Annotated in this window: 61 protein-coding genes (2 of these 61 cut by a window edge); 43 read left to right on the forward strand and 18 right to left on the reverse strand. The window is 67.2% G+C overall.

Annotation, left to right across the window (positions count from 1 at the left end; translation table 11 throughout):
• A protein-coding gene (locus BN4346_RS29715) for a carboxylesterase/lipase family protein (protein ID WP_067969754.1) crosses the window boundary here: on the forward strand, positions 1-1622 show its 3' portion. 31 nt of this gene lie to the left of the window's left edge; the window shows 1622 of its 1653 coding nt (coding positions 32-1653); its start codon lies off the left edge, out of view; the stop codon is at positions 1620-1622.
• Positions 1623-1723: 101 nt separating this feature from the next.
• Here the strand turns inward: BN4346_RS29715 and BN4346_RS29720 are convergent, their stop codons facing one another.
• Complete coding sequence (locus BN4346_RS29720; protein ID WP_067969757.1) at positions 1724-2197, reverse strand: hotdog fold domain-containing protein; 474 nt, start codon at positions 2195-2197, stop codon at positions 1724-1726.
• 457 nt (positions 2198-2654) lie between these two features.
• Here BN4346_RS29720 and rpsJ point away from each other — a divergent pair, with 457 nt between their 5' ends.
• The 11 genes from rpsJ to rpsQ are packed head-to-tail and all read left to right on the forward strand — an operon-like array spanning position 2655 to position 8204.
• Positions 2655-2960, forward strand: a complete 306-nt coding sequence (gene rpsJ / locus BN4346_RS29730; RefSeq protein WP_003883485.1) for a 30S ribosomal protein S10 — start codon at positions 2655-2657, stop codon at positions 2958-2960.
• A 14-nt stretch (positions 2961-2974) separates the two neighbouring features.
• Entirely contained in the window at positions 2975-3628 is a 654-nt protein-coding gene (gene rplC / locus BN4346_RS29735; protein ID WP_067969760.1) for a 50S ribosomal protein L3, read from the forward strand.
• Positions 3628-4290, forward strand: a complete 663-nt coding sequence (gene rplD, locus BN4346_RS29740) for a 50S ribosomal protein L4 (protein ID WP_067969764.1) — start codon at positions 3628-3630, stop codon at positions 4288-4290. Before rplC ends, rplD begins: the two co-directional genes overlap by 1 nt.
• Entirely contained in the window at positions 4290-4592 is a 303-nt protein-coding gene (gene rplW, locus BN4346_RS29745) for a 50S ribosomal protein L23 (RefSeq protein WP_046188185.1), read from the forward strand. Before rplD ends, rplW begins: the two co-directional genes overlap by 1 nt.
• A gap of 27 nt (positions 4593-4619) precedes the next feature.
• Entirely contained in the window at positions 4620-5456 is an 837-nt protein-coding gene (rplB, locus tag BN4346_RS29750; protein ID WP_067969766.1) for a 50S ribosomal protein L2, read from the forward strand.
• Between the two features lie 17 nt (positions 5457-5473).
• Complete coding sequence (rpsS, locus tag BN4346_RS29755) at positions 5474-5755, forward strand: 30S ribosomal protein S19 (RefSeq protein ID WP_024440412.1); 282 nt, start codon at positions 5474-5476, stop codon at positions 5753-5755.
• Positions 5752-6378: a 50S ribosomal protein L22 gene (rplV, locus tag BN4346_RS29760; protein ID WP_067969769.1), complete on the forward strand. Its 627-nt coding sequence runs from the start codon at positions 5752-5754 to the stop codon at positions 6376-6378. The genes rpsS and rplV overlap by 4 nt, the downstream gene beginning before the upstream one ends.
• The gene (gene rpsC / locus BN4346_RS29765; RefSeq protein WP_067969772.1) at positions 6378-7226 is read left to right on the forward strand and encodes a 30S ribosomal protein S3; all 849 of its coding nucleotides are present in this window, start codon (positions 6378-6380) and stop codon (positions 7224-7226) included. The genes rplV and rpsC overlap by 1 nt, the downstream gene beginning before the upstream one ends.
• A 2-nt stretch (positions 7227-7228) precedes the next feature.
• Positions 7229-7645, forward strand: a complete 417-nt coding sequence (gene rplP / locus BN4346_RS29770) for a 50S ribosomal protein L16 (RefSeq protein WP_024440409.1) — start codon at positions 7229-7231, stop codon at positions 7643-7645.
• On the forward strand, positions 7645-7887 hold the full coding sequence (gene rpmC / locus BN4346_RS29775) for a 50S ribosomal protein L29 (RefSeq protein ID WP_024440408.1): 243 nt from the start codon (positions 7645-7647) through the stop codon (positions 7885-7887). The genes rplP and rpmC overlap by 1 nt, the downstream gene beginning before the upstream one ends.
• Entirely contained in the window at positions 7887-8204 is a 318-nt protein-coding gene (gene rpsQ, locus BN4346_RS29780; protein WP_067969775.1) for a 30S ribosomal protein S17, read from the forward strand. Before rpmC ends, rpsQ begins: the two co-directional genes overlap by 1 nt.
• Before the next feature lie 6 nt (positions 8205-8210).
• Here rpsQ and eccE read toward each other — a convergent pair whose 3' ends face one another.
• Positions 8211-9347 carry a type VII secretion protein EccE gene (gene eccE / locus BN4346_RS29785; protein ID WP_067970009.1) on the reverse strand — a complete coding sequence of 379 codons (1137 nt, stop codon included), beginning with the start codon at positions 9345-9347 and terminating at the stop codon, positions 8211-8213.
• A 166-nt stretch (positions 9348-9513) separates the two neighbouring features.
• On the opposite strand from eccE, the gene BN4346_RS29790 reads away from it, so the two are divergent.
• Positions 9514-11862: an arylsulfatase gene (locus BN4346_RS29790; protein WP_067969779.1), complete on the forward strand. Its 2349-nt coding sequence runs from the start codon at positions 9514-9516 to the stop codon at positions 11860-11862.
• Between the two features lie 4 nt (positions 11863-11866).
• The gene (locus tag BN4346_RS29795) at positions 11867-12748 is read left to right on the forward strand and encodes a formylglycine-generating enzyme family protein (protein ID WP_067970013.1); all 882 of its coding nucleotides are present in this window, start codon (positions 11867-11869) and stop codon (positions 12746-12748) included.
• A gap of 104 nt (positions 12749-12852) precedes the next feature.
• Here the strand turns inward: BN4346_RS29795 and pstS are convergent, their stop codons facing one another.
• A complete protein-coding gene (pstS, locus tag BN4346_RS29800; protein WP_067969783.1) occupies positions 12853-13974 on the reverse strand; it encodes a phosphate ABC transporter substrate-binding protein PstS in 1122 nt (373 codons plus the stop codon).
• Between the two features lie 177 nt (positions 13975-14151).
• Here pstS and BN4346_RS29805 point away from each other — a divergent pair, with 177 nt between their 5' ends.
• The 14 genes from BN4346_RS29805 to BN4346_RS29870 all read left to right on the forward strand — a co-directional run bounded on the left by BN4346_RS29805 (position 14152) and on the right by BN4346_RS29870 (position 23280).
• Positions 14152-15081: a DUF4436 domain-containing protein gene (locus tag BN4346_RS29805; RefSeq protein ID WP_067969786.1), complete on the forward strand. Its 930-nt coding sequence runs from the start codon at positions 14152-14154 to the stop codon at positions 15079-15081.
• A 217-nt stretch (positions 15082-15298) separates the two neighbouring features.
• Positions 15299-15667: a 50S ribosomal protein L14 gene (gene rplN, locus BN4346_RS29810; RefSeq protein WP_067969788.1), complete on the forward strand. Its 369-nt coding sequence runs from the start codon at positions 15299-15301 to the stop codon at positions 15665-15667.
• Positions 15668-15985, forward strand: a complete 318-nt coding sequence (rplX, locus tag BN4346_RS29815; protein ID WP_046188192.1) for a 50S ribosomal protein L24 — start codon at positions 15668-15670, stop codon at positions 15983-15985. It abuts the gene before it with no gap.
• Between the two features lie 2 nt (positions 15986-15987).
• A complete protein-coding gene (rplE, locus tag BN4346_RS29820; protein ID WP_046285615.1) occupies positions 15988-16551 on the forward strand; it encodes a 50S ribosomal protein L5 in 564 nt (187 codons plus the stop codon).
• Between the two features lie 2 nt (positions 16552-16553).
• Positions 16554-16739 (forward strand): type Z 30S ribosomal protein S14, encoded by a 186-nt coding sequence (locus BN4346_RS29825; protein WP_024440399.1) that lies wholly within the window; start codon positions 16554-16556, stop codon positions 16737-16739.
• A 19-nt stretch (positions 16740-16758) separates the two neighbouring features.
• On the forward strand, positions 16759-17157 hold the full coding sequence (rpsH, locus tag BN4346_RS29830; RefSeq protein WP_067969791.1) for a 30S ribosomal protein S8: 399 nt from the start codon (positions 16759-16761) through the stop codon (positions 17155-17157).
• A 13-nt stretch (positions 17158-17170) separates the two neighbouring features.
• On the forward strand, positions 17171-17710 hold the full coding sequence (rplF, locus tag BN4346_RS29835; protein WP_067969794.1) for a 50S ribosomal protein L6: 540 nt from the start codon (positions 17171-17173) through the stop codon (positions 17708-17710).
• A gap of 2 nt (positions 17711-17712) precedes the next feature.
• On the forward strand, positions 17713-18120 hold the full coding sequence (gene rplR, locus BN4346_RS29840) for a 50S ribosomal protein L18 (protein ID WP_067969797.1): 408 nt from the start codon (positions 17713-17715) through the stop codon (positions 18118-18120).
• Positions 18121-18151: 31 nt separating this feature from the next.
• Complete coding sequence (rpsE, locus tag BN4346_RS29845) at positions 18152-18844, forward strand: 30S ribosomal protein S5 (protein WP_067969799.1); 693 nt, start codon at positions 18152-18154, stop codon at positions 18842-18844.
• Between the two features lie 2 nt (positions 18845-18846).
• The gene (gene rpmD, locus BN4346_RS29850) at positions 18847-19029 is read left to right on the forward strand and encodes a 50S ribosomal protein L30 (RefSeq protein WP_046318378.1); all 183 of its coding nucleotides are present in this window, start codon (positions 18847-18849) and stop codon (positions 19027-19029) included.
• Entirely contained in the window at positions 19026-19466 is a 441-nt protein-coding gene (rplO, locus tag BN4346_RS29855; protein WP_024440395.1) for a 50S ribosomal protein L15, read from the forward strand. Before rpmD ends, rplO begins: the two co-directional genes overlap by 4 nt.
• A gap of 267 nt (positions 19467-19733) precedes the next feature.
• Positions 19734-21104, forward strand: a complete 1371-nt coding sequence (locus tag BN4346_RS49460; RefSeq protein WP_154677554.1) for a hypothetical protein — start codon at positions 19734-19736, stop codon at positions 21102-21104.
• A gap of 10 nt (positions 21105-21114) precedes the next feature.
• Positions 21115-22887, forward strand: a complete 1773-nt coding sequence (gene sppA, locus BN4346_RS29865) for a signal peptide peptidase SppA (protein WP_067970016.1) — start codon at positions 21115-21117, stop codon at positions 22885-22887.
• Positions 22888-22974: 87 nt separating this feature from the next.
• Positions 22975-23280 (forward strand): DUF732 domain-containing protein, encoded by a 306-nt coding sequence (locus tag BN4346_RS29870; RefSeq protein WP_067969804.1) that lies wholly within the window; start codon positions 22975-22977, stop codon positions 23278-23280.
• Between the two features lie 1830 nt (positions 23281-25110).
• Here BN4346_RS29870 and BN4346_RS29880 read toward each other — a convergent pair.
• The 3 genes from BN4346_RS29880 to BN4346_RS29890 are packed head-to-tail and all read right to left on the reverse strand — an operon-like array spanning position 25111 to position 28250.
• Complete coding sequence (locus tag BN4346_RS29880; protein WP_067969810.1) at positions 25111-26343, reverse strand: serine hydrolase domain-containing protein; 1233 nt, start codon at positions 26341-26343, stop codon at positions 25111-25113.
• 60 nt (positions 26344-26403) lie between these two features.
• Positions 26404-27312: a class I SAM-dependent methyltransferase gene (locus BN4346_RS29885; RefSeq protein ID WP_067969813.1), complete on the reverse strand. Its 909-nt coding sequence runs from the start codon at positions 27310-27312 to the stop codon at positions 26404-26406.
• Positions 27313-27317: 5 nt separating this feature from the next.
• Complete coding sequence (locus BN4346_RS29890; protein WP_067969816.1) at positions 27318-28250, reverse strand: class I SAM-dependent methyltransferase; 933 nt, start codon at positions 28248-28250, stop codon at positions 27318-27320.
• A 315-nt stretch (positions 28251-28565) separates the two neighbouring features.
• Here BN4346_RS29890 and secY point away from each other — a divergent pair, with 315 nt between their 5' ends.
• The 7 genes from secY (at position 28566) to BN4346_RS29925 (ending at position 34379) form a co-directional block, all read left to right on the forward strand.
• Positions 28566-29897, forward strand: a complete 1332-nt coding sequence (gene secY / locus BN4346_RS29895; protein ID WP_067969819.1) for a preprotein translocase subunit SecY — start codon at positions 28566-28568, stop codon at positions 29895-29897.
• Positions 29894-30445: an adenylate kinase gene (locus BN4346_RS29900; RefSeq protein ID WP_067969822.1), complete on the forward strand. Its 552-nt coding sequence runs from the start codon at positions 29894-29896 to the stop codon at positions 30443-30445. The genes secY and BN4346_RS29900 overlap by 4 nt, the downstream gene beginning before the upstream one ends.
• Complete coding sequence (map, locus tag BN4346_RS29905) at positions 30445-31248, forward strand: type I methionyl aminopeptidase (protein ID WP_067969825.1); 804 nt, start codon at positions 30445-30447, stop codon at positions 31246-31248. The genes BN4346_RS29900 and map overlap by 1 nt, the downstream gene beginning before the upstream one ends.
• A gap of 62 nt (positions 31249-31310) precedes the next feature.
• Positions 31311-32543: an FAD-dependent oxidoreductase gene (locus BN4346_RS29910; protein WP_235653562.1), complete on the forward strand. Its 1233-nt coding sequence runs from the start codon at positions 31311-31313 to the stop codon at positions 32541-32543.
• 82 nt (positions 32544-32625) lie between these two features.
• A complete protein-coding gene (locus tag BN4346_RS29915; protein WP_067970021.1) occupies positions 32626-33216 on the forward strand; it encodes a DUF4389 domain-containing protein in 591 nt (196 codons plus the stop codon).
• Positions 33203-33856, forward strand: a complete 654-nt coding sequence (locus BN4346_RS29920) for a class I SAM-dependent methyltransferase (RefSeq protein WP_067969827.1) — start codon at positions 33203-33205, stop codon at positions 33854-33856. The genes BN4346_RS29915 and BN4346_RS29920 overlap by 14 nt, the downstream gene beginning before the upstream one ends.
• A gap of 28 nt (positions 33857-33884) precedes the next feature.
• Positions 33885-34379, forward strand: coding sequence for a hypothetical protein (locus tag BN4346_RS29925; RefSeq protein ID WP_154677556.1), 495 nt, complete (start codon positions 33885-33887; stop codon positions 34377-34379).
• A 9-nt stretch (positions 34380-34388) separates the two neighbouring features.
• Here the strand turns inward: BN4346_RS29925 and BN4346_RS29930 are convergent, their stop codons facing one another.
• The 3 genes from BN4346_RS29930 to BN4346_RS29940 all read right to left on the reverse strand — a co-directional run bounded on the left by BN4346_RS29930 (position 34389) and on the right by BN4346_RS29940 (position 38323).
• Positions 34389-36815, reverse strand: a complete 2427-nt coding sequence (locus tag BN4346_RS29930; RefSeq protein ID WP_067969833.1) for an ABC transporter permease — start codon at positions 36813-36815, stop codon at positions 34389-34391.
• Entirely contained in the window at positions 36812-37564 is a 753-nt protein-coding gene (locus BN4346_RS29935; protein WP_078058503.1) for an ABC transporter ATP-binding protein, read from the reverse strand. Before BN4346_RS29935 ends, BN4346_RS29930 begins: the two co-directional genes overlap by 4 nt.
• Positions 37565-37714: 150 nt before the next feature.
• Positions 37715-38323 (reverse strand): TetR family transcriptional regulator, encoded by a 609-nt coding sequence (locus BN4346_RS29940; RefSeq protein ID WP_067969836.1) that lies wholly within the window; start codon positions 38321-38323, stop codon positions 37715-37717.
• A 115-nt stretch (positions 38324-38438) separates the two neighbouring features.
• Between BN4346_RS29940 and BN4346_RS48840 the strand changes: the two genes are divergently transcribed.
• Complete coding sequence (locus BN4346_RS48840; protein ID WP_067969840.1) at positions 38439-38657, forward strand: sigma factor-like helix-turn-helix DNA-binding protein; 219 nt, start codon at positions 38439-38441, stop codon at positions 38655-38657.
• A 9-nt stretch (positions 38658-38666) separates the two neighbouring features.
• Here the strand turns inward: BN4346_RS48840 and BN4346_RS29950 are convergent, their stop codons facing one another.
• Positions 38667-39719: a type III polyketide synthase gene (locus BN4346_RS29950; protein ID WP_078058489.1), complete on the reverse strand. Its 1053-nt coding sequence runs from the start codon at positions 39717-39719 to the stop codon at positions 38667-38669.
• Between the two features lie 148 nt (positions 39720-39867).
• On the opposite strand from BN4346_RS29950, the gene BN4346_RS29955 reads away from it, so the two are divergent.
• Complete coding sequence (locus BN4346_RS29955) at positions 39868-40386, forward strand: MarR family winged helix-turn-helix transcriptional regulator (protein ID WP_067969843.1); 519 nt, start codon at positions 39868-39870, stop codon at positions 40384-40386.
• On the opposite strand, the gene BN4346_RS29960 is transcribed toward BN4346_RS29955, so the two are convergent.
• Both BN4346_RS29960 and BN4346_RS29965 read right to left on the reverse strand, forming a co-directional pair.
• Complete coding sequence (locus tag BN4346_RS29960) at positions 40383-41648, reverse strand: GAF domain-containing sensor histidine kinase (protein ID WP_067969846.1); 1266 nt, start codon at positions 41646-41648, stop codon at positions 40383-40385. The genes BN4346_RS29955 and BN4346_RS29960 overlap by 4 nt on opposite strands.
• Positions 41645-42295: a response regulator gene (locus BN4346_RS29965; protein ID WP_067969850.1), complete on the reverse strand. Its 651-nt coding sequence runs from the start codon at positions 42293-42295 to the stop codon at positions 41645-41647. Before BN4346_RS29965 ends, BN4346_RS29960 begins: the two co-directional genes overlap by 4 nt.
• A gap of 106 nt (positions 42296-42401) precedes the next feature.
• Here BN4346_RS29965 and BN4346_RS29970 point away from each other — a divergent pair, with 106 nt between their 5' ends.
• The 6 genes from BN4346_RS29970 (at position 42402) to BN4346_RS29995 (ending at position 50074) form a co-directional block, all read left to right on the forward strand.
• On the forward strand, positions 42402-42929 hold the full coding sequence (locus BN4346_RS29970) for an HAD family hydrolase (RefSeq protein WP_067969851.1): 528 nt from the start codon (positions 42402-42404) through the stop codon (positions 42927-42929).
• Positions 42930-43000: 71 nt separating this feature from the next.
• On the forward strand, positions 43001-43657 hold the full coding sequence (locus tag BN4346_RS29975; protein ID WP_067970027.1) for a L,D-transpeptidase family protein: 657 nt from the start codon (positions 43001-43003) through the stop codon (positions 43655-43657).
• Between the two features lie 684 nt (positions 43658-44341).
• Positions 44342-45439 (forward strand): outer membrane porin GjpA, encoded by a 1098-nt coding sequence (gjpA, locus tag BN4346_RS29980; RefSeq protein WP_154677557.1) that lies wholly within the window; start codon positions 44342-44344, stop codon positions 45437-45439.
• A 110-nt stretch (positions 45440-45549) separates the two neighbouring features.
• The gene (locus tag BN4346_RS49675) at positions 45550-47403 is read left to right on the forward strand and encodes a PGRS repeat-containing protein (RefSeq protein ID WP_067969857.1); all 1854 of its coding nucleotides are present in this window, start codon (positions 45550-45552) and stop codon (positions 47401-47403) included.
• Between the two features lie 198 nt (positions 47404-47601).
• On the forward strand, positions 47602-48273 hold the full coding sequence (locus BN4346_RS49470) for an AMP-binding protein (protein ID WP_067969860.1): 672 nt from the start codon (positions 47602-47604) through the stop codon (positions 48271-48273).
• Positions 48260-50074 (forward strand): fatty acyl-AMP ligase, encoded by a 1815-nt coding sequence (locus BN4346_RS29995; protein WP_235653563.1) that lies wholly within the window; start codon positions 48260-48262, stop codon positions 50072-50074. Before BN4346_RS49470 ends, BN4346_RS29995 begins: the two co-directional genes overlap by 14 nt.
• A 231-nt stretch (positions 50075-50305) precedes the next feature.
• Here the strand turns inward: BN4346_RS29995 and BN4346_RS30000 are convergent, their stop codons facing one another.
• The 6 genes from BN4346_RS30000 to BN4346_RS30025 form a co-directional block, all read right to left on the reverse strand.
• Entirely contained in the window at positions 50306-50722 is a 417-nt protein-coding gene (locus BN4346_RS30000; protein ID WP_067969863.1) for a type II toxin-antitoxin system VapC family toxin, read from the reverse strand.
• Positions 50719-50946: a ribbon-helix-helix domain-containing protein gene (locus BN4346_RS30005; protein ID WP_235653564.1), complete on the reverse strand. Its 228-nt coding sequence runs from the start codon at positions 50944-50946 to the stop codon at positions 50719-50721. The genes BN4346_RS30000 and BN4346_RS30005 overlap by 4 nt, the downstream gene beginning before the upstream one ends.
• Positions 50947-51016: 70 nt before the next feature.
• Positions 51017-51892 (reverse strand): 3-hydroxyisobutyrate dehydrogenase, encoded by an 876-nt coding sequence (mmsB, locus tag BN4346_RS30010; protein WP_067969865.1) that lies wholly within the window; start codon positions 51890-51892, stop codon positions 51017-51019.
• A 21-nt stretch (positions 51893-51913) separates the two neighbouring features.
• Complete coding sequence (locus BN4346_RS30015; RefSeq protein WP_067969868.1) at positions 51914-53077, reverse strand: isobutyryl-CoA dehydrogenase; 1164 nt, start codon at positions 53075-53077, stop codon at positions 51914-51916.
• 5 nt (positions 53078-53082) lie between these two features.
• Entirely contained in the window at positions 53083-54603 is a 1521-nt protein-coding gene (locus tag BN4346_RS30020; RefSeq protein WP_067969871.1) for a CoA-acylating methylmalonate-semialdehyde dehydrogenase, read from the reverse strand.
• 161 nt (positions 54604-54764) lie between these two features.
• A protein-coding gene (locus BN4346_RS30025) for a carotenoid oxygenase family protein (protein WP_235653565.1) crosses the window boundary here: on the reverse strand, positions 54765-55393 show its final stretch. It continues 811 nt past the right edge of the window; 629 of the gene's 1440 nt are visible here — the last part of the coding sequence; the start codon falls outside the window, past its right edge; the stop codon is at positions 54765-54767.

Raw genomic sequence — 55393 nt, forward strand, 5'->3', positions numbered from 1 at the left:
GGGTCGGTGCTGTCGTTCTGGCGCTGACTGCGGTGTTAGCGGCCGGGTGCGCGCCCTCCGACGGGGCGGCGTCGCACCCGAGCGTGGGTGCTCGTGCGGTTGCACTCAACGCCGATATTGTGCGGACCGGCTCCGGCCTGCTGAGGGGAACCGTCGGGCCGGATCACCGGCTGTTTCAAGGTATTCCATACGCCGCGCCGCCGGTTGGGCCGTTGCGGTGGCAACCGCCGGCGCCGATGCCGGCGTGGCCGGGCGTGCGTGACGCGGTCCGGCGCGGGCCTTGGTGCATCCAACCGGATGCCGCCGACGTCGATCCGATCAGCGAAGACTGCCTGACGCTCAACGTCTGGACGCCTACCGGCTCGGCTGCCGAGCCGCTGCCGGTCATGGTGTGGATCCACGGCGGCAGTTTCATGCGGGGGGCCGGTGACATCTACCACGCGCAACGGCTCGCCGTCCGCGGACGCATCATCGTCGTCACCATCAACTACCGGCTGGGCGCGCTGGGCTTCCTGGCCGACCCCGCACTGGGGGACCCCGGCAACTACGGCCTGGCCGACCAGCAGGCGGCGCTGCGTTGGGTTCGCGACAACATCGACGAATTCGGCGGTGACCCAGACAAAGTGACGATCGCCGGCGAGTCCGCCGGCGGCATGTCGGTCTGCGACCACCTGGTCGCACCGGACTCGGCTGGCCTGTTCCGGTCCGCGATCATCCAGAGCGGGCCGTGCCAGGCCCAGGTCGAGGTGCCAGAAGCGCAGCGGATCAGCCGCGAATACACCGACTCCCTGGGGTGTGGCGAGCGGGGCACGGCGCAGCAGGACCCTGATGAGCAGATCGCGTCGTGCCTGCGGGCGTTGCCACCGGACCGGCTGACCACGCCGCTGTGGTACTCGCGATTCGGCACGGATCACCTCAGCGGCCCGGTAGTCGGCGGCGCGCTGCTGCCCCAGGATCCGGTGCGGGTGTTCCGGGAGCCCCCGGGTAAGGGCGGCCCCGCGGGCAAGCCGGTGCTGCTCGGAGTCAACCGTGACGAGTTCACCATGTTCGTCGCGCTGCGCTATCTACGCGTCGGCCAGGAGATCACCGCCGGGGAATACCCCGACGAGCTCAGCGACACCTTCGGCCAGGACTCCGCCGCCGCGGTGGCCGAGCACTATCCGCCGGCCGGGTTCGACGGCAGCGTCTCGCTGGCCTACGCGGCCGCTGCGACTGACGACATCTTCGCCTGCCTGGCCGACCGGATGGCCCGCGGTCTGGCAGGCGGCGCCCCCGTCTACGGCTACGAATTCGACGACCCGCACGCGCCGGCCCCGGAGTTGTACGACCAGGTGCCGTTCCCGATCGGCGCCACTCACTCCCTGGAGATGCGCTATCTGTTCGACATCGGCGGCGCCCCGCCGCTGGACTCCGCCCAACGCAGGCTGTCCGACCAGATGATCGAGTACTGGACCGGGTTCGTGGTGACCGGTGCGCCGATCGCCGTCGACCAACCCGACTGGCCAGCGATCGGAACGGGGCCCGACCGGCGGTGGATGTCACTGCGCACCGACGGCAGTCGGATGATCACCGACTACGCCGCCGAGCACCAGTGCGACTTCTGGGCGACCATCCGCGGCTGACCTGTGCCCCCTCATGCGCCGAGCGTGTACTCAGTACGAAGAATCCCGAAATCTCGGACTCAGTACACGCTCGGCGGCGGAGCGGGCGGGTTCGGTAGCGATCAGGCCGGCGTGACCCAGGTGGTGATGTCGGCATGCACCACTTCGAGGCCGGCCTTGTCGGTGATGCTGACCGGCACCACGACCTCCGTACCTTCGGTGATCGCGCCGAAGTCCGGTGGGTCCAGCCGGGCGGTCGCCCGCAACGAAGTCGTCGCCTTGGCCAGATAGGCCACGTTCATGGCCTTGGGGATCCAGCGGTGGCTGCGCGGCACGGTGGCCTCCATCAACATCCCCATCGCGACTTCAGCCGCGTTGCAGGACGCGATCGCGTGCACGGTGTGCAGATGGTTGTAGACGAACGGCCACTTGGGCACCAGCACCTCGGCGAGCCCAGGCTCCATCCGGACCACGTGCGGCAGCACCGAGGCGAAGTAGGGGACCCGGGCCATCGCCGCGGCCGAGAACAGCCGGGTGCCGCCGGGGATGCCCGCCAGTCGTCGCCATGTTTGATAAGTACTGGTAGATCCGGTCACAACGACCTATCTTACCGGCAAGTAAGGTCGACTGCCGGGCGGCTCCGCGATTGCCGGTCCGAAGACCCGAGAGCGCTATCGCTGGGTTGATGCCGCGGTTCCAGCGTCGCCGCTCCTTCGTCGAGCCTCGCTGAACCGCGGGGATTTGGCCGCTGACCCGATCTGGGGCATACTATTCAGGTTCGCCTGCGCCGGGGTTGTCCCTGGCTGGGCATACGACCAGCGCCCACCCGGGCGCGTCCGGTCCCATTCTCGCTGTACGGAGCTTTTTCACCGTGCACGAGGCCGTGTGCGGGCGACACGCCCGACCGCGGGGACCGGTGGACCAGGACAGGTAAACAGCGGCGGTAGCGCCCAGCGCAGTGTCGACACCGGACCCACGGGTCCGAAACAGACGAGCTGGGGCACAAAGGGTTCGAAAAACGGACCCCCTTTGCAGGAGTGAGGTAGCAGAAGCGTGGCGGGACAAAAGATCCGCATCAGGCTCAAGGCCTACGACCACGAGGCGATTGACGCCTCGGCGCGCAAGATCGTTGAGACGGTCACTCGTACCGGTGCGTCCGTAGTCGGCCCGGTGCCGCTGCCGACCGAAAAGAACGTGTATTGCGTTATCCGGTCCCCGCACAAGTACAAGGACTCGCGGGAGCACTTCGAGATGCGCACCCACAAGCGGTTGATCGACATCCTCGATCCCACGCCGAAGACCGTTGACGCCTTGATGCGCATCGATCTGCCGGCCAGCGTCGACGTAAACATCCAGTAGGAGCACCGAAAACCATGGCACGCAAAGGTATTTTGGGTACCAAACTGGGCATGACGCAGGTGTTCGACGAGAACAACAAGGTCGTGCCGGTCACGGTCGTCAAGGCCGGGCCCAATGTGGTCACCCGCATCCGCACCCCCGAGCGCGACGGCTACAGCGCCGTGCAGCTCGCCTACGGCGAGATCAGCCCCCGCAAGGTGAACAAGCCGGTCACCGGTCAGTACGCCGCCGCGGGCGTCAACCCCCGCCGTCACCTCGCCGAGCTGCGTCTCGACGACGAGGCCGCTGCCGGCGCCTACGAGGTCGGCCAGGAGCTGACCGCTGAAATCTTCCAAGACGGCAGCTACGTCGACGTCACCGGAACCTCCAAGGGCAAGGGCTACGCCGGCACCATGAAGCGGCACGGCTTCCGCGGCCAGGGCGCCGGTCACGGCGCCCAGGCAGTGCACCGCCGGCCGGGTTCGATCGGTGGCTGCTCGACCCCCGGCCGGGTGTTCAAGGGCACCCGGATGTCGGGCCGGATGGGCAACGACCGCGTCACCACCCAGAACCTGGTGGTGCACAAGGTTGACGCCGAGAACGGTGTGCTGTTGATCAAGGGCGCCATTCCGGGCCGCAACGGTGGGCTGGTTCTGGTCCGCAGCGCGATCAAAAAGGGTGAGAAGTAATGGCCGGCATCAAGATTGACGTCAAGACTCCGGACGGCAAGTCCAGCGGCTCGGTTGAGCTGCCCGCCGAGCTGTTCGACGCTCCCGCCAACATCGCGCTCATGCACCAGGTGGTGATCGCTCAGTTGGCCGCGGCCCGTCAGGGTACGCACTCCACCAAGACCCGCGGTGAGGTCAGCGGCGGTGGCCGTAAGCCTTACCGGCAGAAGGGAACCGGCCGGGCCCGTCAGGGTTCGACCCGGGCGCCGCAGTTCACCGGTGGTGGCGTGGTGCACGGCCCCAAGCCGCGCGACTACAGCCAGCGCACCCCGAAGAAGATGATCGCCGCCGCCCTGCGCGGAGCGTTGTCGGACCGGGCGCGCAACGGCCGGATCCACGCGGTCACCGAGCTGGTGAGCGGACAGACCCCGTCGACCAAGGACGCCAAGACGTTCCTGGGCTCGATCACTGACCGCAAGCAGGTGCTGGTGGTCATCGGCCGGGCCGACGAGACGGGCGCCAAGAGCGTGCGCAACCTGCCGGGTGTGCACATCCTGTCCCCGGACCAGCTCAACACCCACGATGTGCTGCGTGCCGACGACGTGGTGTTCAGCGTCGAGGCCTTGAACGCCTACATCGCTGGAAACGCAGCGCACACCACCGCTCAGGAGGTTTCGGCCTGATGGCGACCATCACCGACCCCCGCGACATCATCCTCGCGCCGGTCATCTCCGAGAAGTCCTACGGGCTGATCGAGAACAACGTGTACACGTTCGTGGTGCGACCCGACACGAACAAGACGCAGATCAAGATCGCGATCGAGAAGATCTTCGCGGTCAAGGTTGCGTCGGTGAACACCGCGAACCGGCCGGGCAAGCGCAAGCGGTCCAAGACCGGCTACGGCAAGCGCAAAGACACCAAGCGCGCCATTGTGACTCTGGCGCCCGGCAGCAAGCCGATCGACCTGTTCGCCGCACCGGCCTGACCGGCGTGAGAGAGAGATCTAACTGACATGGGAATCCGCAAGTACAAGCCGACGACCCCCGGTCGTCGCGGTGCCAGCGTCTCCGATTTCGCTGAGCTCACCCGCTCTCATCCGGAGAAGTCGCTGGTTCGGCCGCTGCACGGCCACGGTGGGCGTAACGCCCACGGCCGGATCACCACCCGGCACAAGGGTGGCGGTCACAAGCGTGCCTACCGCGTGATCGACTTCCGTCGGCACGACAAGGACGGCGTCAACGCGAAGGTCGCGCACATCGAGTACGACCCGAACCGCACCGCCCGCATCGCGCTGTTGCACTACCTGGACGGCGAGAAGCGCTACATCATCGCCCCGCAGGGTCTGTCGCAGGGCGACGTGGTCGAGTCGGGCGCCAACGCCGACATCAAGCCCGGCAACAACCTGCCGCTGCGCAACATCCCCGCGGGCACCCTGGTGCACGCGGTGGAGCTGCGTCCCGGTGGTGGCGCCAAGATGGCCCGCTCCGCTGGCTCCAGCATTCAGCTGCTGGGTAAGGAAGGCGCCTACGCCTCGCTGCGTATGCCCTCCGGTGAGATCCGCCGCGTCGACGTGCGCTGCCGCGCCACCGTCGGCGAGGTGGGCAACGCCGAGCAGGCCAACATCAACTGGGGCAAGGCCGGCCGTATGCGGTGGAAGGGCAAGCGCCCGACCGTCCGTGGTGTGGTCATGAACCCGGTGGACCACCCGCACGGTGGTGGTGAGGGCAAGACCTCCGGCGGCCGGCACCCGGTCAGCCCGTGGGGCAAGCCGGAGGGTCGCACCCGCCGGCCGAACAAGCCCAGCGACAAGCTCATCGTCCGACGCCGGCGCACCGGCAAGAAGCGCTAGGAATCGGAGGGAAAGCGATGCCACGCAGCCTCAAGAAGGGTCCGTTCGTCGACGAGCATGTGCTCAAGAAGGTCGACGTTCAGAACGAGAAGAACACCAAGCAGGTCATCAAGACCTGGTCACGTCGGTCGACGATCATCCCGGACTTCATCGGGCACACGTTCGCCGTTCACGACGGCCGCAAGCACGTCCCGGTATTCGTCACCGAGTCGATGGTCGGGCACAAGCTCGGCGAATTTGCTCCGACGCGCACCTTCAAGGGACACATCAAAGACGACCGGAAGGCTAAGCGCCGGTGAGCGTTACGACTGAATTCCCGTCCGCTGTCGCCAAGGCCCGCCATGTGGGTATCTCGGCCAGCAAAGCCCGCCGGGTGATCAACCTGGTCCGTGGCAAGTCGGTGTCCGAGGCATTGGACATCCTGCGCTGGGCACCGCAGCAGGCCAGCCTGCCGGTGGCCAAGGTCATCGCCAGCGCGGCTGCCAACGCCCAGAACAACGACGGCCTGGACCCGTCCACCCTCGTGGTGGCCTCCGTCTTCGCCGACGAGGGCCCGACCGCCAAGCGGATCAAGCCGCGCGCCCAGGGGCGTGCGTACCGGATCCGTCGGCGCACCAGCCACATCACTGTGGTGGTGGAGAGCCGGCCGTCCACCGGTGGCGGCTCGGCACAGTCCGCCAGCGCTGCGCGGGCGCGTCGTGCGCAGGGCAGCAAGGCCGCCTCCCAGCAGGCGGGCGCGACGGCCCCGGCCAAGAAGGCTTCGGCGGCCAAGGCGACCGAGAAGGCGCCGGCCAAGAAGGCTTCCGCAGCCAAGGCTGCCGAGAAGACGACTGAGAAAGCGGCGGCGAAGAAGGCGCCCGCCAAGAAGGCGGCAACCAAGAAGGCGCCTGAGACGTCCGACGCGAAGGAGGGCTCGGAGTAATGGGCCAGAAGATCAACCCGCACGGCTTCCGGCTCGGGATCACCACCGACTGGAAGTCGCGGTGGTACGCCGACAAGCAGTACGCGGACTACGTCAAGGAAGACGTGGCGATCCGCCGGCTGCTCTCGAGTGGCCTCGAGCGCGCCGGTATCGCCGACGTCGAGATCGAGCGCACCCGGGACCGGGTCCGCGTCGACATCCACACGGCTCGTCCGGGCATCGTCATCGGCCGCCGCGGCACCGAGGCCGACCGGATCCGTGCCGACCTGGAGAAGCTGACCGGCAAGCAGGTGCAGCTGAACATCCTCGAGGTCAAGAACCCCGAGTCGACGGCGCAGCTGGTTGCCCAGGGCGTCGCCGAGCAGCTGAGCAACCGTGTGGCGTTCCGTCGCGCGATGCGCAAGGCGATCCAGTCGGCGATGCGTCAGCCCAACGTGAAGGGCATCCGGGTGCAGTGCTCGGGCCGCCTCGGCGGTGCTGAGATGAGCCGCTCGGAGTTCTACCGCGAGGGTCGGGTGCCGCTGCACACGCTGCGGGCCGACATCGACTACGGGCTGTACGAGGCGAAGACCACCTTCGGCCGGATCGGCGTGAAGGTCTGGATCTACAAGGGCGACATCGTCGGTGGCAAGCGCGAGCTGTCCGCTGCCGCACCGTCGGCCGACCGTCCGCGCCGGGAGCGCCCGACGGGCACCCGCCCGCGCCGCAGCGGCGCCTCGGGTACCACCGCGACCAGCACCGACGCCGGGCGGGCCGCTGAGAGCACTGAGAACGCCGCTGCTGGCGAAACGGTCCAGGAAAGCGCAGTGACCGCGGAGCCGCAGGCAACGCAGAGCACGGAGAGCTAATCATGTTGATTCCCCGTAAGGTCAAGCACCGCAAGCAGCACCACCCCAAGCAGCGCGGTATCGCCAGCGGCGGCACCGCGGTGACGTTCGGTGAGTACGGCATCCAGGCACTGGAGCACGCCTACGTCACCAACCGGCAGATCGAGTCGGCTCGTATCGCCATCAACCGGCACATCAAGCGTGGCGGCAAGGTGTGGATCAACATCTTCCCGGACCGTCCGCTGACCAAGAAGCCCGCCGAGACCCGGATGGGTTCCGGTAAGGGTTCGCCGGAATGGTGGGTCGCCAACGTCAAGCCGGGCCGGGTGCTGTTCGAGCTGAGCTACCCGAATGAGGCCATTGCCCGCGCCGCACTGACCCGGGCGATCCACAAGCTGCCGATCAAGGCGCGCATCGTGACCCGAGAGGAGCAGTTCTGATGGCAGTGGGAGTTACCGCTGGCGAACTGCGCGAGCTTAACGGCGACGAGCTCGTCGAGCAGTTGCGCGAGTCCAAAGAAGAGCTGTTCAACCTGCGTTTCCAGATGGCGACCGGGCAGCTCACCAACAACCGTCGGCTCCGCACGGTGCGCCACCAGATTGCGCGCATCTACACCGTGTTGCGCGAACGGGAACTGGGCCTGGCGTCCGGTCCCGCTGGTTCTGAAGGCGAGGCATCGTAATGGCACAGGCTGCAAAGGCTAACGCCGCGGAGAAGGGTGCCAAGCACACCCCGCGCACGGAGACGGTGCGGGGCCGCCGCAAGACCCAGATCGGCTACGTGGTCAGCGACAAGATGGAGAAGACCATCGTCGTCGAGCTCGAAGACCGTGTCCGGCACCCGCTGTACGGCAAGATCATCCGGACCACCAAGAAGGTCAAGGCGCACGACGAGAACAACACGGCCGGCATCGGCGACCGCGTGTCGCTGATGGAGACTCGTCCGTTGTCGGCGTCGAAGCGCTGGCGCCTGGTCGAGATCCTGGAGAAGGCCAAGTAGTAGTAGTTACGCCGGGACCCGGACGCGCGACACAGTTCGCTGCGGACCGGGTCCTAGCGCTATCTGCAGTGAATCCTGGGCGCTGAGGGATCGCGCCGGCACCGCCAGGGTGCGTTGTGTCGGCGTCGGCAGGCTGGTCCGCAACGCCGTCAATTGGCGGCCGTTGAGACGGTTGAGTCCGGCCGAGGTGTTCCGGCGCAATCTGCTCGCGGTGTGGTAGCGCACCAGCACCGCGACGTCGGTGTTGCGCTGACGCGGCGTCAGGCGGACCGTGACCGCGGTCGTGTCGGTCTCCGGCAGCCACAGCCGTTCGAGATTTTCGGTGGAGATGTCGCGCGGCGACATCCAGAACGTGGCCGCGAAGTGCTTGGGTCCCTTGTGCTCCTTCTGTTTGAGTCGGCGGCGACGTCGGCGGAGCTGGGTCGGCTGCAGGCCTGCTAGGAGGGCCGCGTCGACCGGGTCGAACTCGTCGGCCGACAGGATGCGAGCATCCAGGTGACGTTCGCACAGGTCGCGTGCCAGTCGTTCGGTGGCTACGGCCAGTGTCGCGGCGACCGAATCGCGAACCGCCACCGCCTCGGCGTTGTGCATCGGATCCATCCGCAGGATCACCCAGTTGTCCTGTAGCCCGAGGGAGTCGCACGTTCGTACCGACACGATGTCGATCCCGTCCAGGCGTACGTCGAACTGTCGCAGGCCGGCGGCGACGAGTCCAACGGGCAGCGTCGGTGCCGGCGCAGGGACGCGGCGATGCCGCCCGGCCGCTTCGGCGGGGCCAGCGGTTATGGCGATCACCGACACGAGTCGGCCGCGGTATTCGCGCACTCCGACCACGTCGCGACTGTAGCGACGGCGGTGGTCGAAACCGCGAGTGCAGCCTTCGGTGAGAAAGGCCGCAGGGGTGGCGAAGCGATCGAACAGCCGCGCCAGCACGATTGCCGTGAGCGGGACCCGGCGGTGGGTGATCAACGCGGCCGTGGTGAGCACTGCGGCAACACCGACCGCCGGCCACCATGCGCGCTCGGTGGTCCCGAACTGGGCCGGCCAATGACCGGCTATCCACAAGATGCCGATATCGATCAGAAACACCGTGGTCACGCGTAACCACGACAGATTGAGCCCCAACGAATGTTGCGCCCTCATCGATATGTCCATCTCATGGTTTCCCCCCAGAACTTCCATGAAGTGTGCGGTGACCGGGCTACCCGCTCCGCGTGCGAGCCAAACATCCGCCGGCGGCAAAGGCTGCCGCATCGGCAGCGGGCCGGTAGTGTCTCATCCGTTCCGGGGGCCGACGACGGAGTGAGCAATGGTGGAATTCACGGGCAAGGTCAGTCTCGATATCCGGGATTCCGAACCGGACTGGGGGCCGTTCGCCGCGCCGACCGCGCCCGAGGGAGCGCCCAATGTGCTGTATCTGGTTTGGGACGACACCGGCATCGCCACCTGGGACTGCTTCGGCGGACTGGTCGAGATGCCCACGATGAGCCGGATCGCCGAGCGGGGAGTGCGGCTGTCCCAGTTCCACACCACCGCCCTATGTTCCCCGACCAGGGCGTCGCTGTTGACCGGGCGTAACGCCACCAGTGTCGGCATGGCCACCATCGAGGAGTTCACCGACGGGTTCCCCAACTGTAGCGGACGTATCCCCTTCGAAACCGCTTTGCTCAGTGAGGTTCTCGCCGAACAGGGCTGGAATACCTTCTGCGTCGGCAAGTGGCACCTGACGCCGCTGGAAGAGTCCAACATGGCTGGTACCCGACGGCATTGGCCGACGCAACGGGGATTCGAGCGGTTCTACGGTTTCCTGGGCGGCGAGACCAACCAGTGGTACCCGGATCTGGTCTACGACAACCACCCGGTCGCACCGCCGGCCACCCCCGAGGACGGCTACCACCTGTCCAAGGACATCGCTGACAAGACAATCGAATTCATCCGCGATGCGCAGACCATCGCGCCCGGAAAGCCCTGGTTCGGCTACGTCTGCCCGGGAGCAGGCCACGCCCCGCACCATGTGTTCGCCGAATGGGCTGACCGCTACGCCGGGCGCTTCGACATGGGCTACGAACAGTACCGAGAGATCGTGCTGGCGAACCAGAAGAAGCTGGGACTGGTACCGGAAGACACTGAGCTGTCCGAGGTCAACCCCTACGCCGGCGTTACCAGTGCCGACGGGCAGCCCTGGCCGCTGCTGGACACGGTCCGCCCATGGGACAGCCTCGATGATTCCGAGAAGCGTTTGTTTGCCCGGATGGCTGAGGTGTTCGCGGGTTTCCAGACTTACACCGACGCCCAGATCGGCCGGATTCTGGACTACCTGGAGGAGTCCGGGCAGCTCGACAACACCCTTGTCGTGGTGATCTCCGACAACGGAGCCAGCGGCGAGGGCGGTCCGAACGGATCGCCGAATGAGAACAAGTTCTTCAACGGCTACCTCGACTCCGTCGAAGAGGCGATGAAACTCTTCGATCAGCTGGGTAGCCCGGAAACCTACAACCACTACCCGGTCGGGTGGGCGATGGCGTTCAATACGCCCTACAAGCTCTACAAGCGCTACGCCTCCCACGAGGGCGGTATCGCCGACCCTGCGATCGTCAGCTGGCCCAATGGAATCGCCGCGCGTGGCGAGGTACGCGACACCTATGTCAACGTGTGCGATGTGACCCCGACGGTTTACGACCTGCTCGGCGTCACGCCGCCCGAGACCGTGCGCGGTATTGCCCAGCGGCCGCTGGAGGGCGTGAGTTTCAAAGCAGCGCTGGTTGATCCGGCCGCAGACACCGGAAAGCACACCCAGTTCTACACGATGTTGGGCACCCGCGGCATCTGGCACCGTGGCTGGTTTGCCAACACAGTGCATGCGGCGACCCCATCGGGCTGGAGTCACTTCGATGACGACCGGTGGGAGCTCTACCACCTCGCCGAGGACCGCAGTCAGTGCCACGACCTGGCCGCTGAACATCCCGAGAAACTCACAGAGCTCCAGGCGATGTGGTTCGCCGAGGCCGAGAAATACAACGGACTGCCGTTGGCGGACTTGAACATCTTCGAGATGACCAGTCGGCAGCGGCCCTACCTGGCTGGTGCCCGTACCGACTACACCTACTACCCGAACACCGCCGAGGTGCCGTTGGGGGCGTGCGTGGAGCTTCGCGGCCGGTCATTCTCGGTATTGGCGCGCGTCACGGTGGATTCCGCTGCCGCGGAGGGGCTGCTGTTCAAGCAGGGGGCCCGGCACGGCGGTCATGCGCTGTTCGTTCAGGGCGGCAAGCTGCACTACGTCTACAACTTCCTCGGCGAGCGCGAACAGTGGCTGTCCTCGCCCGGCCCGATCCCGTTGGGGCAGCATATTTTCGGCATCCGGTTCGAGCGCACCGGAACGGTCGAGGGCAGTCACACGCCGATCGGTGAGGCCTGGTTGTACATCGACGACGAGGTGGTCGCCACCCTGCCCGACATGGTCGCCCAGCCGGGAGCCTTCGCCTTGGCCGGTGGCGGGGTCAGCGTGGGGCGCAACACCGGCCAGGCGGTATCTTCGGCGTACCGTGCGCCGTTCGCCTTCACCGGCGGCACCATCGCTGACGTTGCCGTGGATGTCAGTGGCGAGCCGTACCTGGACGTGAAAAGGGCTATCGCGGCTGCGTTTTCGCGGGACTGATGTGATGCTGACGGACCTCGTCGAGATCCCGGCCGGAGTGTTCCGGATGGGATCAACGAGTTTCTATCCCGAAGAGGCGCCCATTCACAGTGTGGCGGTGCAGCCGTTCGCGCTGGAGCGCCATCCGGTGACCAATGCACAGTACGGCGCATTCGTCGCTGCAACCGGCTACGTGACCCTGGCCGAGCAGGAACTCGATGCCGCGCTGTACGGCGACGCCGAACCGGGCGCCCTGGTATTTCATCCAACCGACGGTCCGGTCGACCTGCGTGACTGGCGGCAGTGGTGGCGTTGGATCCCCGGCACCAGCTGGCGGCACCCGTTCGGACCGGACAGCACCGTCGAGGACAAGCCGGATCACCCGGTGGTGCAGGTGGCCTACCCCGATGCGGCAGCTTTCGCCCGGTGGGCGGGGCGCCGGTTGCCGACCGAAGCCGAATGGGAGTACGCCGCTCGGGCCGGCGGCGCGAGCACCTATGCGTGGGGGGAGGAGGAGCGGCCGGGCGGTGTGTTGATGGCCAACACCTGGCAGGGCGACTTTCCGTACCGCAACGACGGCGCCCTGGGCTGGGCCGGAACCTCACCGGTGGGAGCGTTTCCGCCGAACGCCTGGGGCCTGGTCGACATGATCGGCAACGTCTGGGAGTGGACGACCACCGAGTTCTCGGCGCACCATCGGCTCCGGGATCGGCCAGCCCCGCCGAAGGCCTGCTGTACGCCGACCGGCCCCGCCGACCCGAGTATCAGTCAGGCCCTCAAGGGCGGATCGCATCTGTGCGCGCCGGAGTACTGCCACCGCTATCGCCCCGCGGCCCGCTCCCCGCAGTCGCAGGACACGGCGACGAGCCATATCGGGTTTCGCTGCGCGGCGGGCGGGGAGAGATAGCGCGAGCGTGCGCGTCTGTACGCCTTGCCCCGGGGCGTAGTCGCTGTACAGACGCGCACCCTGGCGCCCAAGTGTGTACACCCCACGAGGGCGGTGGGAACGCCTTAGGAGATGGCGTCGATCGCGGTCCAGACCCGCGATTGAAAGTCAGGCGGCAGCGGGATGTAGCCCTGCTTGTTGAGGTTGGCCTGGCCCAGACCGGCGGCGGCCTGCAGGAAGCCCTTGACCGCCTGGCCCACCACCGGATCTGGGTATTTCGAGCAGACGATCTCGTAGCCGGCCAAGACGATCGGATAGACGTCGCCCTGAGTCGGGTTGTAGAACGACGAGATGTCGACCACGAGATCGTTGCCGGCACCGGTGATCTTGGCGCCGGCGATGGTCTTACCGACCGAATCGGTCCCGATGCGCACCGGACGTTTGGACTTGCGGCTGGCCGGGGTTTTGATCTCCGCGGCGAACAGCCCCTGGTCCATGGCAAAGGCCAACTCGTTGTAGCTGATCGCGCCCTCGGTGGTGCGCACCAGCGCTGCGGTGCCCTCGTTTCCCTTGGCGCCGACGCCCACCCCGCCGTTGAACGTCTTGTCCGCCTCTTTGTCCCAGACGCCGCCGGATGCGGCCCGCAGGTAGGCCTGGAAATTCTCGGTGCTGCCGGACAAGTCGCTGCGGTAGACGACGCGGATGTCCTGGGCAGGCATGGGCCCGTTGAGCGCGACGAGGTCCGGATCGTCCCAGCGGCTGATACGGCCATTGAAGATCTTGGCGATGGTGGCCGCGTCCAGTACCAGCGAGTCGACTTCGGGAAGGTTGTAGGTGATGGCCAGCGGCCCGAATGTAATCGGTAGGTGCCAAGCATCCGCACCGCCGCAGCGCTGCTTGGCCAGCGCCCGCTGCCCTGCGTCCAGGGGTGAGTCGGATGCAGCGAAATCTGTTTCCCCAGCGAGGAAGTCGGCGATGCCGGCGCCCGAACCGTTGGCGGTGTAGTCGAGTGTGCGATCGACGCAGGCGGTGCGGTAGACGCCGACGAACTCGGCCATCGCATGCGCCTGCGCGGTCGAACCGCTGGCTTTCAGATCTGTTTTGCCGCCGCAGGTCACGAGCTCACTGGCGTAGGCCAGCGTCATATGGGGCACAGAGCACGCCGACAGTGTCAGCGCGCCCGCAGTCAGCAGGATGCCGGCGGCCGCGGCTGGCGTTCGGGTTGCGACAGCCCGAAAACGATTCATGGCCGTGTGTATAACAACCGAAACCCGCTCATTGTCGAACAGTAGGTAAACGAGGTGCGGGGAAACAGTGACGTCTGAGCGAGTTAGATCGGATTCCGATACGCTTGCCGGCCAGCACGTTTCGGAATATCTCCTGGCCGGCGCGGCTGCCGTCGCCGTTCGCTACCCTGACTGCCGATGATCATCGAGCCCCAATTGGACGAGGCCGGCACTGCGGCGGCGAAGCGGCGCCAAAGACCGCGCTTCCTGACGAGCGCGGTGATCCTGGCCGCGATCGTTGTGGCCTACGTGTCATCGCTGTTCGGCGTCCACACCCTGCAACGCTCGGACAATCCGCTTCCGCCGCTCGACCTGAGCGCGGCGAATCCGGAGGACACCATCGTGCAGGTGCGGCTTCAGGAGCTGAACCCGGTAGCCAACCGACTCGCGGTGGATGTTCTCGTCCACCCCGGAGAGGCGTTGTACGACAAGCGTTTCGACGTACTGAACACCGAGCTTGCGGTGCGGTTGTATCCCCCGAATGACCTGGGGGACCTACATTTTCCCGCGGGGGACGCGCCTGCGCGGGTCAGCACGACAATCGAGGCCTATGGCGCCCCGGGAAACTGGCCCTTCGACACCTACACCACCGAACAGCTGTCGGCAGATGTGTTCGTCGGGACCGGGGAAGGCCGCAAACGGATCCCCGCCCGAGTGGAGGTCACCGGATCGCTGGACGGCTGGGACGCCAGCGTCGCCCGCGTGCATGACGCCAGCAGGACCCGAAACCAGCGAGGCGATGCCGATGCCGCGGTGGTGGTGAAGATCCAGCGGGCCAGGGGGCCGCTGATCTTCGACCTCGGAATCTGCCTGGTCCTGATCAGCCTGCCCACCCTGGCGCTGATCGTGGCCGTCCCGATGGCCATGGGCAGGCGGAAATTTCTGCCGCCATTCGCCACCTGGTACGCCGCCAATCTCTTCGCGATCATCCCGCTGCGCAACATCCTGCCCGGGGCCCCGCCCCCGGGCTCCTGGATCGACCAGGCAATCGTCCAGTGGGTGCTGATCGCGCTGGCGGCGGCGATGGGCCTGTTCATCTACGCCTGGGTGCGGCAAGGGGATGACTGAGGCCGGCCGCGACGCCAGCCCGTCTGCGCCCGGCTTGGCCAGCAATTTGGCGTTGCGGGATCCGTCGCCTAAGCTCTAGGGGTTGCCGTGAGCAGACCTCGGCCAGCGTGAGTTGGCCCTGCGTGCACTTCGGCAATAAGAAGACCATGCACGACCGGGGAGATTCCGGCATGTCACTTGTCATGCCGCGGGTCGTCTCGATTATTGAGGAGATCTGGTGATTCAGCAGGAATCGCGGTTGAAGGTCGCCGACAACACCGGCGCCAAGGAGATCTTGTGCATCCGGGTGCTCGGCGGCTCGTCGCGGCGCTACGCCGGCATCGGTGATGTCATCGTCGCGACCGTCAAAGAGGCCATCCCGGGCGGCAACGTCAAGCGGGGTGATGTCGTCAAGGCCGTCGTGGTGCGCACCGTCAAGGAGCGTCGCCGTGCCGACGGCAGCTACATCAAGTTCGACGAGAACGCGGCCGTGATCATCAAGGCCGACAACGACCCGCGCGGAACCCGCATCTTTGGGCCGGTCGGTCGCGAGCTGCGCGAGAAGAAGTTCATGAAGATCGTCTCGCTGGCACCGGAGGTGTTGTAGATGAAGGTCCATAAGGGCGACACCGTCCTGATCATCGCCGGCAAGGACAAGGGCGCTAAGGGCAAGGTCCTGCAGGCTTTCCCCACCCGCAACCGCGTGCTGGTCCAGGGCGTCAACCGGATCAAGAAGCACGTCGCGAACTCGGCCAACCAGGCCGGTGCCTCCTCGGGCGGGATCGTCACGCAAGAGGCCCCGATCCACGTGTCCAACGTGATGGTCGTCGACTCCGACGGACAGCCCACCCGGATCGGTTACCGGGTGGACGCCGAGTCGGGCAAGAAGGTTCGCGTCTCCAAGCGCAACGGCAAGGACATCTAGAGATGACGACTGCAGAAAAGATCCAGCCCCGGCTGAAGGTGCGCTACCGCGAAGAGATCCGCGACGCGCTCAACAAAGAGTTCAACTACGCCAACGTGATGCAGATTCCGGGCGTGGTGAAGGTCGTGGTGAACATGGGTGTCGGCGAAGCCGCCCGGGACGCCAAGCTGATCAACAACGCGGTCACCGACCTGGCCGCGATCACCGGCCAGAAGCCGGAGATCCGTAAGGCCCGCCTGTCCATCGCACAGTTCAAGCTGCGCGAGGGCATGCCGATCGGTGCCCGGGTCACCCTGCGCGGTGACCGGATGTGGGAGTTCCTGGACCGACTGACCTCGATCGCTCTGCCGCGTATCCGCGACTTCCGCGGGCTGTCGGCCAAGCAGTTCGACGGTTCCGGCAACTACACCTTCGGGCTGGCCGAGCAGTCGATGTTCCACGAGATCGACGTGGACTCCATCGACCGTCCGCGGGGGATGAACATCACCGTCGTCACTTCGGCGACCAACGACGACGAAGGACGAGCGCTACTGCGGGCTCTCGGCTTTCCGTTCAAGGAGAACTGACCATGGCTAAGAAGGCGTTGGTTATCAAGGCGGCCCGCAAGCCCAAGTTCGCGGTGCGCGCCTACACCCGCTGCAACAAGTGCGGCCGCCCGCGCGCGGTGCTCCGGAAGTTCGGCCTGTGCCGAATTTGCCTGCGCGAAATGGCGCACGCCGGCGAGCTGCCGGGTGTGCAGAAGAGCAGCTGGTGAGGGTGGAGGAGCAGCCTAAATGACTATGACGGATCCCATCGCGGACTTCCTGACCCGTCTGCGTAACGCCAACTCGGCGTACCACGACGAGGTGACCCTGCCGCACTCGAAGATCAAGGCGAACATCGCCGAGATCCTCAAGCGTGAGGGTTACATCACCGACTACCACGTCGAAGACGCCCGGGTGGGCAAGGCGCTGGTGGTCAACCTCAAGTACGGCCCGAACCGGGAGCGCAGCCTCGCCGGTCTGCGCCGGGTGTCCAAGCCGGGCCTGCGGGTCTACGCAAAGTCGACCAGCCTGCCACGGGTGCTCGGCGGCCTGGGCGTGGCGATCATCTCCACGTCCTCGGGTCTGCTCACCGACCGTCAGGCGGCCAGGCAGGGCGTGGGCGGCGAAGTCCTCGCGTACGTGTGGTGAGGGAGTAGCAGACATGTCGCGTATTGGTAAGCAGCCGGTCCCGGTTCCCGCCGGGGTCGACGTGACCATCGATGGTCAGAACGTATCGGTCAAGGGACCCAAGGGCACCCTGGAGCTGGCGGTAGCCGAGCCCATCAGTGTCGCCCGCAACGACGACGGCGCACTTGTGGTGACCCGGCCGGACGACGACCGGCGTAACCGGTCCTTGCACGGTCTGAGCCGCACCCTGTTGGCCAACCTGGTCACCGGTGTGTCGGAGGGCTACCTCCGCAAGATGGAGATCTTCGGCGTCGGCTACCGCGTCGTGCTCAAGGGCAGCGACCTGGAGTTCGCGCTGGGCTACAGCCACCCGGTGCTGATCAAGGCTCCGGAGGGCATCACCTTCGCGGTGGAGACGCCCACGAAGTTCTCGGTTTCGGGCATCGACAAGCAGAAGGTCGGCCAGATCTCGGCGAACATCCGCCGCCTGCGCCGCCCCGACCCCTACAAGGGCAAGGGCGTGCGCTACGAGGGTGAGCAGGTTCGCCGCAAGGTCGGAAAGACAGGTAAGTAGTCATGGCGCAATCACAAGCAGGCACCGCGGACCGCAAGCCCGTCGGTCAGAACATCTCCGAGGTTCGGCGCACGCACCGGATTCGTCGGCACGCGCGGCTGCGCAAGAAGGTCGCCGGCACGGCCGAGCGTCCGCGCCTGGTGGTGCACCGCTCCTCGCGGCACATCCACGTCCAGCTGGTCGACGACCTTGCCGGTCACACGGTGGCTGCGGCGTCGTCGATCGAAGCCGACGTGCGGGGTGTGGACGGCGACAAGAAGGCCCACAGTGTGCGGGTCGGCCAGCTGATCGCCGAGCGCGCCAAGGCCGCCGGTGTCGACAGCGTGGTGTTCGACCGGGGTGGCTACACCTACGGCGGGCGGATCGCGGCGCTGGCTGAGGCGGCGCGCGAGGGCGGATTGAAGTTCTGATGACTGACGTGAAGATGACTGGAAGGACCGCATGATGGCGGAGCAGCCGACAGCCTCGGCAGGTCCCGACACGGGCAGTGCCCCCCGCAGCGACGGGCGCGACAACCGTGACAACCGGGGTGGACGTGGTGGCCGTGACGGCGGCCGTGGCGGCCGCGACAACCGTGACGGCGACAAGAGCAACTACCTGGAGCGCGTCGTCGCGATCAACCGGGTGTCCAAGGTGGTCAAGGGTGGCCGCCGGTTCAGCTTCACCGCGCTGGTGATCGTCGGCGACGGCAAGGGATTGGTCGGGGTCGGCTACGGCAAGGCCAAAGAGGTGCCCGCCGCAATCGCCAAGGGCGTCGAGGAGGCCCGCAAGGGCTTCTTCCGGGTGCCGCTGATCGGTGGCACCATCGTCCACCCGGTCCAGGGTGAAGCCGCCGCCGGTGTGGTGTTCCTGCGTCCGGCCAGCCCCGGTACCGGTGTTATCGCCGGTGGTGCGGTGCGTGCCGTGCTGGAATGCGCCGGGGTGCACGACATCCTGTCCAAGTCGCTGGGCAGCGACAATGCGATCAACGTGGTGCATGCCACCGTGGCTGCACTGAAGATGATCCAGCGTCCCGAAGAAGTGGCGGCCCGACGTGGCCTGCCCATCGAAGATGTGGCGCCGGCCGCGATGCTCAAGGCTCGTCGCGAGAGCGACGCTCTGGCTGCCGCTGCGGCGCGGGAAGGCACGGGGTAGTCATGGCAAACCTGAAGATCACCCAGGTCCGCGGCACCATCGGTGCACGCTGGAAGCAGCGCGAGAGCCTGCGCACCCTGGGCCTGCGCAAGATCCGCCAGTCGGTGGTGCGTGAGGACAACCCGCAGACTCGTGGGCTGATCCGGGTTGTTCACCACCTCGTGCATGTGGAGGAAGCAGAATGACCATCAAGCTGCACGACCTGCGCCCTGCGCCCGGGTCGAACACCAAGAAGACCCGCGTCGGCCGCGGTGAGGGCTCCAAGGGTAAGACCGCGGGCCGAGGCACCAAGGGCACCAAGGCACGCAAGAACGTGCCGGTCCGGTTCGAGGGTGGGCAGATGCCGATCCACATGCGGCTGCCCAAGCTGAAGGGCTTCCGCAACCGGTTCCGCACCGAGTACGAGGTCGTCAATGTTGGCGACATCAACCGGTTGTTCCCGGAGGGCGGGACCATCGGTCTCGACGAACTGGTCGCCAAGGGTGCCGTCCGGAAGAACACACTGGTCAAGGTGCTCGGTGATGGCAAGTTGACGGTCAAGGCCGACGTCACCGCCCACAAGTTCAGCGGCAGCGCCCGCGACAAGATCACCGCAGCCGGAGGCACCGCCACCGAGCTGTAGGAGACGGTCTCTCTAGCTCCACAATCGTTCACAGAAACGCACCCCACCACGCCGGTGGGGTGCGTTTTTGTCCCACGCGCATGTGGTCTTTCTGCTGGGCATCGATCGACTCAGCGTCACAGCGTGTCTCCAGCGGTATCACAGTGTCCCTGAACCTGGTGGTGAGTCTCAACTCATGTTAAATTGTCTATCTTCATAGGCGAATGTAAATTAACGTCAGCGTCGCGAACGGCGGCGAGCCGTCAGCTACACCGGGAAGAGATCACCATGAGTAGTCGCAATCAGGTCCGAATGGATGGCGGTTCGTCCACCGCCGCGCGTCGTCGGGTAGTGGGTGCTGGAAGCGCGGTTGCAGCCTTCTTGGCGTTCGGGATGGCGCCGCTGGCGAGCGCGCCGACCGCGCAAGCCGACTTCGGCATTGAGGACGCGATCGACTCGCTGATCGAATCGATGACCGCAGGTCTCGATCCGGCGGCCCTGTCGTTGAACAGCTCCAACTTTGACAGTCTGCTCGCCGGCATGGGCGCGCTCCCCGGCGCCGCGCCCGCCAACGACTGGGGTTTCGAGAATGACCCGCTGGGCTGGCTGGACCAGTTCGTCTGGCAGTCCTATGCCGGTCTGTACAACGGCGTGGATGACCTCAGCCAGTTGTGGATCCAGTACGGCGGGCCCATCAACGACCTGATCAACCTGCCGTTTGTGGCGCTGTTCGGCCGTGACCTGATCGGTAACGGCATCGAGGGTGATGTCATCAACCAGTCGCTGATCGGCGGCCTGGCTCCGCAGCTCTTCGGAAACCTGCACGACGGTGGTTTCCTGTTCGGTGACGGTGGCGCTGGTGCGGCCGGCGCGGTCGACATCAACAACGGGATCGGCGGAGCCGGTGGCGACGCGGGCCTGTTCGGCAACGGCGGCGTCGGGGGCATCGGGGCTGCGGGTGCGAACGGTGGCGCCGGTGGTGAAGGCGGCTGGTTCTTCGGCGACGGCGGTGCCGGCGGTGCCGGCGGTGCGGCAAGCGGCGACGCGGACTGCGGCTGCGACATTGCCGGTGCTGGTGGTGTGGGCGGCGACGCGCACTTCCTGTTCGGGAATGGCGGTATCGGCGGTGCCGGCGGTGCCGGCGTGGCCGGCGTGACCGGGCTGGACTCAACCAGCGCGAACGCGGCCGGCGGCAACGGTGGTATGGGCGGTCTCGGTGGCGACGGCGGCAACGGCGGCAAGGGCGGCATCCTGATCGGTGTCGGTGGCGACGGCGGAGCTGGTGGTGCCGGCGGCGCCGGTGGCTTCGGCGGCGCCGGGTTCGCCGGTGTCGACGGCGTGAACGCCGTCCCAGGTAGCGGTGGTGCTGGCACGGCAGGCACCAACGGCACCAACGGCGGCGACGGTGGAGCGGGCGGTTGCGGTGGCAACGGCGGTCTGGCCGCGACTGGCGGGCACTTCGGTGCGTCCGGTCTGGCCGGTCTCGGTGGTGCCGGTGGTGCCGGCGGTAACTCCGGGGTCGGTGGCGACGGGTACCGCCGGCCAGCCCGGGGTCTAGCGACTCACGGCGGAAACCGAACCTGGGAAGCCCCGCACGCTTCGGGCGTGCGGGGCTTCGCCTGCGCTGGCGGCCCCGGATATGTCCGGCGGCGCCGGTAGGCTCAAAATCATGTTCTCCCTGCTGCCCGGCGCGCCCGGCCTGGATGACCTGCGCGGCGTCGCGCGTCGCATCGACACCGCCCGGCACCACGGTGTGCCCAGCGGTGTCGTCCTCGAACTCGATCTGCAGGAACTCCCACACGAGACCGGCGGCTTCGATCCGTTGGCGCTCATCCGATCCGGTGGCCGACCGCCGATGCTGCGCGACGTGGTGGCTGCGATCCACCGGGCAGCGCAAGACCCGCGGGTCGCGGGACTGATTGCCCGCGTGCAGCTGTCGTCGGCGGCCGCCGGGCCGGTGCAGGAGCTGCGGGCCGCGATCGCCGACTTCACCGCCGTCAAGCCGTCGCTGGCGTGGGCCGAAACCTATCCGGGCACGCTGTCCTATTACCTGGCTTCGGCGTTCGGCGAGGTCTGGATGCAGCCATCGGGGACCCTCGGGCTGATCGGCTTCGCCACCAATGCGACCTTCCTGCGCGGCGCGTTGGACAAGGCCGGCATCGAGGCGCAGTTCGTCGCCCGCGGCGAATACAAGTCGGCGGCCAACCTGTTCACCCAGGACTCCTACACTGACGCGCACCGCGAGGCCGACACCGCCCTGGTGGAGAGCCTGCACGCTCAGGTGCGCGCGGCCGTCGCCGAGTCCCGCAAGCTCGATGCCGAGGCCGTTGACGCCCTGGCCGACCGGGCACCGCTGCTGCGTGATGACGCGGTGGCCTCGGGCCTGATCGACCGGATCGGCTTCCGTGACGAGGCGTACAACCGGATGGCCGAATGGGCCGGAGCCGGGGACAGCACCGGCGCCGACGAGGACGGCGCACCGCCGCGGCTGTATCTGGGGCGCTATGCCCACGCGACGGCCGGCGGTGCGGGATCGGCCTTGCCTGGGCGCAAGCCCAAGCCGGCGATCGCCGTGGTGACGGTGGCCGGGGCGATCGTCAGTGGCTCGGGCGGGCCGCAGCTGTCACCGCTGGGCAACCGCAATGTCGGTGGGGACACGATCGCCGCGGCGCTGCGTGAGGCCGCGGCCGACGAGGAGGTCGCCGCCATCGTGCTGCGGGTGGACAGCCCGGGCGGCTCGGTCACCGGGTCCGAAACCATCTGGCGGGCGGTGCAGCAGGCCCGCGCCGCGGGCAAGCCGGTGGTGGCCTCGATGGGCGCCGTCGCGGCTTCCGGCGGGTACTACATCTCCGCGGGCACCGACACCATCGTGGCCAACCCCGGCACCATCACCGGATCCATCGGGGTGGTGACCGGCAAGCTGGTCGCCCGCCAGCTCAAGGACCGCCTGGGAGTGGGGACCGATTCGGTGCGCACCGGTGCCAACGCCGACGCCTGGTCGATCAACGCCCCGTTTACCGCCGAGCAGCGGGGGCAGGTCGAGACCGAAGCCGATCTGTTCTACAACGACTTCGTGGCGCGGGTGGCGCAAGGCCGCAACCTGTCCACCGATGCGGTGGACGCGGTGGCGCGCGGGCGGGTGTGGACCGGCGCCGACGCGGCCGAACGCGGTCTGGTCGACGAGCTGGGCGGGCTGCGCACGGCGGTGCGCCGCGCCAAGGTGCTGGCCGGGATCGACGCCGACGCCCGGGTCCGCACCGTGTCTTACCCCGGTTCGTCGTGGTGGGAGTTCGTCAGGCCGCGCCAGTCGTCGCAGCCGGCGGCAGCGCTGTCGGATGCGGTCGGCAGCCTACTGGTGCGGTCGCTGGCCGGGATCGTCGACCAGGTCGAACGCTCGGTCAACGGTGCGCACGTGCTGTGGCTGGGGGAGTCGCGCTGGTAAAGCGCGTAACTTAGAATCAACAATTCTCTTCACGGCAGTAAAAGCTCGGTAACACGTCTTTAACGGGCGCCGCCCATGCTTAGAGCCATGAAACGGTTACTGCTGCTGGCGGGTCTGAGCGCGATGGTCGGCCTGGCCGCCCCCGCCAACGCCACGCCCTCCGGCGTCGATGGGCAGTTTCTGGCCACCCTCTCGGGTGCCGGGCTGAGCCACCGTGCCGGCGACCAGGCAACCGTGTCGGCCGGCCGCGCGGTATGCCAGCTGATGGACGCCGGATTGTCCCCGATGGACACCGTCGTCGCAGTGCAGGCCACCAACCCGGGATTCACCATTCAGACGGCCGGCCAGTTCGCTGCGATCTCCACGGCGCACTACTGCCCCCAGTACATGTAGCACCGCGGTCACCCGCCGAGCGAATGCGTCGATAGCCAGTCCGCAGGGCGCCCGAAAGTGCGTTGGTGCGCGGCACTGAACGAACCTGTCCGTAATTTTGCTGGGCCGATCCCCTCCGCAAGGTATCGCGGCCTGACATTTGCCTGGGCGGAACGCGAGGCTCGGTCGATCGCCCACCTTTGGGGCGGCGGCGGCAACGGCCACGATAGTCTGATGAACGCATAAGTCAGTCTGAGAGACAAATTTCCCATTTGAAGAAGTAATGACGGGACCGTAGGTATTTTTACCTAATTGTGGCGGCAGTCACAAACGTCGGTAAACCATGAGGTTGGCCATATGGCGTACCTCTCAATTGCGGCAAATTCTCAGCTCAGGCATGGTTTATCGGGCGACGATCCTCCGTGGAAACCTAAGTTTCGATTCGTCGGAAACGTCAAATTCGGCTACTTTGCTGGACGAGTGACCCAAGTTGTGGTCCATGGGTTCTAGCTGAGCCCGAAATGAATTTGACGTGAATTCGGAATTGAGGGATTCGGCATGAATCAAAGTCGTGATCGCCGGCAAGGCAACCGCTCAGGTGGCGTCAGTCGTCGGGTAGCCGGCGCAGGCAGCGCGGTCGGCGCATTTCTGGCATTTGGCGTGGCTCCGGTGGCAAGTGCCCCGTCTGCCAGTGCTGACTTCGATGACCTCTTCTCGCAGCCGATCCTGGAGATGTTCGACTCCTGGTCTGCGGGGGACTTCACCAGCCTCGACGCCGGTGCCGCGTTCGACTCCAGCCTGTTCGCCTTCGACCCCACCCAGCCGTTGGGCCCGTGGCTGGCGGAGATGGACCACGTGCTCTACTCGGGATTCCAGGACTACGTCTACCTGCCGTTGTACGCCGTCGGTCAAGACCTGATGGGCTACGCCGAGCCGTTGCTCAACATCGTCAACCAGCCTTTTGTCGACCTGTTCGGGCGAGTGCTGATCGGTAACGGCATCGACGGCTTCGACGGCGTCAACGACTCGCTGCTGGGCAGCTCGGGACTCTTCGGCAACCTCGGCGATGGTGGGTTCTTGTTCGGTGACGGTGGCGCCGGCGCGGCCGGAAACGCGATCAATGCCGACGGTGGGTTCGGTGGTGCGGCCGGACTGATCGGCAACGGCGGCGCCGGCGGCGCCGGGCTCGACGGCGTTGCCGGCGGCGACGGCGGTGCTGGCGGTGACGGCGGTGCCGGCGGCTGGCTGCTGGGCAACGGTGGCCTGGGCGGCGCCGGTGGTGCCGGTGGAATCGGCGGTGGCGCCGGTGGTTTCGGCGGCAACGGTGGCGCGGCCATCTTCATCGGCAACGCCGGTGCCGGTGGTGCCGGTGGCGCCGGAGGCTTCGGCGGCGACGGCGCCGACGGAGCCACTTTCGGCGCGAGTGGTGACAACNCGACGGCGGTGCCGGCGGCCCCGGTGCTGCCGGCGGCAACGGCAGTGCTGCGAACCCCGACGGTGGCGCCGGTGGTAACGGCGGCAGCGGTGGTAACGGCGGCAGTGGCGGTAACGCAGCCGGCGGCAACGCCGGGGGGAAGGGCGGCGCGGCCAACAACCCCAATGGCACCGGAGGTCAAGACGGCGCCACCGGCACCGACGGCACTCCCGGCGGTCCCGGCGCCGCCGGGCCGGGTGGCCCGGCCGGTGGCGGCGGCTCGGCGGCCGGCGGCGGCACCGCAGGTCCGCCCGGGCAGCCCGGCGAGGGCGGCAAGGGTGGCGGCGTTATCCCGCCCAGCTGATAGCGGGGCGCACGGCGCTATGACTGTGGCCGCCGGTCCTTCGGGATCGGCGGCCACCGTCGCTGTGACGAGGTCAGGACTGTAGTCGGGCGCCCAGCACGTCGCGGAACAATGCCTGGCGCAACGCGAGTTCGCGCGGATCGCTGTAGAGGTGAAAACCCAGGCGGTTCATCACGTAGGAATAGCCAATGCCGGTGTCGGGGTCGGCGAATCCGAACGAGCCGCCGAAACCGGGTGTGCCATAAGCACTATCCGAAGAGCCGAAGGCAGAGCCGAAAGCCGGCTTTGACAGCCCCAATGCGAACACCACCTTGACGCCCAACACTTTGTCGCGTTCGCCGCGCGACGGCGGTGCCGGCATCGCGGTGAGCTCGTCGTGCACACCGGGGCTTAGCGGGAGTGCCGGATCCGCGGTCGCGGCGGCGCCGTAGAGCCGCGCGATCGCCGATGCGGAACCGATCCCGTTGGCGGACGGGATCTCCACGGCCCGCACGTCATCGCGGTTGTAGTCGCCATCCCAGGGCTTGATGTCGCGGGGCATGGAACTCGCTCGCCCCAGCAGCCCGAACGGATTGAACGAGGCCGCCACCAGGGCCGCCGGCATCACCCTGAGGTGCAGCAGGGACTCGGCCCGTTTCCACTGGTGCAACAACGCGACCTGATCGCGGGTTACCGAACTCGGCAGCCCGATGTGCAGGTCCAGTCCCAGGGGCCGGGCGATTTCGTCGGCGAAGAACCGGCCCAGGCTGCGGCCCGCCGGGTCGGTGCGGCGGATGAGCTCGGATTCGTACCAGCCCAATGTGATCGCGTGATACCCGTGCCGGGTGCCCGGCGCCCAGAGTGGTTTTTGAGCGGCGAGCATGGGCGCCAGTCGATTTGGGTCGGCGACGTCGGCCAGGGTGGGTGCGGGCTTTAGCGAGCTCAGCCCGGCCTGATGGCCCAGCAGTTGGCGGACCGTGACGTCACCCTTGCCGGCCTGGGCGAACTCCGGCCAGTGGGTTGCGACCTTGTCGTCGTAGCTGAAAAGTCCCCGCGAGACCGATAGCGCCACGGCCAGGGCCGCCACGCCCTTGGTGCTCGAGAAGACGTTGACCATGGTGTCGGGCTGCCATGGTGCGTGCGCAACCCCGTCCCGGTAGCCGCCCCACAGGTCCACGACTTTGACGCCGTCGCGGTAGACCGAGACTGCGGCGCCGACCTCGCGGCCGCTGGCGAAGTTGGCCCGGAAGGCATCGGCGACCTTGCCGTAGCCCACGTCGACGTCTCCGCCGATCCGATCTTGCGGAACCGTGACCCTGAGCACCATGGGGTGGTTATACCGCTGCCGGAGGACCGCTCGGTGCGGAACGGCGATTTCGCAGGACTATCAGGTGCGAATCGCCTCGATCGCAACCGAATTGCGCAACCGGGCCACGATCTCACCGTCGGGAAAGACGCGACCGTAGTGGGCGAACACGGCCTCTCGGCCGCGCTCGCGCACCTGCCATCCGCGCTCGGTCAGATATGTCCCGACCGGGTTTCGCTCGCCGGAGTACACCAGGGTGGCGATGTCCAGATCCAGACCCTGGTCGGCGAAGCGCTGACCCAGCGACTGGTTCGAGTCGCTCAGCATGGCCGCGCCGTCGGGGTGGTATTCGGTGGCCACCCGGCTACCCGGGGCGCTCAACGCGGTGATGTGGTCGAAGAGCCGGTCCTGCGCTTCCGGCGGCAGATAGATGAGCAGGCCCTCTGCACTCCACGCCGTGGGCTTCGTCTCGTCAAAACCGCTGGCGCGCAACGCGGCCGGCCAGTTGTCACGCAGATCGACGGCCACGGCGCGGCGATCGGCGGTCGGCTGAGCTCCCAGGGCGGCCAGGGTGCGGGACTTGAACTCGATGACGTCCGGCTGGTCGATCTCGTAGACCACGCTGCCGGCCGGCCAGCCCAGTCGGTAGGCCCGCGAATCCAGTCCGGCGGCCAGGATGACCGACTGCTGGATGCCGGCGTCCGCGGCCTGCAGGAAGAAGTCGTCGAAGAACCGGGTGCGCACCGCCATCACGGCGGTCATCGGCTCGGCGGCGGTCTTGGCTTCGGCGGCCACCGCCGGGTCCAGCGTGCCGTCGACCATCTTGGTGAAGAAGTCGATGCCGACCGCACGCACCAGCGGCGCCGCGAACGGGTCGGAGATGATCGGCTCGGCTTCCACGGTGGCCAGCGCGCGGGCGGCGGCGACCATGGTGGCGGTGGTGCCCACGCTGGAGGCCAGGTCCCAGCTATCGTTCTCGGTGCGTGCCATGGCCGTCAGCCCCGGACCGCACTGATGTAGGCCAGCTTGCCGAAGCCGGGCTCCGCGTCGATATCCAGCGGTGGCAGCCCGTACTCGGCGAACAGGGCGCCGACGTCGTGACTGTCGACCCGCCAGTCGTGGCCGGCCAGATAACTACCGGCCTCGTTGCGGTCCCCGAAGTAGAGCAATTCGGCCATGTCGATGTCGACCCCGTGGCTGCGCATCCGTTCCGCGGATTCCTGCATGCGCCGGCGGGCCTGTGCTTCGGTGTCGGCGTCGAGGCCCGGCATGCTCTCGGTGGCGATCCGGCTGCCCGGTGCGCTCAGTGCGGTCACGGTGTCCAGCAGCCGATCCTGCGCGTCCGGGGGCAGGTAACCCAGCAGCCCCTCCGCGCTCCAGGCGGTCGGCAGGGCGGGGTCGAAGCCGGCCGCCTGTAGCGCCGTCGGCCAATCCTCGCGCAGGTCGATCGAGACGGTGCGCCGGGTGGCGGTGGGCTGCGCGCCCTGCTCGGCCAGCACCCGGGTCTTGAATTCGATCACCTCGGGCTGGTCGATCTCATAGACAACGGTGCCGGCCGGCCAGTCCAGTCGGTAGGCGCGCGAGTCCAGCCCGGACGCCAGGATGACTACCTGGCGGATGCCGGCGGCACCGGCGTCGGTGAAGAAGTCATCGAAGAATCGGGTGCGGGCCGCCATGTTGTCGGCCATCCGGGCCAGGTCCATCGGAGCCTGGTCGCCGAAGTCTTCCGGGGCGATCTCGCCGCTGGCCAACTTGGTGAACAGGTCTAGGCCGACGGCGCGCACCAAAGGCTCGGCGAATGGGTCGTTGATCAGGGGATGGGCGGCCCGGCTGGCGACCGCACGGCCCACAGCCACGCCGGTGGCGGTGATGCCCACGCTGGAGGCCAGGTCCCAGGTGTCTCCATCAAATCGGGCGTTACGTGCCATGGTGCGTACTCCTATCTATCTAGCCCTGCTGGTCGAGTGCCGCAGGGAAGTTAGTTAGCGTGTTTAACGAGCCATCGGTGACTGTACGCCGCTACGCTGGTCGCACGCTGGCAGTGCCGCCAACGCCCGCCCGGCCCGCGGTGCGCAGCTGTTACTCTCGTAGACTGCTGACGCGCCTAAGACACGCGTGGCCTTGTCGTGATCGGCCGGCACGTGGACGCGAAAACGCAGGACTAACCCAGGACTAACCGGGGCTGGGACAGAACAGCCCATTGGAACGCCGCGACCGAACCTCGGCTGCGCAGGAGGAGAAGAGTGTTCTCGGCTTTCATCTCATCACTGCGGACGGTCGACCTGAGGCGCAAGATCTTGTTCGCGCTGGGCATCATCGTGGTGTACCGCCTGGGAGCCGCGATCCCGTCGCCCGGTGTCGACTACCAGAACGTGCAGCAGTGCATCAAAGAAGTCAGCGGTGGCGACGCCGCGCAGGTGTACTCGCTGATCAACCTGTTCTCCGGCGGCGCACTGCTGCAGCTGACGGTGTTCGCCATCGGCGTGATGCCCTACATCACCGCCAGCATCATCGTGCAGCTGCTCACCGTGGTGATCCCGCGCTTCGAGGAACTGCGTAAAGAAGGCCAGTCCGGCCAGAACAAGATGACGCAGTACACCCGTTATCTGACGGTCGCGCTGGCCGTTCTGCAGGCCACCAGCATCGTGGCGTTGGCCGCCAACGGCGGACTGTTGCAGACCTGCAGCCTGCGACACGACATCATCTCCGACCACAGCATCTTCACCCTGATGGTCATCGTGCTGGTGATGACCTCCGGCGCGGTGCTGGTGATGTGGCTCGGTGAGCTGATCACCGAGCGCGGCATCGGCAACGGCATGTCGCTGCTGATCTTCGTCGGTATCGCCGCCCGCATTCCGATCGAGGGCAAGACCATCCTGGACTCCCGCGGCGCGGTGGTGTTCACCATGGTCCTTTTGGCGGCACTGGCCATCGTCGTCGGCGTGGTCTTCGTGGAGCAGGGCCAGCGCCGTATCCCGGTGCAGTACGCCAAGCGCATGGTGGGCCGGCGCATGTATGGCGGCACTTCGACGTACCTGCCGCTGAAGGTCAACCAGGCCGGCGTTATCCCGGTCATCTTCGCCTCGTCGCTGATCTACATTCCGCAGCTGATCACGCAGTTGGTCCACAGTGGCAGCGGGGGGCCCGGCAACAGCTGGTGGGACAAGTTCGTCAGCACCTACTTGTCCGATCCGTCCAACTTCGTCTACATCGGCATGTACTTCGGCCTGATCATCTTCTTCACGTACTTCTACGTGTCCATCACGTTCAACCCCGACGAGCGGGCCGACGAGATGAAGAAGTTCGGTGGCTTCATTCCGGGCATCCGGCCGGGACGCCCGACCGCGGACTACCTGCGCTACGTGCTCAGCCGGATCACGCTGCCGGGCTCGATCTACCTCGGCATCATCTCGGTGCTGCCGAACCTGTTCCTGCACATGGGCAGCTCGGGCACCGTTCAGAACCTGCCCTTCGGCGGCACCGCGGTGCTGATCATGATCGGCGTCGGTCTGGACACGGTGAAGCAGATCGAGAGCCAGCTCATGCAGCGCAACTACGAAGGGTTCCTCAAGTGAGAGTCGTACTGCTGGGACCGCCGGGGGCCGGCAAGGGCACCCAGGCGGCGAAGCTGGCGGAGAAGCTGGGAGTCCCGCAGATCTCCACGGGCGATCTGTTCCGCCACAACATTGCCGAGGGCACCGAGCTGGGCAAGCAGGCCAAGCAGTACCTCGATGCAGGCGACCTGGTGCCGCCCGAGCTGACCAACGCGCTCGTCGAAGACCGGATCGACCAGCCCGATGCCGCGGGCGGCTTCATCCTCGACGGCTACCCCCGCTCGGTGGAGCAGGCCGAGGCGCTGCACGCCATGCTGGAAAGCCGGCAGACCAAACTGGATGCGGTGCTCGAGTTCCGGGTCACCGAGAGCGAACTGCTCAAGCGGCTCAAGGAACGTGGTCGCGCCGACGACACCGCTGAGGTCATCCACAACCGGATGATGGTCTACCGCGAAGAGACCACCCCGTTGCTGGACTACTACCAGGACGAGCACGACCTGCATGTTGTGGACGCGCTGGGCACGCTCGATGAGGTGTTCACCCGCGCCCTGAACGCCCTGGGACAGTAGTGATCGGACTGCCGAAGCGGCGCAAAGCGGTGCCGCATCGCAGCCCGGGTGAGCTCGACGCGATGGCCGCGGCAGGCGCCGTCGTCGCTGCCGCACTGGCCGCAGTCCGCGAAGCGGCGGCCGTCGGCGTCTCGACACTGCAATTGGACGAAATCGCCGAATCGGTGATCCGGGACGCGGGCGCCACGCCGTCGTTCCTGGGCTATCACGGATTCCCGGCGTCGATCTGCAGCTCGGTCAACGACCGGGTGGTGCACGGCATCCCGACGGCGGCCGAGGTGCTGGTGGCGGGTGATCTGGTGTCCATCGACTGCGGCGCGATCCTGGACGGCTGGCACGGCGACGCCGCGGTCACGTTCGGGATCGAGACGCTGAGTGCGGCCGACGAAAACCTGTCCGCCGCAACCCGACAGGCGATGGAGGCCGGAATCGCCGCGATGGTGGTGGGCAACCGACTCAGCGACGTTTCGCACGCCATCGAAATGGGCGCCCGCGCCGCGTCGACTGAGTTCAAACGCTCGTTCGGCATCGTTGCCGGCTACGGCGGCCACGGTATCGGCCGCCAGATGCACATGGACCCCTTCCTGCCCAACGAGGGATCGCCGGGCCGGGGACCGCTGCTGGTGGCGGGCTCGGTGCTGGCCATCGAGCCGATGCTGACCCTGGGAACCGACCAGACCGTGATCCTCGAAGACGAGTGGACCGTCGTCACCGCCGACGGATCCCGCGCCGCGCACTGGGAGCACAGCGTCGCGGTGACCGAGGACGGGCCCAGAATTCTGACCCGCCCGGCCGCCGGCTGACCCGTCGGGGATTTGAACCAAACTCCCCGCTGAACCGTGTCACCACGGTGAAGGTGCGAGCCTTGAACGCGCCATCAGCCTTGCGCATCCTTGTGGTCGGAGCAGGCGTGGCGGGGATTTCGCTTGCTCGCGGGCTGGTGCGTGACGGTCACGACGTCACCGTTTTCGAGCAGCGGCCGCACCTTCAGGCCGGCGGGGGTGCCGTGACCATTTGGTCCAACGGCGCGACGGTGCTGGGACAGCTGGGCGTGGATATGGCGGGAGCCGGGCAGCCGTTGTCGGCGGTTGAGGTGACGACGTCCACCGGTCGCCCGCTGGCCACGCTCGACATGACCGCAATGGCGCGCGGGCTGGGCGCACCGGTTCGGATGGTTCCGCGCCGGGTGCTGCTGGAGCGCCTGCTGGAGAACTTTCCGGCCGAGCGCATTCGGTGCAATGCCCGCGTGGTGGGCGTGAGCGCTACCGAGGGCGAGGCGCGAGTCGACTTCGAGGACGGCAGCTCGGTCAACGGCGATCTGTTGATCGGTGCCGACGGGCTGCATTCGATGGTGCGGGATCTCACCGACGCGCCGCCGGCCAAGCCGACCGGCTGGAGCAGCTGGCAGGGCCTGGTCAGCCTCCCGGACCTGGTCGCCGACAAGCGGGTGGCGCTGATGACTGTCGGCAAGCACGGAAACCTCGGACTGTGGCCGGCCGGTGGCCCTGAACTGCAGTGGTGGTTCGACCTGCCGTGGTCACCGGACTTCGTTCGGCCGGCATCCCCGATCGACATGATCCGTCAACAGTTCGCCGGCTGGTCCGCGCCGGTCGATCGGGTGCTGGCTGCCTTGACCGACGACGACCTGGCCGGCTCGCCCTACCCGCACTTTCGTCATCCGGCTCCCGGGGCAGGCCGGGGTGCGCTCACCCTGATCGGCGACGCGTGGCACACCATGCCGCCCACCATGGCGCAGGGAACCAACCAGGCGCTGCTCGACACCATGGTGCTGTGCAAGGCGCTGGCCGATCTCCGGCCGGCACCGTCACCTGATGATCTGGCGCGCGCGCTGCGCTGGTACGAGAACACTCGCCGCCGCAAAGTGGCGGCGGTGTCTCGGGTGACGGCGCTGCAGCTGTCCCACAGTGAGTTGGTGCTGCGACCGGCGGCGTTCATCCCGGACCGATTGCACACCTGGGGGATGACCATGTTTTTGCGCTCGGTCAGTCATCGCCGGATCTCGGCCGAGATCAGCCGCGGCCTCGGGCTAGCCGACATCGGTCGCGTCGCCAACCAGACAACAGATCGCAGCCATTGAGGAGGGCGGACCGATGTCGCTTCCCGCGGACGAAGATGTGGTCGCTCGCCCCGCCCCGCCGGCACCGGCCGATCCGGTGCGGGTGCGCGGTGAGTTCGACAGGCCCTCGCGCTGGCTCTGGCTGATCAAATGGTGCGTGCTGGCCACCCCGCACTACCCGATCTTGATCGGTCTCTATCTGGCCTACGTGCCGCTGACCTTCGTTGCCGGAGTGGCGATTGCGATCACCGGGCGGTACCCGCGACCGATCTTCGACTTCAATGTGGGCGTGCTGCGCTGGTCATGGCGGGTGATGAATTACCGGTTTCCGATGAACAGCACCGACAGATTCCCACCGTTCACGCTGGCGTCGCGGCCCGACTATCCGGCCGATCTGCAGGTCGACTATCCCGAGCGGCTCGAGCGCCGGGCGGTGCTGATCAAGTGGTGGCTGTTGGGGTTGCCGCAGATCCTGATGTGTTGGGCCCTGGAGCCTGCGCTGCAGTTGCTGTGCGTGATCACGGCGGTGACGCTGTTGATCACCGGGACGATCCCGGCCGGCATGTCGGATCTGCTGTTGGGCATCGTTCGGTGGCGTTACCGGGTGGCTGTCTACGTCTCCTTGATGAGTGATGCGTATCCGCCGTTCCGGCTGGATCAGGGCGAGCGGTGGGGGAGCGATGGCGCGCCGTAATCCGCTGTTCCCGTACGTGTATCGGCTCGGAATGCCGTTCTTCGACCGGCTGTTCTATCGCCGCTACCGACAGACGGCCATGAGCTATGCCATGGGCCGGTTGCTGATGGTCGGCCTCGGGCCCGGAGCGGACCTGATGTTTCTGCCCGCGGCGGTGACGTCGGTCGCGGCCATCGAGCCGGAGCCGGCGATGCGTCGGATGGCCGCCGCCATCGCCCGCCGCCACGGCATCCCGGTGGATATCGTCGATGGAGTCGGCGAGTCGATTCCCTTCCCGGACAACAGTTTCGATTCGGTACATGTCGGGCTCGTGCTGTGCTCGGTCGACGATGTCGATGCCACTCTCGGCGAGATTCGCCGGGTGCTGGCCCCCGGGGGCCGGCTGGTGGTGCTCGAGCATGTCCGCGGGGATGGCGCGATGGGCCGATTTCAGGATCTGATCGCGAAGCCGTGGGCATGGCTGGCGTCCGGCTGCCGGCCGAACCGCCGCACCCTTGATGCCATCGCCGCAGCCGGATTCGACACCACCGGGCTGTCCAGTATCAGGCGGACCCCGGTGCCGCCCCCGTGCACACCGCAGCTGCAGGGGTTCGCCACTGTGCTGCGTCAAGAACCGCCGATCGGTGCGAACGTGGGATAGGTAACGTCGAGAGATTGGAGTTCCCACCATGATTAGTTCAGTTGCGAGCCGCCGCCGGGCGGCGGTGGGTGTCGGAGCAGCCTTGGCCGCTGGGCTTGCCCCATGGGCGATCAGCCCCCCGGCCTACGCGGACGGGGGTGGCCGCAGTGTGGGCGCCGACTCCTGGCTCTTCGGTGATGTCGGAGACCCGGGTGCCGCGTTGTCCACCGTGGTCGACGACCCGGACTTCATCAGTCACACCAGTGATTTCGGGTTGTTCACCCTCACCTCGGCGGGCGACCCCGACGACGACAACTACGTTGCGGTCGTCCTGCAAACGTCACTGTTCACCGATATTTTGACGTCGGGAACCGACCCGGAAGACAACCTGGGATTCGGGGCCGCGAGCATCGGGGTGGCCGGGGAGACGGTCAACACGTTCATGGTTCCGAGCGATCCGGCGCTGGACTCTTCGTTCTCGTTGCCGTTCACGGATCCCTTAGCTCCGCTGTTCATCGACCTCATCCAGCTCGGTCTGGTCTGAGTCGGAACACTATTCGCTGGCCACCGCGTCGATGATGTTGAGCCGGGCGGCTCGTCGTGCGGGCGGCACCGAGCCGAGCAGGCTGATCGCCACCGCGCCCACGGCGTAGGCCGGTGCCACCGCGCTCGGTTGGAACGTGACGGTGAAATTCATGATCTCAGCGCTGACCAGGCTGTAGAGCCACTGATCGGTCAGACCGATCACCAGCCCCGCCAGGCCGCCGATCACGCCGATACCCGCCGCTTCGGCCAGCACCATCTGCACGGTGAAGCGGCGATTGGCGCCGATCGCCCGCAGTACGCCGATCTCGCGGCGGCGTTCGAGCACCGAGAGCGTCAAGGTGGTGAACAAGGCCACCGCGGCGACGAACACCACGATGAGCAATACCGCGTTGGCGATCACCATGCTCTGATGCAGCGGCGCCTCCAGCCCCGCCAGCGCGGTGCGACCGTCGTAGACGTAGTTCGGCGCCGGGACAACTCGGCGGACGTCGGTGAGCAACCGCGCCGGATCGACATCATCGGCCGCGGTCACCTGCAGCGTGGTCACCGCCGGGCGATCGAACCAGGCGCGCAGTTGGTCGAGTCCAATCCCGACGGTCCCGATGACTGTCGAGAAGTAGGGCACCAGCGCCAGCACTGTGGCCTGCCGCGGGCCGCGGGGTGTCTGCAGGTGCAGCTCGTCGCCAACCCGCACGCCCAGGGTTGTGCCCAGGTTCTGTGACAGCACCACCCCCCGGCCGTCCAGCACATCGCGGCGCGTCTGGTCGCCGAGTGCGCGAAACAGTGGATCGGCCGACCCGGGGGAGAATCCGTCGAGCATCACCCGGGTGCCACCGATCACCGCAAATCCGTAGGCGCCCGGGCAGACCCGGGCCACCCCCGGCACCGCAGCCACTCGATCTTCCAGGCCCGGCGGCAGCGCGTCGGTGGGAAAGCTGTCCGGAGCGTTCGCGCTGACCCACACGTCGACGCCCGCGACGGGCGCGAAGATCGCGCGCGCCGAAGAGATCATGTCGTTGTCGGTCCCGGTGATGACCACGGTAGTGACCACGGCGATCAATACGGTCATGACGGTCGCCCACACCCGCCGCGGCGCACGCTCGATCGTCGCCGCCCCGACCGCGCCGACCGTTCCGAAGGTCCGGGCGGCAGCGGCCGCCGCGGTGACCAGGGACGCGGTGAGGGCGAAGCCAAGGGTGATCTCGGCGCAGAACACCGCGATCATCGCCGCCAGGGAGGTGGCGCCGCGATGGCCCACGATGATCAACAGCGACACCGCGATCACCGCGACGGCCGCAGCCCCGCTCACCGTCCGCAGCCGGCGTGGCACGGTATCGGCGGCGGACGCCCCGACGGGCGCCAATGCCTCGATCGGCGACACCTTGTAGACCTGCCGCGCTGCCATGGCGGCCGCGGTCGCGCTGCTGAGCACTGTCGCCGCGATGGCGACCGGCAGCGCGTAGCCGGGCAGCCAGTACTCGACCCGCGCTTCGAGTCCCTGCGTGATGGCCGGTGGCAGTCGGCGAATCGCCAAGTGGCCCAAAAATATTCCCAAGATCGATCCGACGGCGCCGCCCAGCACACCGAGGGTCGCGGCCTCACCGATCAAGTCGGCCACGATGGTGGAGCGCCGGCCCCCGATCGCTCGCAGCGTCGAGATGGCCGGGCGGCGCTGGGCGATCGCCATGGTCATCGTGGCGCCGTCGCCGGCGCGCGCGGCCCGCATCCGTGGCTCGGCGACGATCGCTCGCCCGTTGACGGCGGAGGTCACCGCGGTGCGTACCGCGGCGGGGTCCGTGCCCGGCTTGGTGGTGATCAGTATCGAATCGAGCTGGCCTACCCGTCCGGTGATGTTCTGCGCCAAGGCAAGTGGGGCCAGCACATAGTTTCCGCCGTTGAGATCGGCCAGATGCTTGCCGGTGAGCACCTGTGTCACCGTGACCCAGGTTGTGCCCAACCGGAATCCGTCACCTTTGCCGTGGCCGACGCCGGGCCCGACCTGCACGCCGCTCGGTGTCCCCGATGGCCCCGTCGGTGGATGAGCGAGCGCATCGGCCAACGCGCCGGCCAGGGCGACACTGCTGGCATCCGCGCCGAACAACAGCATCGTCCCAGCGGCCGTGGGGGTGGCCGTGCGGATCAGCGGCGCCGCGGTCGCGACGCCGGGAACCCGGGCTACCTCGGCTTCCAGCGAGTCGGGAAATCCGGCATCGGTGACGCCGGACACCTCGAGTGTGGCGATCCCGGCGATCCCGTCGGAGAGTCGATTCACCGAACCGGTGATCGACCCGAAAATGCCCAGCACCGCAACCAAATACATCGCCGACACGGCCATGACGGTGATCGAGGCGAGGGTGCGCCGCCGGTGGACGGCCAATTCGCGCAGACTGAACAGCCGAAGGCGGCTCGCGGTGGCGGCGATCGCCGACATCATCGCCGGACCGTCGCCCGTCCATTGCGCGGCGACCCGCTGCGTTCATTGGGCGCCGACCCACTGCGCTCGCCGCTGTCCGAGCCGACCCGGCCGTCCTGCAGGCCGATCATCCGGTCGGTGGCCGCCGCGGCGTCACGGTCGTGGGTCACCATCACCACCATCCGGGCGCGGCCGCCCTCGTGTGCCACTTCGGCCAGCAGCCGCAGAATCGCAGCGCCCGTTGCGGAGTCGAGATTGCCGGTAGGTTCGTCGGCGAGAATCAGCGACGGATCCATCATCAGGGCCCGTGCTATCGCGACGCGCTGTAACTGGCCGCCGGACAGCTCCGCCGGCCGGTGCTCGACTCGGTTACCGAGTCCGACCCGCTCCAGCAACCCGATCGCATCGCCCTTGACCCTGTCCAGTCGGCTGCCGTCGAGGAGCTTCGGAACGGCTACGTTCTCCCACGCCGACAGGGTTGGGAGCAGGTTGAAGAACTGAAAGACGAAGCCCACCCGGTGCCGGCGAAACGCCGACGCCTGCTCGTCTGCGAGCTGGCCGATCTCGGCGCCGTCGAAGATGACCGAACCGCTGTCGGGGCAGTCCAGTGCCCCGAGCAGGTGCAGCAGCGTGCTCTTGCCCGCACCCGAGGGCCCGACGATCGACACGAACTGACCGCCGGTGAGATGCAGGTTGATCCGGTCGAGTGCCCGCACCCGTTGGCCGCCGATCCGGTACTCGCGGACGACGTCGCGCAGTTCGATGGTCAGCTCGCGCAGGCGCGACTGATCCCGGTGCAGACGAAGATCGGTGTGCAAGGGCGTCACTCCCTATCCGCGGGTTCTGATCCTTGACACGCGTGGCGAGGCTGTGTGGTTCAGCGCGGGGACCGGGTCGCCGGGAACTGCAGCTGCGGACGCCTAGGAGGCCGCGGCGTCGAACAGTGCGCGCAGGGTGGTGTGGATCTGGCGGACGGCATCGTCGATGCCCCCCATCGGCTGCAACAGATGACTCAGCGTCAACCGGACATCGACCTCGACGATCGAATTCAGCTGCCGGTCGATCGCGTCCGGCAGGTCGTGGGACGACCGGACCGCGGCCGCCATGGCCTCGACCGCACCGGCCAGGATCGGTGTCGGTCCCAGGGTCAGCAGCGGAGTCAGGCCGGCCTCCGCGTCGTTCTCGCGGGTCAGCGTCGCGGTGACCAGGGGATCATCGGCGGCGGCGCGCAGGGTGAACGCGGCGCCGGCGGCCAGGCCGGCGGCGACGTCGTCGGGGTGGGACTGAATGGCCGTGATCACCCCGGTGATGAATCGGGTGGTCTCGCGCTGAACCAGGGCCTCGCCCAGGGCCTGCTTTGCGCCGATCTCCTTGTACAGCACCTGCCGGCTGATGCCGACTGTGGCGGCGATGCGCGACATGTTCACCGCTTGCCACCCCTCGGCGCAGACCAGCGCGTGGGCCGCATCGAGGATCCGGTTGTGCAGCATCTGCCGGACCTCGGCCTGAAAATTCGGCACGGCGGGCATGCATCAAAGGATAGACGACAAAATGGTGGAAATGTCGTGCAAGACGCATCTATGGTGTAGTTGTATCGGTTCCATACAGGTACTAGCTGGATGTACAGGGTCGGAGGCGGATCGGATGGTGCCGTCGTCGGGGAATGCGGACCAGGTCAAAGGTGCGCTGGCCCGGTTGTCGGGCCGGTATCGCGCGGTGATCTATCTGTCTTACTACCTCGGCTGGACGACAGCGCAGATCGCCGCTGATCTCGGCGTCGATGACGACACCGTCAAGGGCGACCTGCACGACGCGCTGGGCGCATTGCGGGCCGGTCTGCCGACGGCCGGAATCAACCGGTAGTAGCTCGGGCTACCAGCCAAGCAGCACGAGTTCGGAGCAGAAACCCGGCCCCATCGCGACCATCAGCCCGAACGAGCCCGGCCGCGGCGGATCGGCCATGGTGGCCCGCAGCACGTCGAGCACCGAGACCGATGACAGATTCCCATTCTCGCGCAACGACGTTCGGGTCCGATCTAGTGCATTGGCAGGCAGATCCAGCGCGTCCTGGACCGCTTCGATGACCTTCGGCCCGCCGGGATGACAGACATAGGTCGACAGGTCGTCGACGGACATCCCGCAGTCGGCCAGGAAGTTGCGCACATCCTCGGCCAGATATTTCTCGACGACGGTGGCGACGTCCACGGACAGCTTGATCCGGAACCCGCTGGTGCCGATATCCCAGCCCATCACGTCCTGGGTGTCGGGATAGAGCCGGCTGCGGGTGGCCAGTACTTTCGGCGCTCTCGGTGTTACCGGGCGCCGGTTCGCCCCGGTGGCGATCACGGCGGCCGCGCCGTCACCGAAGAGGCTGGCCGCCACGAAATTGGCCATCGAACGGTCGTCGCGTTGGATGGTCAGCGAGCACAGTTCGACTGCGAGTAACGCCGCCACGTGGTCGGGGTAGGAGCGCAGATAGTCGTACATGCGGGCCACCCCGGCGGCACCCGCGACGCAGCCCAAGCCGAACAGCGGGATCCGCTTGACGTCGGGCCGCAGCCCGACCCTGGTCGCCAGCCTGGCCTCCAATGTCGGTACGGCAAGCCCGGTCACCGTCGTCGACACCACGACGTCGACGTCGGCCGGCTTGACCTTGGCGGCATCCAGGGCCGCCAGCAGCGCCTGCTCACCGAGGTCGAGGGCGACGTCGATGAAGGTGTCGTTCGCCTCGGTGAAACCGCTCAGCTCGGCGTAGCGCGGCAGCGGCAACGCCAGATGGCGGGACGCAACTCCGCTGGCGTCGAAGAAGCGCCGAAACTCAGGCCCGGCGAAGTCGCCCAATGCTTGGGCCGATTCCTCTTGGCTGTATCGGTACGGCGGGAACTCAACGGCTACCGCGGCGAGCGAAGGCGTGGTGATGGTCATGCCGGAGTCACGTTGCCGAGTGCTCGACGGTTCAATTCCGCTATCGCGCTGAACCTTCCGGCCTCGGCGTTCGCGGTCGGCGACCGATCCAAGGTGGCAATTGCCGCACACCGACTTGACGGCGCCGCACGGTGCGGTAAGAAAGGGCGTGGCAGCTTCCAGTTCCTCCGGCGATCTCGCCCCAGCCGACCCGATCGCGCTGGCCCGCGCCAACTGGGAGCGGGCCGGCTGGGGTGAGGTCGCTGACGGCATGGTGGCGGTGACATCGGTGATGCGCGCCCACCAGATCCTGCTGGCTCGGGTGGAGGCGACCCTGCGGCCCTATGACTTGAGCTTCTCCCGTTTCGAGCTGCTGCGGCTGCTGGCGTTCAGCCGTTCCGGTGCGCTGCCGATCACCAAGGCCTCCGACCGGCTGCAGGTCCACGTCACCAGCGTCACGCACGCGATCCGGCGGTTGGAGGCGGCCGGCCTGGTCGAGCGGCTGCCGCACCCCACCGATGGCCGCACCACGCTGGTGTCGATCACCGCTTTGGGCCGTGCCACCGTCGCGGACGCGACGGTCAGCCTCAACCGGGAGGTGTTCGCGGACGTCGGTATGTCGGTGGAGGAGTCGCGGACGCTGTCCGCGGCGATCGAGACATTGCGGCGCAACGCCGGCGACTTCTAGCCTGAACCGCCGGACTCTCGCGCGGCGGGGGACGGGATGGGGATGACGGCGGTGACGGCGGTGCCGGCCCCCGGGCGCGACCGGATGTTGAGCCGGCCACCGACCAGCTCGGCGCGTTCGGCCATCGACAACACCCCGTAGCCGCCCATCTCGTCGCCGCCCACCGGGTGCTCGAAGGTGTCGAAACCCACCCCGTCGTCGACGATCTCCAACCGTGCGGTGTCGGGGTCGGCGGTGATCGCGAACCCCAGCCGCACCGTCGTCGCGGCCGCATGTTTGACCACGTTCTGCAGGCCCTCCTGCGCGATCCGGTACAGCGCCAGCTCGATGTGCTCGGGCAGCCGGGTTTCGGCCAGGTCGAGCTCGATCGTGAGCTGCGGGATCGACCGGGCGAGGCTGGCCAGACCGCCGGACAGGCCCAGATCGTCGAGCACCGGTGGTCGCAGCCCGCTAATCGCCACCCGGGTCTCCTGCAGCGTCAGCCCGGCAAGCTCACGAGCGGCCTCCAGCTGCGCCGACGCCTCATCCGGGTCGTTGCCGACCGCGCGGGCCGCGGCGTCCAGCCGGTAGGACAGTGTCACCAGCCGCTGCGAGATGCCGTCGTGGATATCACCGGCCAACCGCCGCCGCTCGATCTCCTGGGCTTCGATCACCTGCTCGACGAAGAGCTCGTGGGCACGTTCGCGCGCGACCAGCTGCCGGTGCAGCCGGGCCTGGTGCATGGCGCCGGCGATGAGCCGGCCGATCACCCGCAGCAGCTCGACGTCGCCGGGGGTGAATTCGCGGCGCGTCACGGTGTGCACGTTGAGCACACCCACCAGCCCGCCTGGATCGGTCTCCATCGGCACCGACACCATCGAGGTGAAGTCACGCCCACGCAGCGATTCGATCGGTAGGTAGCGTGGGTCGGCTTCCTTGTTGTCGCTGATCACCACCGGCTCGCGGTGCCGCGCCACCCATCCCGACACCCCCGATCCCAGCGGCAGCCGGATCTTGCCCACCTCGGTGTCGAACGGCGGGGTGGCGCCGGTCAGGGTCAGCGAGCGTTCGGTGTCGTCCAGGACGTGCACGAAGCAGACGTCGGTGCCGGTGGCCGCGGTGATCATCCGTGCCGCCGCGGCGGCCAGCGGCTCCACTCCGGGCCCGCTGGAGGCGGCCTGGATGAGCTCCCGCAGCAGCGCCAGCTCGTGGTTGGCGTCGACGAAATCCCGTACCGCATTGGGCTTGCGGGGGCGCGAGCGCGGCCCGCTGGTGGAGCTCACCGGTAGATGCCTTCGCGCAGCGCGGTGGCTACCGCGCCGGTCCGGTCGGATACCCCGAGCTTGCGGTAGATCGAGCGGAGATGGGATTTGACCGTCTCGTCGCCGATCACCAGCTTGGTGGCGATCCCGCGGTTGGACAGCCCGCTGACCATGTAGGCCAGGATCTCACTTTCCCGCTGGGTGAGTCCTTGGCGCGCGCCGGGCCAGAACTCGTCGCGCTGCAGTCGTGCCGCGGTGCCGGCCGCCCGGGCCGCCAGTCCGGGGTCGATCACCGTCTCGCCGCGGTGGGCCAACTCGATCTGGTGCACCAGGTCGTCGCTGCTGATGCTCTTGAGCAGGTAACCGGCCGCGCCGACGCGCAGCGCCTCGAACAGGTATTGCTCGTCGTCGTAGACCGAGAGCATCACGACCTTGCGTTCCGGGTCGCGTTCCCGCAGCGCCAGGCAGAGGTCCAGGCCGCTCTCGCCGCGCATCCGCACGTCACACAGCACGACGTCGGGGTCGGTTTCGGCGATCACCGCCATGGCCTGCTCGGCGTTGATCGCCTGGCCGATCACTTCGATCCGGTCGGCGAACGCGGTGAGCATGGCCCGCAGGCCCTCGATCACCATCTCGTGGTCGTCGACGAGGACCAGGCGCACGGGCATAGCAAGACAGTAAAGCCCATCCAGTGGGCCCGAAGAGCTGATTACCCCGCCCAGATCCCCCCAATGGGGGAGGACACCCGAGCCCGTTTCCGGCACGGTAGCTGTTATGCAGATCACAACTGAACTCGCGACATGGACCGGTCCGGGCCGCCCGTTCTGGTGGGACCAGGTGCACCCGGATGCCGAGGTATACCCCCTGCAAGCGGTGATCTTCGATCTCGATGCGCTTGCCGACGCCGACGGTGAACCCCGGTCGGGCCTGGTGGACCTGGTGTTGAGCCTGTTTGCCAGCGGCCTCTGGGTAGCGGTGGTCGGCGCCGGTCCGCGTGCTTGGGTGCAGGAGCGGGTGCGGGAACTGATCGGTGACGGCATGGCCGAGACCGTGGTCAGCGCCGACGACCTGACCGGTCCCGCGGGTGACGCCGAGCTCTACCGGCTGGCGCTGTGGGAGCTGGGCATTGTGGCCGGGGAGGCGCTGGTGATCGCCGGCTACGAGGCCCGCACCGCAGCCGCGATCGGCCTGCCGGTGATCTACGCGGGTTCCACCCGCTACGACGGGCTGCTGGCCAACGGCTGCCGGGAGTTGCAGGCGCAGCGGGTGGTCGCCCGGTTCAGCTGCCGCGAAGCGGGCTGATCTCGGCGCTGGTTACGCCGCGCCGCACGCATTGTTTGACGCTGGCGCCTCCGGTCACCGACCATGATGTGGTGCGTCGACTGGTGGTTCTGCTGTGCGTAGCGCTGTGCGTGATGGGCGTGACTTCGGTGGCCGCGCCGCTGGCCGCGGCGGTCGTCGAACCGTGGTTCGGGAATGCGGTCGGCAATGCCACCCAGGTGGTTTCGGTTGTCGGAGTGGGGCATTCGACCGCCAAGATCGACGTCTACCAGCGGACTGCCGCGGGCTGGGAAGCGGTCGCGGCCGGGATTCCGGCACATGTGGGTTCGGCGGGCATCACCCGAGAGACCAAGGAAGGTGAGCCGTCGACCCCGATGGGGTTCTACACGCTCGATTCGGCGTTCGGCACCGCTCCGAATCCCGGCGGTGGCCTGCCGTATGTGCAGGTCGGATCCGACCATTGGTGGGACAGCGACTCGGGCAGTCCGACCTACAACACCATGCAGGTCTGCAAGAAGGCCCAGTGCCCGTTCAACACGGCGGTCAGCGAGAACCTCAACATCCCGCAGTACCGGCATGCGGTGGTCATCGGCGTCAACAAATCTCGCACACCCGGTGACGGCTCCGCCTACTTCTTTCACACCACCGACGGCGGGCCGACGGCGGGCTGCGTGGCCATCGATGACGCGACGCTGGTGAAGATCATCGGCTGGCTGCGGCCGGGCGCGCTGATGGCAATCGCGAAGTAGGCGGCGGGCTCCGCGGAATCTGACGAAGCGGTAGGACTTTTGTCGGAGAGGGAACCAGCCTGGATCCTTCACCGGCGATCAGGTGTGGTCCCGTTTTGGTTGAGTCGCGATGTGGTGGCCCTCGCGGAAGCGTGCACCAAGGCCTAGTCGGCAAATCGCCGAGTCAGCTAACAGATATGGTCGAGTAATCGACTGAGCGTCAAGAGATTAGCTATTCCTCAGCGAACTATCTGCGGCGTGTGGAACGTGTTTCAGGACCACTGGGGTGGCCGTTTCGGTTTGAATGATCATCGCAATCCGATGTGTTTGCCACTTCAGTCGATCTATCCATCTTGAGCAGCACCGATAGTGCACGCACTGAATTGCGGCAAAATCGACCATTCCGGCCAATTAAGAAGATGCCATGGAGAAGTTAATGGCTCTCAGCTGTACTTGCCTACACCTGAGCCGACACCATCCGAGGAGGCATCGTGCACCTGGCACCCGGCATCACTGTCGGCCGTCCGGCGCGGTTCGGCTCAGCCATGACGCTCAGCGAATCCACCGACCACAGTGAAGGGGCAGCATCTATGACTCGTCAGCACAACACCGACGCGTACTCGCGCGACGTCGTGATTCGTCGGGGGGGGGGGGCGTCCCCCTCCCTAACTAAGCCTTGTCGTATTTACCCCCTCGCCCCCGAGTGTGGGGCACCTTCCTGGGCTCGCCACGGTTCGTGAGGTGGCGCTGATCGCCAGCGACGCCTCGTCCGATCTGTTCGCGCCTTGGCAAGACGTGTTCAACACGGCATCCGGCAACGCCTCGACGCTGTTCAACGCCTTCTCCTTTGACAATGGTGTGGGGTGGCAGCAGCTCATTGCCAATCTCTCCGGCTACGCGCAGCAGATCATCGACGACCCGGCAAACATCACCCAGGTCACCGATGAGCTTCGGGAAAGCTGGAAGGCGGTGGACTCGGCGATCACGCTGATGAACGCCAACCCCGACACCGTGGCCAGCATCATTAGGCAGACGATGGATGGCACCCCAGCTTTCGGTCACATCCTGATGTTCGGTGAGATTCCGGGCTACTTGCCGGCCGATCAGGCTGCGTCGATCACGCCGATCATCAACTTTCTGGGTTCACCAATGAGTGCCATCGTCATGGGCGCGTTAGGTCCGGGCATCAGCCCCTGGGTCGCGCTGCTGAACAGCATCACCGACGGGGACGGCCTGAACCAGACTCTGGCCAACATGACCGGCGCCTTTTTCAACGGCGCCACCCTGGATTTGAGCAGCCTGACGCCGGCAATCAACAGTCTGGGTCTTTTCCCCGCGGGCATGGCCATGACCCAGTTGGATATCGCGTTCGGTGGGCTGCTCAGTCCCGGCGGTAACGTCGCCGCGGCCCCACTCAATGTGGTCGACGCCGATGACAATGTCATCGGCCAGTTGCCCGCGATCGGTGGGTCGATCTTCAACAGTGTCGGCCTGACCTTCACCGGAGTTCCGGCCATCAACACGCTGCAACTTAACAGCGACCCGATCGGTCCGCTGGGGGCCTGGCTGGGACTGAACCAGGTCATCGCCAGCCAACTCGGCTGGGGCTCCAACTGGGACGTCATAGTTGGCGGCCCAAATGTGCCTGCCATTCCGCCGGGCTCTGATGTCGTCTTCCCCACCCTGCCCGGCAGCGATTTCTTCAGCGACTTTTTCCCGGCCGACGGCGTCGGCGCCGGCGGTGCGGCGGCCACGGACTTCGCCAGTGTGCTGTCTGACTTTTTCACCGGTCTGGGCGCCTAGACCGGGCGCGTCAACTCCACCGACAACTTCCCACTAGCCAACAAAGACTTTTTTCTCAGGAGAGGTGTTCGCACATGAATCGTTGCCACATCAGTAGCCAGGCTCGTCCGATGGGACCGCGGCGCCATCATCGGGTGGCCGGTGCAGGCAGTGTGGTTGCCGCGTTTTTAGCGTTTGGGATGGCGCCGTTGGCGAGTGCGCCATGTGCGCAGGCCGACGCCGATGATCTGTTCGATCTCGACTGGCTCTCCGGCATTTTCAGCCCCGCCGATACTGCGCTGCCACTGGATCTCGATCCGGGCTCGGCCTTGGGGTCGAGCTTCGACATGACGAGCTTCATCGACCAGTGGTTCTACACCCCGATTCACAGTGTTCTTGAGGCATGGATCAACAACCCGTTCGGTGAGATGGTCAACAACGGCATCAACGACCTCGCCGGCATGTATCTGATCGGTGACGGTGCGGCCGGGACCGTGGTCAATCCCAATGGTGGCGACGGCGGCTTGTGGTTCGGCGACGGCGGCGCCGGCTGGAACAGTGACATCGCCGGCGTCAATGGCGGTGACGGTGGGGCCGCCCTCGGGTTCTTCGGCAACGGCGGCGATGGTGGCGCGGGGGGTCTGGGCGCTGATGGCGGTGCTGGTGGTGCCGGTGCCACCTTTATGGGCAATGGCGGTGCCGGTGGCGCCGGTGGTGCCGGTGGCGTCGATGTTGCCGGGGGCAATGGTGGCGACGGTGGTATGGCGGTGGGCTGGCTGTTCGGCAACGGCGGAATCGGCGGCGCCGGCGCTAACGGTGTTGCCGGAACCTTCGCCAACGGCGGCACCGGAAACGGCAGTGCCGGCGGTAACGGCGGTACCGGTGGTGCCGGTGCTGATGCTGCCGACGGCACCGGTGGCTTGGGCGGTGCCGGCGGTGACGGCGGTGCCGGCGTCGCCCAGGGCGGTAATGGTGGTACCGGTGGTGCTTCCGGTGCGTCCACTGACGCCAACGCCGGTGCAGTCGGTGGGGCCGGCGGTCGGGGCGGCGACGCCTCCGGTGCTGTCGGCGTTCAGGGCGTGGCCGGTAACGGCGGCACCGGTGGTGCCGGCGGCATCAGCAACAGCGGGATCGCCGGTGCCGGCGGTAGCGGTGGTGACGGCGGTAACGGCGGCACCACCGACGCCACCATCCAAACCTTCGGCGGTAGCGGCGGTGCCGGTGGGGCCGGCGGTGCCACCAGCGTCGGTAGCGGCGGTACCGGCGGCAACGGCGGAAACGGCGGCGATGGCACGGTCGGTGCCGGCGGTGGCCTGCTCGCCGGCACGTACGCGGCCGGCGGTAACGGTGGCGCCGGTGGTGGCGGCACGGCCATTACCGCCTCAGGGATCGGTGGCCACGGTGGTGACGGCGGTAGCGGTGGTACCGGAACCGGCTGGAAAGACGTCAATGGTGTCGTCTTCACCGGCGCCCCAGGCACCGTCTACAGCGTGGGCGGCAACGGCGGCGACGCCGGCGCCGGTGGGTCCATCTTCGGTGGATCCGGGTCTCCCGGAGGTGACGGCGGCAACGGCGGCAACGGCGCCACCACCGGTGTGAGCGTGGGCGGTAATGGCGGTGTGGGCGGCTATAGCCCCCACGGAGCCGGCGGTGCCGGGGGTAGCGGGGGCAGCGGTACGGCCACCGGCGGTAACGGCGGTGACGGCGGTAACGGCGGCAATGACCTGGCGGACAGCCCGGGGCTCGGCGGTGACGGCGGCGCAGGTGGCGCCAGCACAGGGAGCACACCGATACCTACGAACACCCTCAACCTGTCCAGCCAGGGCGGTAACGGTGGTAACGGTGGCGCCGGCGGTGCCACCGGGGACAGCGGTGGTGCAGGGGGCGACGGCGGTAGTGGTAACGCCGGCAACGGGGGTAATGGCGGTAATGGCGGTACCGGCGGTCAAGGCGTTGGGGGGGTTACCGGCGCTATCGGGCGGTAACGGTGCCGCTGGCGGTAATGGCGGTAATGGCGGTAATGGCGGTAACGGGCCTCTGAGGGGCGGCGCTGCTGGGGCAGCCGGTACCGGCAGCGCTGGCGGTGCGGCCGGAACCGGCAGCCCTGCAGGCCAGGACGGCGATGGCGGCAACGATGGCACGCCCGGCCAGCCCGGGCAAAAGATCACTCCCTGAGACCGACCATGAGAGATCGCTCCGCCACGGTCGTCGGGTCCGCTCTGGGCCCGGCGGCCGTCGGGGTTTCCGAGCTGCGTGAGGAGATTATGGTCACCGCGAACACCCTGGTTGACCTCTTGCAGCGCCAAGCCGAACGGTATGGCGAGAAGGTGGCGTTTGCCTTCTCTTACAACGGAGATGGCGAGGACGAGAGTCGGCTGACCTTCCGCGAGTTGGACGTGAGGGCGCGGGCGCTCGCGGCCCATCTGCAACGGCAGGGTGCGACCGGTCAGCGGGTGTTGGTGTTCTGTCGCCCGAGTCTGGATGCGATCACCGGATATCTCGGTTGTCTGTATGCCGGTGCGATTGCGGTGCCGGCGCGTGAGCGGGTTGGCGCCGCGATGGTGGACGCGATCCAGGCGGGACTCGCCGAACACCATGGGATTCAAGCGGTCTCGGTGGTTCTGGTGCCGCCCAGGAGCATTCCCGTCACGTCCAGCGGCAAGGTCCAGCGCAGTGCCTGCCGGCAGTTGTTCCTCGACCGTGGTTTGGAAACGGTCGCCGAATGGTATGGGCCCTTGCAGCCGGCCCCGCCCGCCAACTCAGAAGAAGCACACATGGCTGAGCTCATGCACTTGGTGTTGGCCCGGCGAAATGCCGGGGCGGGCGGGGGCGGTGGTAACGGTGGCATCGGCTAACGCTGGCCACAGCGGGTCGCCCATCACGGTGCCGACCGCGGACACCCTGGTGGAGTTGGCGCGGCAGCAGGCCGCGCGGTATGGGGAGAAGGCGGCGTTGAGCTTCTCCTATCACGGTGATGGCCGGGATGGTTGCGTGTTGACGTATCGCGAGTTGGATAGCTGTGCGCGGGCGATCGGGGCGGCATTGCAACACGTGGGTGCTGCGGGGTGCCGGGTGTTGGTGCTGTGTGGTCCCGGGTTAGACGGTATTGCAGGCATTTTCGGGTGCTGGTATGCCGGAGCTGTTCCGGTGCCGATATCGCAGCGGGTGGGGCCTCGATTGTCGGCGGTGATCGCCGATGTGGAGCCGGGCTTCGCGGTGGCCTCGCCGGAATTGCCGCGCAGTGTCAGGTCGGCGGTGGATGCGCTGGCCGGATCGGTGCGTTGGTGTTCTACCACTGATAGTGATGCCGATGCCTGGGTAGCACCGTCCGTCGACGCCGACAGCATTGCGCTGATCCAGTATTCAGCGGGGTCGGCGCACTGCCCGAGGGGTGTGGTGTTGACCCACGAGAATGTGATGGTCAACCTGGAGGCGATTACTGCGGTGGGGTGGGGTGATTCGCGGGATGTGGCGGTGTCGTGGCTGCCGATGCATCAGCCGCTGGGGTTGATCGGCGCGGTGTTGGCGGGAATCTATGCCGGCGCCAGCACGGTGTTGATGGCGCCGTCGGCGTTTATTGCCCGGCCGATGCGCTGGCTGGAGGCGATCTCGCGATACCGGGCCACGGTGACCGTGGCACCCGATGTCGCCTACCGGTTATGTGTGCAGCGCAGTACCCCGGCGCAGCGTGCGGGGTTGGATGTGTCGTGTCTGTCCACGGCGATCACCGGGGTGCAGGTGCAGCCGGTACGGGCCGCCGCCATGGGGGCATTCGCCGAGGCGTTCGCCACGGCGGGGTTTCGCGCGCAGGCGTTCCTGCCGGTGTATGGGTTGGCCGAGGCCACCCTGGTGGTTGCCGGTGGTTCGCAATCCGAGCGAGCGGTGGTGCGTCTCGTGGATCAAATTGGGCTGCAATCGGGTTGGGCGCTGGATGCCGACGCGAACGATCCAGGCGCGGTCGTCGTGGTGGGGTGCGGGCGTCCCCGCCAGCAGGTGGTGATCGTTGACCCCGACACTCGGCTGGAGTGTGGGCCCGATGAAGTCGGCGAGATCTGGGTCAGCGGGCCCGGCGTCGCCCGAGGCTATTGGGGCGCACCCGCTCAGACGGATCGGATTTTTGAGGCGTTCCTGGCCGGCAGTGGTGAGGGCCCGTTTCTGCGCACCGGGGACCGGGGGTTCCTTTGGGGTGAGGAATTGTTCATCACCGGGCGCTGCCCGGATTTGGTGGTGCTGGGAGGGGTGCACTACTACCCGAACGCTCTTGAAGCGACAGTGCAGGACTGTCATTCGGTGTTGCTTTCGGGGCGTGGCGCGGTGTTCGCTGACGAATCCGAAAAGTTGGTGGTCGTCCAAGAGGTCAGCTGCCCGGTCGGGGAAGCCGAACTGGCTACGCTGGTGCCAAGGATCCAGTCGGCACTGCTCGAATCTTATGGTGTTCAAGCGGATTCGATCGTGCTGGTGGCACCGATGGGACTCCCCACCACCCCAAGTGGTGAGATCCGCCGTGCCGCCTGTCGATGGCAGTACCTCGACGGTGACCTCGACACCCTCGCGCACTGGCACGCACCGGGCCCAGCCCATACGCCGCGGGAGGCCAACGTCGTCGAACTCACCGAGGGCGTCACCGCCCGGCGGCAGCGGGTCTGCCACTCGTGATCCGCGGAAAGCGTCGGGCGTGATGGCCGGTTTCCTTACCGGCCGAAATGCCTGTAAAGTAACGGAATTGGATCTGGCCGAACACAAGTCGTGGCAGCACTATCTGGCGACCGTGTTACGCATGACCACGCTGCTCAACCGGGAACTCACCGAGGTGCAGGCGTAGCGGCTCGCGGGCGGTCATGGATTCGTCGCGCTAGGCCAACGCAACATTCGGGGGCGTGTGGGGATTCACGGAAGAACGGTGAAGTTCTCGGTATGGCACGGACGGACGACGGTGAAGTGACGGCGGTCGACGGTCGCGATCTCACTGATGCCCAACCGTTCTGCTGTGGTCACCACGGAGGCGTCGACGGTGCCAAGTGGCAGGTCTCGGTATCGCGCAACAAGCTCAGCGATCCGCAGCCAATCTCCCGCGGCTACTGGTTCGACGGCGAACGCACCGTCGGCCAAGTCGCCGAGGAATCGCACCTCAGGTTCGGCACCCAGTCGGGTGCCCAGCAGATAGGCCACCTCGGTGATGACGAGTGTCGGGACGATCAACGGACCCGGATGGGTCTGTAGAAGTTCCAGCGACGCCGCATGGTGAGCATCGTCGGCGTCGACGTAGGCATATAACGGGCCCGCATCGACAACAATTGCCCCTATGGTCCGACCTCGGCAGCCAAGATCTCCTCGATACGCTCGGAGACATCGCTTCGACCGCTACGGCCGGCCGCCGCAGCGTTGAGGCGCCGACGGCCACCGGTCGTGCCAAGGTATGCCTCGAGCGCTTCACGGCTAACGTCCGAGATGGTCAAATTCCGTCGCTTAGCCTCGTGCCGCAGCCGAGCATCCAACGCGTCAGGGATCTTGACCGTCGTCCGTTTCATGTATGCCAGCATACCCAAGGTGTCCATCGCGCGCCGGCCAGAAGCGTGATCGTTCAGGCCGGCGGGGCGCTCAGCTGCCGCGCAGCAGGTTGATCACCGCGCTGAAGTCCTGCGCGCCGTGTTCGGCGGCGAAGTCGCGGTAAATCTGGGCGGCATGGCTGCCCAGCGGAGCAGCGGACCCGGTCGAGGCGACCGCGTCCATCGCCAGGCCCAGATCCTTGTTCATCAGTGCGGTGGCAAAACCCGGCTCGAAATTCCGGTTCGCCGGGGAGGTGGGCACCGGGCCCGGGACCGGGCAGTTGGTGTGCAGTGCCCAGCAGTTTCCGGTGGCGCCGGTCATCACGTCGAACAGGGCTTGGTCGGCTAGGCCCAGCTTTTCGGCCAGCACGAACGCCTCGGCGACCGCCACCTGCTGCACGGCCAGCACCATGTTGTTGCAGATCTTGGCGGCTTGGCCGGCGCCCGCCGCGCCGCAGTGGATGATCTTGGCGGCCATCGGTTCCAACACCGGGGTGGCCCGCGCCACGGCGGTGTCCTCGCCGCCGACCATGAATGCCAGCCGCCCGGCGACCGCACCGGTCACCCCGCCGGACACCGGCGCGTCGAGCTGGGCCAGTCCATGGGACGCGGCGAGGGCGTGTACTTCGCGGGCGTCGGCGACCGAAATCGTCGAGCTGTCAATGAACAACGCGTCCGGCCCGGCCGCGGGCAGGATTTCGGCATAGCAGCTCTTCACCGCATCCCCGTGCGGCAGCATGGTCACCACCGCGTCGGCCCCGGCCACCGCCTCGGCGGCACTGGCGTGAATGCTCACGCCGTGCTGCTCGGCGGCCGCGGCGGCCGCCGGCACCGGGTCGAAGCCGCGCACGGTGTGCCCGGCGGCGACCAGGTTCGCCGACATCGGCCCACCCATGTGACCCAAGCCGAGAAACGCGACGATTGCCATCTGTGCTCCTTTGGCGGCGAGTTACTGACCCGAGCGGACGCGGGCCGCCTCGGCCCGGCCGATCACCAGCCGCATGATCTCGTTGGTGCCCTCCAGGATGCGGTGCACCCGCAGATCCCGGACGATTTTCTCCAGACCGTATTCGCGCAGATATCCGTATCCGCCGTGCAGCTGCAGCGCTTGGTCGGCCACCCCGAAGCAGGCGTCGGTGACGTAGCGCTTGGCCATCGCGCACAGCTGGACCTTGTCGGGCGAGTTGTTGTCCAGTGCGGTCGCCGCGCGCCACAGCAGCAGTCGCGAAGTTTCCAGGGCGGTGGCCATGTCGGCGAGGGTGAATCGGATCGTCGGTTCGTCCAGCAGCGCCTTGCCGAATGCCGTCCGATCGGCCAGGTAGCTGCCGGTCTTGTCGAACGCTGCCTGGCCGCCGCCCATCGAGCAGGCAGCGATATTGATCCGGCCGCCGTTGAGGCCGTTCATCGCAATAGCAAAACCGGAGCCGCTTCCGTCGGGACCGCCGAGCATCGCCTCGGCCGGCACCCGCACGCCGTCGAAGATCACCTGCGCGGTCGGCTGGGAGTTCCAGCCCATCTTCTGCTCGGCGGCGCCGAAACTCAGCCCTGGCGTGTCCTTTTCGACGATGAACGTGGAGATGCCCCGAGGGCCGTCACTGCCGGTTCGGGCCATCACCACATAGACGTCCGAGACGCCGGCACCGGAGATGAACTGCTTGACCCCGTCGAGCACGTAATCGTCACCCGAGCGCACCGCGCGCGTGCTCAAGGCACTGGCATCCGAGCCCGCCCCAGGTTCGGTGAGGCAGTAACTGGCCACCACCTCCATCGACGCCAATCGCGGCACCCAGCTCTTGCGCTGGTCTTCGGTGCCGTAGCTGTCGATCATCCAGGCGCACATGTTGTGGATCGACAGGTAGGCCGCGATCACCGGATCGGCGATGGCGAGCTGCTCGAAGATGCGCACCCCGTCCAGGCGGCGCAACCCGGAGCCGCCGACGTCGTCGCGGCAGTAGATCGCCGCCATTCCCAGCTGGGCCGCCTCCCGCATCACCTCAACCGGAAAATGGTGGGTGGCATCCCATTCCAGCGCGTACGGGGCCAGCCGCTTGTCGGCGAACGCCGCCGCGGTGTCGACGATCACCCGTTCTTCGTCATTCAAGATCGTGTTCATCGGCTCTATTCCATGGTGGGGATGTGGAATTCAGCGCCGTCCTTGATGCCCGAGGGCCAACGCTGCGTGACGGTCTTGACCTTCGTGTAGAAGGTGATGGACGCCGTGCCGTGCTGGTTGAGGTCGCCGAAGCCGGACCGCTTCCAGCCGCCGAAAGTGTGATAGGCCACCGGCACCGGAATCGGCACGTTCACCCCGACCATGCCGACCTGCACCCGGGAGGTGAAGTCGCGGGCGGTGTCGCCGTCGCGGGTGAAGATCGCCACCCCGTTGCCGTACTCGTGCTCGCTGGGCAGCCGCAGGGCTTCTTCGTAGTCGTGGGCCCGGACGATGCACAGCACCGGACCGAAGATCTCGTCGGTGTAGATCGACATGTCGGTGGTGACACGGTCGAACAGCGTCGGGCCGGAGAAGAAGCCGCCGGTCAGATCGGCATCGCCGAATTGGGTTTCGTCACTGGCCCGTTCACGGCCGTCAACCACCAGCTCGGCGCCGGCGGCCACCCCTTGTCCGATGTAATCGTTGACCCGGTCCAGCGCGGCGCGAGTGACCAGTGGCCCGTAGTCGGCCTTGGGGTCCAGGCTGTGGCCGACCCGCAGGCTATTGATTCGTTCCACCAGCCGGGACCGCAGCCGCTCGGCGGTCTGCTCGCCGACGGGCACCGCCACCGAGATTGCCATGCAGCGCTCGCCGGCACTGCCGTAGCCGGCGCCGATCAGTGCGTCGACGGCCTGGTCCAGGTCGGCGTCGGGCATCACGATCATGTGGTTCTTGGCGCCGCCGAAGCACTGGGCGCGTTTGCCGTTGGCGGTGGCCGTCGAGTAGATGTACTGCGCGATGTCGGAGCTGCCAACGAAGCCGATCGCGGCAACGTCCCGGTGGTGCAGCAGGGCGTCGACGGCCTCTTTGTCGCCGTGCACCACCTGCAGCACCCCCGGCGGCAGCCCGGCTTCGACGAACAGCTCGGCGAGGCGCACCGGTACCGACGGGTCACGCTCGGAAGGCTTGAGAATGAACGCGTTTCCGCACGCCAGCGCCGGGCCGGCCTGCCACAGCGGGATCATCGCCGGGAAGTTGAACGGGGTGATCCCGGCGACCACGCCCAGCGGTTGACGCAGCGAGAACACGTCGATGCCGGGGCCGGCGCCCTCGGTGTGCTCGCCCTTGAGAAGATGCGGGATGCCGACGCAGAACTCGATCACCTCGATGCCGCGCTGAATGTCGCCGCGCGCGTCTTCGAGGGTCTTGCCGTGCTCGCGGGAGAGCAGCTCGGCCAGCTCGTCGACATGGGTGTTGACCAGGTCGATGAAGCGCATCATTACCCGGGCCCGGCGCTGCGGGTTGTAGGCGGCCCACTCGCGCTGGGCCGCGGCCGCCGACGTGACCGCGGCGTCGACGTCGGCGGTGTTGGCCAGCGGCAGGGTGGCCTGCACCTCGCCGGTGTTGGGGTCGAAGACGTCCGTGCTGCGCTGCGACGTGCCGGACACTCGGCGGCCATCGATGAAGTGCGGAATCTGTGTGCTCATGCGGCCATCCCGTGACAATTTCAGTGGTTGAGCCGGATCGGCTCGACTCCAGAATACTAGGACATCCTAGTAATTGCGAGGCGGGGAGTCTCGGGTGAGGAGTCGCGAGGCTGGCAGTTCGGCAGCGCGGTCTTCCCTGATCGCCCCGGACTTCGCGGCGATCACGGAGTAGGGCGTGCCACCCGCGGGGTGAAGCTGCCGTGCAAGGTCAGCGGCAGGTGATGCCGCAGCCGGCCGGTGTAGACCGGCCCGGCGTCGACGTGCTTGGCGTCCAACACGGCCAGGGCGGCGCGGTTGTTCACGCCGTCCTGGGTGGCCACCAACAACCAACCGTCGTCTTCGTCGGTGCCGCCGGGGCGCGCCGCGAACACGGCCTCGTGCGGCTGATGACCGTACGGGAACTGGTGGGTGACCACCGCACCGGTGGTGTTGTCGACTTTGGCCACCGCATTCGGGTACTTACTGCCGTCGGCGTCCGCGGACAGATAGGTATAGCGGTTCGGCAGGCCGGTCCGGAAGATGTTGAACGACGGGAACTCGCCGCGAACGTCGGTTATCGGCTCGTGAATGACCTTGTCGGATTTGGTGATCCGCAGTCGCAGCAACGTCCCGCCGTAAGAACCGACCTCACTGGCCCGGTCGGTGCTCAAGCTGGAGAGCTGACCGTTGAGTTCCTCCCACGTCGAGTCGTAGTGCACCAGCTCCACGATGGTGTCGGTGCCGTCCTCGTAGGTATTGGCCAGGTGCAGGTGCAGCAGCGGATCGGTGTGCAGCACTCGTGGTTTGCCGC

This window comes from Mycolicibacter icosiumassiliensis (assembly GCF_900078685.2).
Classification (GTDB): domain Bacteria; phylum Actinomycetota; class Actinomycetes; order Mycobacteriales; family Mycobacteriaceae; genus Mycobacterium; species Mycobacterium icosiumassiliensis.

Excerpts from the sequence above, each read along its gene's own strand:
- rplB (WP_067969766.1), top strand. The coding sequence starts at position 4,620 with ATGGGAATCCGCAAGTACAAGCCGACGACCCCCGGTCGTCGCGGTGCC.
- BN4346_RS29870 (WP_067969804.1), top strand. The coding sequence starts at position 22,975 with ATGAAACGGTTACTGCTGCTGGCGGGTCTGAGCGCGATGGTCGGCCTG.
- rpsE (WP_067969799.1), top strand. The coding sequence starts at position 18,152 with ATGATGGCGGAGCAGCCGACAGCCTCGGCAGGTCCCGACACGGGCAGT.
- BN4346_RS29950 (WP_078058489.1), bottom strand. The coding sequence starts at position 39,719 with ATGACCATCACCACGCCTTCGCTCGCCGCGGTAGCCGTTGAGTTCCCG.
- BN4346_RS29890 (WP_067969816.1), bottom strand. The coding sequence starts at position 28,250 with ATGGCACGTAACGCCCGATTTGATGGAGACACCTGGGACCTGGCCTCC.
- BN4346_RS29885 (WP_067969813.1), bottom strand. The coding sequence starts at position 27,312 with ATGGCACGCACCGAGAACGATAGCTGGGACCTGGCCTCCAGCGTGGGC.
- BN4346_RS29940 (WP_067969836.1), bottom strand. The coding sequence starts at position 38,323 with ATGCCCGCCGTGCCGAATTTTCAGGCCGAGGTCCGGCAGATGCTGCAC.
- BN4346_RS29805 (WP_067969786.1), top strand. The coding sequence starts at position 14,152 with ATGATCATCGAGCCCCAATTGGACGAGGCCGGCACTGCGGCGGCGAAG.
- BN4346_RS29970 (WP_067969851.1), top strand. The coding sequence starts at position 42,402 with ATGCAGATCACAACTGAACTCGCGACATGGACCGGTCCGGGCCGCCCG.
- rpmC (WP_024440408.1), top strand. The coding sequence starts at position 7,645 with ATGGCAGTGGGAGTTACCGCTGGCGAACTGCGCGAGCTTAACGGCGAC.
- BN4346_RS29965 (WP_067969850.1), bottom strand. The coding sequence starts at position 42,295 with ATGCCCGTGCGCCTGGTCCTCGTCGACGACCACGAGATGGTGATCGAG.
- rpsH (WP_067969791.1), top strand. The coding sequence starts at position 16,759 with ATGACTATGACGGATCCCATCGCGGACTTCCTGACCCGTCTGCGTAAC.
- rplE (WP_046285615.1), top strand. The coding sequence starts at position 15,988 with ATGACGACTGCAGAAAAGATCCAGCCCCGGCTGAAGGTGCGCTACCGC.
- BN4346_RS29925 (WP_154677556.1), top strand. The coding sequence starts at position 33,885 with ATGATTAGTTCAGTTGCGAGCCGCCGCCGGGCGGCGGTGGGTGTCGGA.
- rplC (WP_067969760.1), top strand. The coding sequence starts at position 2,975 with ATGGCACGCAAAGGTATTTTGGGTACCAAACTGGGCATGACGCAGGTG.
- BN4346_RS29880 (WP_067969810.1), bottom strand. The coding sequence starts at position 26,343 with ATGGTGCTCAGGGTCACGGTTCCGCAAGATCGGATCGGCGGAGACGTC.
- BN4346_RS29825 (WP_024440399.1), top strand. The coding sequence starts at position 16,554 with ATGGCTAAGAAGGCGTTGGTTATCAAGGCGGCCCGCAAGCCCAAGTTC.
- BN4346_RS30005 (WP_235653564.1), bottom strand. The coding sequence starts at position 50,946 with ATGAAACGGACGACGGTCAAGATCCCTGACGCGTTGGATGCTCGGCTG.
- rpsQ (WP_067969775.1), top strand. The coding sequence starts at position 7,887 with ATGGCACAGGCTGCAAAGGCTAACGCCGCGGAGAAGGGTGCCAAGCAC.
- eccE (WP_067970009.1), bottom strand. The coding sequence starts at position 9,347 with ATGAGGGCGCAACATTCGTTGGGGCTCAATCTGTCGTGGTTACGCGTG.
- BN4346_RS49675 (WP_067969857.1), top strand. The coding sequence starts at position 45,550 with ATGGGACCGCGGCGCCATCATCGGGTGGCCGGTGCAGGCAGTGTGGTT.
- rpsC (WP_067969772.1), top strand. The coding sequence starts at position 6,378 with ATGGGCCAGAAGATCAACCCGCACGGCTTCCGGCTCGGGATCACCACC.
- rplD (WP_067969764.1), top strand. The coding sequence starts at position 3,628 with ATGGCCGGCATCAAGATTGACGTCAAGACTCCGGACGGCAAGTCCAGC.
- BN4346_RS29930 (WP_067969833.1), bottom strand. The coding sequence starts at position 36,815 with ATGATGTCGGCGATCGCCGCCACCGCGAGCCGCCTTCGGCTGTTCAGT.
- rplW (WP_046188185.1), top strand. The coding sequence starts at position 4,290 with ATGGCGACCATCACCGACCCCCGCGACATCATCCTCGCGCCGGTCATC.
- BN4346_RS49470 (WP_067969860.1), top strand. The coding sequence starts at position 47,602 with ATGAGAGATCGCTCCGCCACGGTCGTCGGGTCCGCTCTGGGCCCGGCG.
- BN4346_RS48840 (WP_067969840.1), top strand. The coding sequence starts at position 38,439 with ATGGTGCCGTCGTCGGGGAATGCGGACCAGGTCAAAGGTGCGCTGGCC.
- sppA (WP_067970016.1), top strand. The coding sequence starts at position 21,115 with ATGTTCTCCCTGCTGCCCGGCGCGCCCGGCCTGGATGACCTGCGCGGC.
- rplR (WP_067969797.1), top strand. The coding sequence starts at position 17,713 with ATGGCGCAATCACAAGCAGGCACCGCGGACCGCAAGCCCGTCGGTCAG.
- rplF (WP_067969794.1), top strand. The coding sequence starts at position 17,171 with ATGTCGCGTATTGGTAAGCAGCCGGTCCCGGTTCCCGCCGGGGTCGAC.
- rplP (WP_024440409.1), top strand. The coding sequence starts at position 7,229 with ATGTTGATTCCCCGTAAGGTCAAGCACCGCAAGCAGCACCACCCCAAG.
- rplO (WP_024440395.1), top strand. The coding sequence starts at position 19,026 with ATGACCATCAAGCTGCACGACCTGCGCCCTGCGCCCGGGTCGAACACC.
- rpmD (WP_046318378.1), top strand. The coding sequence starts at position 18,847 with ATGGCAAACCTGAAGATCACCCAGGTCCGCGGCACCATCGGTGCACGC.
- BN4346_RS29795 (WP_067970013.1), top strand. The coding sequence starts at position 11,867 with ATGCTGACGGACCTCGTCGAGATCCCGGCCGGAGTGTTCCGGATGGGA.
- rplX (WP_046188192.1), top strand. The coding sequence starts at position 15,668 with ATGAAGGTCCATAAGGGCGACACCGTCCTGATCATCGCCGGCAAGGAC.
- BN4346_RS29790 (WP_067969779.1), top strand. The coding sequence starts at position 9,514 with ATGGTGGAATTCACGGGCAAGGTCAGTCTCGATATCCGGGATTCCGAA.
- BN4346_RS29920 (WP_067969827.1), top strand. The coding sequence starts at position 33,203 with ATGGCGCGCCGTAATCCGCTGTTCCCGTACGTGTATCGGCTCGGAATG.
- BN4346_RS30020 (WP_067969871.1), bottom strand. The coding sequence starts at position 54,603 with ATGAGCACACAGATTCCGCACTTCATCGATGGCCGCCGAGTGTCCGGC.
- mmsB (WP_067969865.1), bottom strand. The coding sequence starts at position 51,892 with ATGGCAATCGTCGCGTTTCTCGGCTTGGGTCACATGGGTGGGCCGATG.
- BN4346_RS30015 (WP_067969868.1), bottom strand. The coding sequence starts at position 53,077 with ATGAACACGATCTTGAATGACGAAGAACGGGTGATCGTCGACACCGCG.
- BN4346_RS49460 (WP_154677554.1), top strand. The coding sequence starts at position 19,734 with ATGAGTAGTCGCAATCAGGTCCGAATGGATGGCGGTTCGTCCACCGCC.
- rpsS (WP_024440412.1), top strand. The coding sequence starts at position 5,474 with ATGCCACGCAGCCTCAAGAAGGGTCCGTTCGTCGACGAGCATGTGCTC.
- pstS (WP_067969783.1), bottom strand. The coding sequence starts at position 13,974 with ATGAATCGTTTTCGGGCTGTCGCAACCCGAACGCCAGCCGCGGCCGCC.